Origin of the sequence: Prevotella sp. HMSC077E09 (assembly GCF_001814685.1) — a bacterium.
Lineage (GTDB): Bacteria > Bacteroidota > Bacteroidia > Bacteroidales > Bacteroidaceae > Prevotella > Prevotella oris.
In genome coordinates, this window is the sequence record NZ_KV817572.1 from 63,715 (window position 1) to 110,342 (window position 46,628).

Genomic DNA, 46,628 nt, shown 5'->3' on the forward strand with positions numbered 1-46,628 from the left:
TTACAACAAATTTCGCTAATCACCAAATTTATAGGCACTTATAATTCGTCGAACTCACGTTATTAATAACAAATATAAACAAAATTATGAGACATCTATTTTCTGTCCTTCTCTTCGTGGGAACACTAATAGGCACAAGTAGTTTTATGTATGAAACGACATCTACAACCCGCGCAGAAAACATTAGTTTGCAGACGCAAAAGAAGTATAAGGGGAGGAAAGCTTGTAAGCGTTCGAAAGCCCGTAAGCCAAGTGTCCATAAGAAAAAATCTACCCGCTCTGTTAAAGTAGGTCGGGTTGTATACATCACTCCTACAGGTTCTTGTTACCATTCACGAACATCTTGTCCTGCATTATGGCGTGGAAACTACTCTCGCACATCTTTAAGTTCTGCACGAAGTGAAGGCTATCGTTCATGTTCAAGATGCTATTAACATAACGAGAATTCGTCGAACTCACGTTATTTACTCAAAAAGTAACCTCCAGCGGCATCTTTTGGTCAAAAATATTCATTCTTCTAAGAGTATATGGGGGAAAATTGAGAGGGTAGTAGGTTTTGCAGAGGTCTCTCCATGTTGGAAAGCCTTGCAATCTGCATCAAGTTGCATGCTGTTCTGACGCAGATTGGAGTGCGATTTGAGTCAGATTACATAGTGAAATCAGTTATTTCTTCTTCAGGATGAGGTGTTTGGGGATTTTAACCCACTTTCGGTTTACTGCAATTTTAATCGTACTTCCCTCTTTCTGCTGCAATTCATAGGTGCCGTCAGGAAGTTTCTTGAGGATAGCTTCAAGGTCTTCACTGCCATAGTCGTTGGTAATAGCGAGTTTGGCCGTGGTAGAATCTTTCAGTTCTGCACTTGTGAAAAGCCATTTACGCACATCACGCTTTGCACCAAAGTAACCAGGAAGTTCGCCAAAAATCTCTTGACCAGGAACTTTGATATTATTGTGATAAAAGTCCATCTCTATATATACCTGATACTCATCATTATACAGATATCCTTTGAAAATGCTGTCTTTTTGAGCTTTTATTGTGAGAGCCGACAATAGGGTAAAAGCTATAATCAATGTCTTCTTCATATTTGTTCTTATCTTTGTTTTTTGCAAAGATATATTGTTTCATCAAGAAAAGCCTATATTTTTGCAAATATGAGCATGAATACTTGCTTTTTTTGGAATTTTATATTATCTTTGCCCTGCTATTATTAGTCTTTGTAATGGGTAAGAAGATGAAAGTTCCCAATTATATATTTGAATCAAGTTGGGAAGTATGTAACAAGGTTGGTGGTATTTACACCGTGTTATCAACACGCGCAAAAACTTTGCAGGACGAGATGAAGGATCGTGTGATTTTCATTGGTCCGGATTGTTGGGGAAAGGCCAACAGTCCTTATTTTATAGAAGATTTGACTTTATTTTCAGATTGGCGCATAAAGACCCAGGCTGAAGATGGATTGAAAGTGAAAGTTGGCCGTTGGGATATTCCGGGTCAGTCGATTGCTATTTTGGTTGATTTTCAATCTTATTTTGCTGTCAAAGACCAAATTTATGGTCAGTTGTGGGAGGACTTTAAGGTTGACAGTCTTCATGCCTATGGCGATTATGACGAAGCCAATATGTTCTCATATGCTGCAGCCAAGGTGGTAGAAAGCTTTTATCACCGCAACATAGACAAAGCGGCCAAGGTCATTTATCATGGTAATGAATGGATGACATGTCTTGGTTTACTCTATATCAGGAAACATGTTCCAGAGATTGCTACTATTTTTACGACTCATGCAACGAGCATAGGGCGTAGCATAGCAGGCAATAACAAGCCGCTTTATGAATATCTGTGGGCCTATAATGGTGACCAGATGGCAGCTGAACTCAATATGCAGAGCAAGCATTCTATTGAAAAGCAGGCCGCACATTTCGTAGACTGTTTTACTACGGTGAGTGATATTACGGCACGAGAATGCAAGGAACTTCTTGACAAACCTGTAGACTTTGTTCTTCCAAATGGTTTTGAGAACAACTTTGTGCCCAAGGGAGCTGCTTTCACTGCTAAGCGTAAGCAGGCAAGAAAGACTTTGCTCCGCGTAGCTAATGCCTTGACTGGCGACCATTTTGATGACGACACGCTGATTATTTCAACCAGCGGGCGTTATGAATTCCGCAACAAAGGCATTGATGTTTTTATAGAAGCTATGAACCAGTTGCGGTTTGCAGAAGACCTTGATAAGCAGGTTGTTGCTTTCATAGAGGTGCCGGGCTGGGTGGCAGGGCCACGGGAAGACCTGCAGGAACGGCTGAAGAGTGGCCGTAACTTTGACAGTCCACTCCCTAATCCCACCTATACGCATGGGCTGCATGACTTTGACAGCGACCGCGTGCTGTGCATGATGAATGCTCTCGGTATGCACAATGAGAAGACCGACCGTGTGAAAATAATCTTCATCCCCTGCTATCTCACGGGCCAAGACGGTATTCTCAATCTTTCTTATTATGACGTTGTGTTAGGTAATGACCTTTGTGTCTATCCCTCTTATTATGAGCCGTGGGGCTATACTCCATTGGAGGCTGTGGCTTTCAAGGTTCCATGTATCACGACAGACCTTGCAGGATTTGGTCTTTGGGCCAATCAGGTGAAAGGCAGTTATAGTGAAATTGAAGATGGTGTGAAGGTCATTCATCGCACAGACTATAATTATCAGGAGGTGGCTGCAGCCATCAAAGATACTGTTGTCAAATATGCATCGCTCACGGATAAAGAAGTGAAATCTTGCCGAAGTCATGCCGACAACCTCTCTCGAAAAGCTTTATGGAGCAAATTTATTGCTTATTATCATGAAGCTTATGATTTTGCTTTGCGTCATGCCGAAGCACGAATGGATAAATAATTTTTGAGATTTAAATAAATTGAGATTTATGAAAATTAAAGCTGATTACGTGAATACTCCTCAATGGAAGGAGTTGACAGTGAAGTCTCGACTTCCAGAGCAGTTGAAATGTCTCGACGAACTGGCACACAATCTATGGTGGGCTTGGGACTATGAGGCAAGAGATCTCTTCAAGAGTCTTGACGAAACTCTTTACGAAGAAGTGCTTCACAACCCTGTTGTGCTTCTTGAACGCTTGAGCTATGACCGCAAGGAAGCTATCGTAAAGGATAAGGCAATCATGAAAAAGGTAAAGGATGTCTATGCAAAGTTCCGCGCCTATATGGATGTGAAGCCCGATAAGAAACGTGCTTCTGTAGCCTATTTCTGTATGGAATTCGGTCTGAGTCAGGTGCTCAAGATTTATTCCGGTGGTCTTGGTATGCTTGCCGGTGACTATCTTAAAGAAGCTTCAGACAGCAATGTCGACATGTGTGCAGTAGGTTTCCTCTATCGTTATGGCTATTTCACCCAGAGCTTGAGCATGGATGGTCAGCAGATTGCAAAATATGATGCACAGAACTTCAACTCACTTCCTATAGAGCGTGTGCTTGATGAAAATGGTAACCCAGTGATTGTTGATGTTCCCTATACCAATTATCAGGTTCATGCTTATGTATGGCGTGCCAATGTCGGTCGCATCAGTCTTTATCTGTTGGATACCGACAACGAGCTCAACTCTGAGTTTGACAAGCCTATCACTCACAGCCTTTATGGTGGTGATTGGGAGAATCGACTGAAACAGGAGATACTTCTTGGTATCGGTGGTATTCTGACATTGAAGAAATTAGGCATCAAGAAAGATATATACCATTGTAATGAGGGCCACGCAGCACTCTGCAACTTGCAGCGACTCTGTGACTATGTAGAGGGAGGACTTTCTTTCAATCAGGCTATGGAGCTTGTGCGTGCATCTTCACTCTACACGGTTCATACGCCGGTTCCTGCCGGTCATGATTATTTTGACGAGGCTCTTTTCGGCAAGTATATGGGTGGTTATCCTGAAAAACTCGGTATTTCTTGGGATGAACTCGTGGGTATGGGACGTCAGAACCCCGATGATCATGGTGAGCGTTTCTGCATGAGTACATTTGCTTGTAACACCTGTCAAGAGGTGAATGGTGTGAGCAAATTGCATGGCTGGGTCAGCCAGAAGATGTTTGCGCCATTGTGGAAAGGCTATTTCCCAGAGGAAAACCACGTTGGCTATGTGACCAATGGTGTACACTTCCCAACATGGGCAGCTACAGAGTGGCGTCATATCTATGACAAGTATTTCGACAAGAACTTCATGAATGACCAGAGCAATGAAGAAATCTGGCATGCCATCGACAATGTTCCTGATGATGAAATCTGGGAAACACGTATGGCATTGAAGAAGAAGTTGGTTAACTATATCCGCGAGAAGTTCACAGAGTCATGGCTTCGTAACCAGGGAGATCCAGCTCGTGTGGTTTCACTCTTGCAGCGCATCAACCCCAATGCATTGATGATTGGTTTCTGCCGTCGCTTTGCAACCTATAAGCGTGCACATCTGCTGTTCACGGATATTGACCGTTTAGCAAAGATTGTCAATGATCCGGAACATCCGGTTCTGTTCTTCTTCTCGGGTAAAGCTCACCCTGCTGACGGTGCAGGTCAGGGCTTGATCAAGAAGATTTATGAAATCAGTCAGCGTCCGGAATTCCTTGGTAAGATTATCTTCCTCGAAGACTACGACATGCAGCTTGCGCGTCGTTTGGTTTCCGGTGTTGATATCTGGATGAATACTCCTACACGTCCGCTTGAGGCTTCTGGTACATCCGGTGAGAAAGCCGAGATGAATGGAGTTGTCAATCTCTCTGTACTTGACGGTTGGTGGGTTGAAGGATATCGTGAGGGTGCTGGTTGGGCATTGCCTGAAAAGCGCACTTATGAGAACCAGGCTTACCAGGATCAGCTTGATGCTGCTACTATCTATGGCCTGTTGGAGAACGATATCATCCCATTGTACTACAACCGTAACAAGAAAGGTTATAGCGAAGATTGGATCAAGGTGGTTAAGAACTCAATCTCAACCATTGCACCTCATTATACAATGAAGCGCCAGTTGGATGACTACTATGATAAGTTCTACAACAAGCAGGCACTCCGTTTCAAGAAACTTGCAGAGAAGGATTGCCGCTTGGCAAAGGATATTGCACAGTGGAAAGAAACTGTTGCTGAGCGTTGGGATGCAATCCATGTGGTCAGCAGGGACACTTCGCTGATTGATAATGGCGGGGAAACAGGAAAGAAGTACACAATGACCTATGTCATTGATGAGCAGGGACTCGATGATGCAGTCGGACTGGAGTTGGTTGTACTGAAGAACAATCTCGCCGGTGACGATCATGAGGTATATGCAGTTCATCCGTTCAAGATGAAGAGTCATGAGGGTAACCTCTATACTTTTGCAGCAACGATTGAACCGGATGAAGCAGGTGCATTCAGAAGCTGCGTGCGCATGTATCCGAAGAATGTCAACTTGGCTCATCGTCAAGACTTCTGCTATGTAAAGTGGCTTGACTGATTTGATTTGAAATCAGAATAAATTGTAACGGGAACAGGCTTATTGCCAGTTCCCGTTTTTTTTGATGATATAGTCGTCATAAAATGTAAATGAAATCCATATCCATGGTTTTATTTCCGGGAGGGAGGATTGAATTCTTCAGTATAATCAAATGTTTCAATGTGGAATTTATCCTTTACCAAAATTAACTATAATTGCTCTCATGAAATTTATACATTTGCAATGATACACTTTCGAGCTCTAAATATGCAGTGTGTCTTTCGTAACTGTAATATATTGATGGTCATCGTGTTACATGATTTGAAATGAACTGTGTTTCATTTTCATGTTGGAGGTGTTGCAACTTGGGTTGAATGAGCGTGTAATCAGCGTCATATTAGCGTGTAATTAGCGTCATAATGCGCGGTAAAGTGACTGAGATTGCAATGCGAGAAGATAGAAGCAGAGATGCTGATGTTGTGAAATGATATTGACATTTATCATAAATGAGGCTTTCTATCACTGGTGTTCATATTGTGAACAGATGAGACAGAAGTATTATGTTTGCAATAAAAAGTTTGGTCTTCAGTTGTAAATATGAAGTTAATTCAATTCTGATGAAAACGAATAAAGCGGGCAATTGCAATGCCTGCATTTGCCCGCTTAGTTTATTTTCTGTTCTCTTTTTTATACCAGATACTGTGATGAGATGCTCTCGTTATCCACTACGCGACGGATTGTTTCGGCAAACATGTCGGCAACCGACAGCTGCTTGACCTTTGCACTGCGGTGAGAGTAGGGGATAGAATCTGTGAAAATGATTTCTTCGAGAGCCGAAGCCTGCACGCGTTCTGAAGCGGGGCCACTCATGACACAGTGTGATGCGCAGGCCCGAACAGTCTTTGCACCAGCCTCTTTCATGATGTCGGCAGCCTTGGTAATGGTGCCCGCTGTGTCAACCATATCGTCGATAATCACTACATTCTTGTCCTTTACGTCACCGATAATCTGCATGGTGGCTACAACGTTTGCACGGGCACGCGTCTTGTTGCAAAGCACAAGTGGGCATCCTAAATATTTAGCGTAGGTGTTGGCACGCTTCGAACCGCCTACATCAGGCGATGCAATCACGAGGTCTTTCAGGTGAAGACTCTGCAGATAAGGCAGGAGAACGCCTGAAGCATAGAGGTGGTCAACGGGAACATCAAAGAACCCTTGGATCTGATCGGCATGGAGATCCATCGTGATCAGTCGGTCGATGCCTGCCACACTCAGCAGGTCGGCAACGAGTTTAGCGCCAATGCTTACTCTCGGTTTGTCTTTACGATCCTGGCGTGCCCAGCCAAAATAAGGAACAACGGCGATGATGTGGCGTGCGGAAGCACGTTTGGCAGCATCTATCATCAATAAGAGTTCCATGAGATTGTCGGAATTTGGGAATGTACTCTGAACGAGGAATACGTCGCGTCCGCGGATAGATTCCTCATAAGATACGGCAAACTCTCCGTCGGAGAACTTGGTTACAACCAGATTTCCTAATGGACAGCCCAAACTGGCACAAATCTTTTCTGCAAGGTATCGTGTGTTTGTACCTGAGAAAACCAAAAAAGAGTTCTTTTCACTCATTTCTAATAGTGTTTTATATTGATATGTTAACGTCTGTCAGATAAGACCTGATGTGAGTAATTACTTCTTATGGGATTGATTTCGAAGCGTAATAATGAGTGCTGACATGTTGCGAATAAAGCAGACAAGACTGTTTTCTGAAGATGCAGAAAGCCAAATTCCTCGTAGGAAAGTGAGGACGGTCTTTTGTCTTTATTCACGTGGAATGCAGATTTCATCAACATGATTAGCTTCATTGCGTTTCGACTTTGATGCTGCAAATGTATGAAAATTCTGCCAAACAAGCAATTATATCATCGTAAAAAGTTACCTTTGCACCAGGAATTTTAATTTTAATCAATGATGAAATTGAACCTCGAAACGTTTTCAGGCATCAGCCAACCGATATATATTCTTGAGGAGGCACGGCTGCGTCGCAATCTTAATCTCATTGCAAATGTAGCACGTGAGGCTGATGTGGAGATTATCCTTGCGTTCAAGGCTTATGCACTTTGGAAGACTTTCCCCATTTTCCGCGAGTATATTCATGCTACAACGGCAAGTTCTCTCTCTGAGGCTCGGTTGGCACTTGAGGAATTTGGCAGTAAGGCGCACATGTTCTCACCGGCTTATACCGATGATGAAATTGACGAGATAGCCCGCTGTTCGAGTCATTTGCAGTTTAATTCGCTTACTCAATATGCGCGTTACCATGAGCGGGCACGCAGGGTGAATCCTACGATTAGCTATGGGCTGCGTGTCAACCCCGAGTATTCGGAAGTGGGAACCGACCTTTATAATCCCTGTGCTCCGGGTACAAGGTTTGGTATCAGTGCCGATAAAATGCCCGAAATGCTGCCTGATGACATTGAAGGTTTCCATTGTCATTGCCATTGTGAGAGTGGAGCTGACGTGTTTGAGCGTACATTAAAGCATATAGAAAATAAGTTCTCGCGTTGGTTCCCACAACTGAAATGGATTAATTTTGGTGGTGGCCATCTGATGACACGTCATGACTACGACACGCTGTTGCTCGTCGATATATTGCAGAAATTCCATGTGCGCTATCCTTGGTTGAAAGTGATTTTAGAGCCGGGAAGTGCTTTTGCCTGGCAAACGGGTCCCTTGGTGAGCCAAGTTGTAGATGTTGTTGAAGACCATGGTATCAAGACCGCCATTCTGAATGTCAGCTTCACATGCCACATGCCCGACTGTTTGGAGATGCCTTATAACCCAGCTGTGCGTAGAAGTGAATATATAGAAGCTGACGACAAGAGTTCTCCTTATATATATAGGCTTGGAGGAAACTCGTGCCTCAGTGGTGATTTCATGGGTTATTGGAAGTTTGATCATGCTTTGCAGGTGGGCGAAAACGTGATTTTCGAAGACATGTTGCATTACACAACAGTAAAAACCAATATGTTTAACGGTATCTCTCATCCCGCCATTGGACTTGCCAAACTTGATGGAACACTTGAGGTGTTGCGTAAATATGGTTATGAAGACTATCGTGATAGAATGGATTGAACGTGAAATCTGATTTTTTCTTCAAAAAAACAAAGCAAAAGTTTGCAGGTTAAAAAAAAAGCCTTACCTTTGCAACCGCATTTAGCGAAATGTTCCTTGCAAAGGATAATTGCGGAAATAGCTCAGTTGGTAGAGCACAACCTTGCCAAGGTTGGGGTCGCGGGTCCGAGTCCCGTTTTCCGCTCAACATTCTGAATACACCATTAAGAAGGTTTTTTCCTTCGTTTGCCCAGGTGGCGGAATTGGTAGACGCGCACGTTTCAGGTGCGTGTGTTTCACGACGTGCAGGTTCGAGTCCTGTTCTGGGCACTTTTATTCAGAATGCTTTTACATGTTGGAGAGGTGGCGGAATTGGTAGACGCGCTACTTTGAGGGGGTAGTGTCAATTGTGACGTGGGAGTTCGAGTCTCCTCCTCTTCACATCGTAATAAATGTTTTTTATTTCTCTGCGGAAATAGCTCAGTTGGTAGAGCACGACCTTGCCAAGGTCGGGGTCGCGGGTTCGAGTCCCGTTTTCCGCTCTTTCTTCTAAGGGAAACATACACATCAATGAATTTATATTTAAGATATTTTGATCGCGAGACGCTGGTTTCAAACGTGGAAGAGGCGCTTGATTTTCTGAGTTCTATTCCAGAGATAGGTCTGAATCCTGATTTGGAAGCAGATATTCGGGATTATGTTGCCAGTGATGTTTGCTATCCGAAGCGTTATAAAGTGCGTCAGCGTGTTTATTTTATTATCATCAAGACTATGGCTACCACCATGGAAGATTTCAAGGATAAGAAGGCTGTTCGTCAGATGTCTCCGGTTGTTGACAAGCATGATTTGGCTGCTTCGACAATGACACGGCTTACAGAAATGCAGCCGGGATGGTATGAAGGAACGCTCGATTTCAAGCGCGTTGTGATGATTCCTGCTACAGGTAAGCATGAATACAGAGATACTCATTTCGTTGCCCAGTGTAAGGCCAACTCCGGACAGGACTGCTATGCACGCATCGTTGAATATCTGCGCAGCCGTGTTGACGGTCGTTCTCAGTTCCCCTCTGCCAAGGGAAAGAATTTCCATTTCAAGTATCTTGGCATGTGGAAATAGGCTATAAGTATAGAGAGTATTGTATAATATCATCAATAATCCATTTTGAACGATGAATAAGGTAATGCTTATCGGCAATGTCGGGAAAGAACCTGATGTACGTTATTACGACCACGATCAGGCTGTAGCCCAGTTTCCATTGGCTACGACAGAGCGTGGCTATACGCTTCAGAATGGAACCAAGGTGCCCGATCATACCGATTGGCACACGATAATGGTGTGGCGTGGCTTGGCTAAGATAGTGGAGAAGTATGTTCATAAGGGCGACAAACTCTACATTGAAGGCCGTATCCGTTACCGCACTTATGACGACCAAAAAGGTCAGCGCCGTTATGTTACGGAGATTTTGGCTGAAAATATAGAACTACTCACACCTAAGTCGGAAGGCAATGACAATGTTGCCACGTCGCAGTCTGCCCAGTCACAGACACAGAAGACAAGTCAGTGTGAGACAACAGTAGCGGAGGAAGACGACGCCTTACCGTTTTAAGAAGTAAAAAACATCAACTTTTGGATATCACCTCTTTTATTGAAACTTTTTCAGATGTAAGTTTTCAATCGCCTTCGATTGGAGTCATCTTGTGCATGCTATTGGCGGCAGTATTGTTGTTACTGTCAGGTTTTGCCAGTGGTTCAGAAATCGCATTTTTCAGTCTTTCGCCTACAGACATTGCTGAACTCGACCCCGAGCACAATGCGAAAGACCAAAACATAGATCTCCTTTGCACTGACAGTGAGCGGACGCTTGCTACGATTTTGATTACCAACAACTTTGTCAATGTGACCATTATCATGCTGTGCAACTTCATTTTTGCTTCGATGATTAAGTTCGGTCCTAAGGCAGTATGGCTTGAATTCCTTAGTCTTACGGTGTTGTTGACATTCTTACTCTTGCTTTTCGGCGAGATTATGCCCAAGGTCTACAGTCGGCAAAATTCATTGAAGTTCTGTCGTTTCGCTGTCGGTGGTGTGCTTTTCCTGCGCAAACTGTTCTGGCCTTTTGAGACAGTGCTAATCAAGAGCGGTGTCTTTGCGGAGAAAGTGGTGCAGAAAAAGAACCGCCAGCTGAGTGTTGATGACCTTGAACAGGCGCTTGAACTTACCGACAAGGAAGATATCAAAGACGAGCAGAGCATGCTTCAGGGCATTATCCGCTTCGGTGATGAGACGGCTAAAGAGGTCATGACCTCGCGTCAAGACATTGTAAATCTTGACATTCGAAGCAGTTTCACAGAGGTTCTGAAGTGCGTAATCGATAATAATTATAGCCGAATACCTATCTATCAAGACAATACCGATAATATCCGAGGCATCCTTTACATCAAGGATTTGCTCCCTCATCTGTCGAAATCTGCTGCATTCCGCTGGCAGAGTCTCATACGGCCACCTTATTTCGTGCCCGAAACCAAGAAGATAGACGACTTGTTGCGTGAGTTCCAGGAGAACAAGGTGCATATTGCCATTGTCGTAGATGAATATGGAGGCACAAGCGGATTGATTACCTTGGAAGATATTCTGGAAGAGATTGTCGGCGAAATCAACGATGAATATGATGAAGAAGAGAAGTTCTATTCGAAACTCAACTATAACACTTATGTCTTCAAGGGTAAGGTATTGCTGACTGATTTCTGTAAGATCCTCAATATTGACGATGATGAATTTGCCGATGTAGAGGGTGATGCTGACTCTCTGGCAGGTTTACTTTTAGAGTTGAAAGGCGATTTCCCGAGTGCTCATGAGAAGATAGAATTCAAGAATTTCACGTTTGAAATTCTCTCTATCGAGGAGCGCCGCATTGCCAAGGTGAAAGTGATTGTTCATCCAAAATCTTGATTCCGTGCCACTGTTGTCTGTTAGAAATCTTGCGCCCGATGTTCGGTTGGGCATATGGAAGATAGAGGAAACCGTAGAAAATTTCCTCTCTTCATCGCCGCAGCTCATTGCCGTTTACCGACAGGAGATAGCTGCTTACAAGAGCCATACACGCCAGTTGGAAGAACTGGCGGTTTATTCTTTGTTGTGGAAAATGGCAGGTAGTCCGTTGACGATTACGCATAACGCGGTCGGAAAACCATTTGTGAATGGCTGGCACATCAGTATCAGTCATACGAAAGGCTATGCAGCCGTTATTATTTCGCCAACCGTAGAGGTGGCTATTGACATTGAATATCGCAGTAATCGTGTCAACAGAGTTGCCAATCGCTTCATACGTTCAGATGAAGAAGCGCCAGACATTATCGGTCAGTTAATTAACTGGTGTGCCAAGGAAACGCTCTATAAATACTGTTCTACACAAAATCTCCAGTATTTTGAAATGAAAGTGGCATCTTCAGACCATCCTCCTTTGGTGCGTTATGTTGATAATTTGAGAGCTGCAACACGACATGAATTTGCTTATGAAGTAACAGAAGATTATGTGATGACCTATATTGTGGGAGAGAAAGAATAGGCTTCATAGGTACTGATTTTAACAAAACTACTTGATATAATCCCACATAGTGAATTATAGTTTAATTCTTTTCAAATTTATTTATAATTGCCTTCAAAATACTCGTAAATTTGAAATGCAATCTTTCCTCACTCTAAACATGTGCTGTTTTTCAATGGTTTATAATATATTGGTTGTCAATATGTTATGAAATTCATGCTGAAAGATGACGTCGAATAACGTTGAGAAATCATGCGATTTGCGTCAAATTACGCTGCAATTTGCATCTGGTTACGCTGTGTTTTGATGCAAATAGTGCGATGATTAGCGTCAGATTGCAGTGGAAGATGACAAAAATGGAGGCATCGAAGCCATAAAATGGTTTTGCGCAAGCGCGGAAAGCATGTTTTAATTTCTATTTGGTGGAGCCACGAAGTGTTAAAAACGACCAACAATCTTTACAGAAAGTTTGAGCTATGTTGTGCTTACATAGATATTCAGGCATGTTGTAAAGGAAAGAAATCTTATGATATAGATTGTTTGTCATGGCTATTGGCAAGAGCTATAGACAAGCGTAATACCTTTCAGGATCGGGTAGGGCAGGCATTTCCTTCAGCCATTCTCAACAGCAAACTTCTCTCCAATAGCAAATCCCTCTTCGTAAAGTCGCTCAAGTTTCTCGACATCATTCTCTATTCTTCCCACTTCCATGGGACGCATAGGACGGATGCAAGTGATTTTACCTTCGGCTTCCAACCGGTCGATGAGGTCTATCTGTTGGTTATAGACAACATGACGGTGGCTCAGTACTACGCGTAATCGAGGATAGTTCTTATAGATGAAGGCCGGCACTTTGCGGTCTTTGCCCGTGTCGCGCCAGTCCTTGTTGCGCGTCAGGATAACGACATTGTGTTCGTGTCCGGTCTCTATGGCACGGTTAATCGGTATGCTGTCGATGATGCCTCCATCGAGCATGGGAATGCCGTCAACGGTAACAATCTTGCTCACGTATGGCAGGCTGCTTGATGCCCTGACGATATCGAGCGAGCGTTGGCGGTCAGAAGTCTCGCTGAGATACATGGCCTTGCCTGTCAGACAGTTGGTGGTGACCATCTCAAAGCCTTTGGCATGTTTGAAATATTCATCGAAATCAAACGGTAAGAGTTGGTTGGGAAACTTGTCATAAAGCAGCTCACGGTCGAAAATGCAGCCTTGAGTGACGAGGTGGCGTATGCCAATATACTTGTAACGGGCCAGATAATCAATGTTGGAAATACGTGCACGGCGTGGCTGTCTGCTCACATAGCTCATGCCATTGCAGGCTCCGGCCGACACAGCTACGATGTATCTGAAATAGAGGTCATGCTTCATGAAGGCATCAAGCACGCCACTTGTGAACACACCACGCATGCCTCCGCCTTCAAGAACAAGTCCCGTTTTGCCATTAATTTTCATGTTTTACTGATAATTTTTCACCAAATTGCTTAATTTTCTTGCAAAGATAGCGTTTTTTAATCAGAAATATGTAACTTTGTAGGCAAATTAGAAACAAAACTGAATATGTTTGATACAGCTACATATATACGCCGCCGCAATGAACTTAAGAAGCTCGTTAAGGAAGGTATTATTATCTTGTTTGGAAATAATGAGTCGCCGGCCAACTTTCCTAACAACGGATATTATCCTTTCCGTCAAGACTCCTCGTTCCTGTATTACTTTGGACTTCAGCGGGATGGTCTTGTCGGTATCATTGATATTGACAATGATAAAGACATCTTGGTTGGCAATGATATCGACATTGAAGACATCGTATGGTACGGTTCAGTGGAGAGTATGACAGAAATGATGCAGCGGTGTGGTGCGCAGGAAACGCTGCCGATGAAAGCCTTGAAGACCATTTGCAACGAGGCATTGAGCAAGCATCGCAAGATACATTTCCTTCCGCCATATCGTCATGACATCAAAATTCAGGTGTTTGACCTGTTGGGTGTTCATCCTATCCAGCAGAAAGAAGCTGCCAGTATGGAACTGATCAAGGCTGTTGTCAAAATGCGTTCGGTGAAAGAACAGCAGGAAATCGAGGAACTCGAGCGTGCTGCCGTCATCGGTTATAAGATGCATACTACGGCAATGCGACTGACAAAGCCCGGTGTAACCGAGAAGTTTGTAAGCGGACAAGTTGATGGTATAGCGCATTCCTATGGTGCTATGGTCAGCTTCCCGACAATCTATACACAGCATGGTGAAATCCTTCATGGTGCACCTTCAATGAACAAGCTTGAAGAGGGACGTTTAGTGCTCTGCGATGCAGGCGGTGAAACTCTCAATAACTATTGTAGTGACAATACGCGTACAATGCCGGTCAACGGCAAGTTTACACAGCGTCAGCTTGAGATTTATTCTATTGTTGAGGCCTGTCATGACTATACTTTGGAGTTGGCTAAGCCCGGTGTGAAATATGCCGATGTGCATTTTGCCGTTTGTAGACTGATGTTCGATCGCCTGAAAGAACTGGGGCTTGCCAAGGGTAACACTGAAGATGCGGTGAGAGCCGGTGCACATGCAATGTTCCTTCCTCATGGATTGGGTCACATGATGGGTATGGATGTTCACGATATGGAGAACCTTGACCAGATAAATGTGGGCTTTGATGAAGAAACAAGACCTAATTTGGAGCAGTTTGGAACGAATTGTCTGCGCATGGGACGCCGTTTGGAAGAAGGCTTTGTCGTTACGGATGAACCGGGAATTTATTTCATTCCGGCCCTTATTGATGAGTGGAAAGCAAAGAAACATTGTGCAGAATACCTCAATTTTGATAAGCTCGAAACCTATAAGGACTTTGGAGGTATCCGTATCGAAGACGATGTTTTGATAACGAAAGACGGCTGTCGATTTATTGGTAAAGACCGTATTCCATATCATCCGAAAGATGTAGAGGCTTTCATGGCCAACAATTGAGAATGCAAGAAAAGATAGTAGTAACAACATTATAATTGATTTAGATGAGAAAGTATTTAGTAATGGCGCTTCTTGCCGTGGTGGTATTAGGCGCTAATGCAGAAGAGAAGAAAGAACAGAAGAGTAATGCGAATAAGCCAGTGTTCACCACTGTAAAGGAGAATAAGATTACAAGTATAAAGAATCAGAGCCGTAGCGGTACATGCTGGGACTATTCTACACTGAGTTTTCTTGAGTCAGAAATCTTGAAGAAAACGGGTAAGACGTATGATTTGTGTGAGGCTTTCGTAGCAAATAAGACCTATCTTGACCGTGCCGTTCAAGTGGTACGCCTGCATGGTGACTGCCAGTTTGCGCAGGGAGGAAGTGCATATGATCCGATTTATTGTCTGAAGCATTATGGCATCTGCCCTGAAGATGCAATGCCACTGCCAGGTACACTCTATGGAGATTCACTCAATAACTTCAACGAGTTCTTTGATGTAATGACGCCATATGTACAAGCTATTGCCAAGTCAAAGACCGATAAGCTTTCTACACAGTGGAAGGTGGCATTGCAAGGTATCCTTGATGCCTATCTCGGTAAATGCCCGGAGAAGTTCACCTATCAGGGAAAGACCTATACTCCGCAAACCTTTGCACAGAGTCTCGGCATTGATGCAGATGATTATGTAAGTTTCACCAGCTATACTCACCACCCATTCTGGACTTCATTTGCTGTTGAAGTACAGGATAATTGGCGTAATCCACTCACGTGGAATGTTCCACTTGACGACATGATGCGCATTATTGATAATGCCGTTATGAATGGTTATACGGTAGCATGGGGTGGAGATGTTTCAGAAGAGGGCTTCACTCGCACGGGTTTGGCTTATTCCGTTGACGCTAAGAAAGCACAAAGTCTGAGCGGTAGTGATATGGCTCGCTGGTTGAAACTCACCAAGACAGAGAAGAAGAACGTGCTTGATTCATTAGGTTGCAAGGTTCCTGAGGTTCAGGCAACACAGAAATTGCGTCAGGAACGCTTTGATAATTGGGAGTTGACCGATGATCATGGAATGCTCATTTATGGTATTGCCAAGGATCAGAACGGTAAGGAATATTATATGGTAAAGAACTCTTGGGGGGAAACCGGCGACTATAAGGGTATCTGGTATATGACAAAGAACTTCATTGCCAATAACACAATGGACTTTGTTGTCAATAAAAATGCTGTTCCAAAAGACATTCGTAAAAAGCTCGGTATCTAAGTTTTAGAACCGCTCAAATATGAAAGCACAATCAGAAAAAAAACTTCTGGTTGTGCTTTTTTATTGTTTTTATTTTGTATCTTTGGGCACGGATTGTTATAACCAAGCATGAAAAATCCGCTCGTATGCGTTTTCGCATACCGGAACTCAGAAGAAAATAAAAACGATATAAATGCATTTTAAATGGAATTACGAACCACCTACACCAGAAGAAAGGCAAGCAGCAGATGAGCTTGGAGGCAAGTTGGCGATCAATCCCATACTTGCACAACTGCTTATTCGGCGTGGCATAAAGACTGAGTCGGCTGCCAAGCGGTTCTTCCGTCCGCAATTAGCCGATCTCATCAATCCGTTCTTGATGAAAGATATGGATGTCGCTGTAGATCGACTCAATGATGCTATGGGGCGCAAGGAGCGTATCTTGGTTTATGGAGATTATGATGTTGATGGCTGTACGGCGGTGGCTTTGGTGTATAAGTTTCTTCAACAGTTCTATTCAAACATTGACTATTATATCCCTGATCGTTATGATGAAGGTTACGGAGTGAGTGAGAAAGGAATAGGATATGCGAAGCAAACGGGTGTCAAACTCATTATTATCCTTGATTGTGGCATTAAAGCTATCAAGGAAATAGAACTTGCCAAGTCGCTTGGTATAGACTTTATTATCTGCGATCATCATGTTCCTGATGAGCAGATGCCGCCAGCTGTGGCTATTCTTAATCCCAAACGGGAAGATGACAGCTTCCCTTTCAAGCATCTTTGTGGCTGTGGGGTAGGCTTCAAGTTCATGCAGGGGTGGGCCAAGAACAATGGCATTCCGTTCTCACGGCTTATTCCTTTACTCGATTTCTGTGCGGTATCCATTGCTGCAGACCTTGTTCCTGTGACCGAAGAGAACCGTATTCTTGCCTTCCATGGACTGAAACAGCTCAATCAGAACCCAAGTATTGGCCTGAAAGCTATTATTGATATCTGTGGTCTGAATGGTCGGGAATTGTCGATGAGTGACATCATTTTCAAGATAGGGCCACGCATCAATGCATCCGGTCGTATGGAGAATGGCAAGGAAAGTGTTGACTTATTGGTAGAAAAAGACTACAATATAGCACTTCGAAAGGCCAAGCATATTGACGAATACAATGAGCAACGCAAGGATATTGATAAGCAGATGACCGAGGAAGCCAATGTTATCGTGGCGAAACTCGAAAGCCAGAAGTATCATTCCAGCATTGTGTTGTATGATGAAAACTGGAAAAAGGGAGTTATTGGCATTGTGGCTTCTCGTCTCACAGAAATCTATTTTCGCCCTACAGTGGTGCTTACACGCGATGGAGATCTTGCAACCGGTTCGGCCCGTAGCGTCACAGGCTTTGATGTCTACGCTGCTATCAAACACTGTCGTGACCTATTGATGAACTTCGGAGGCCACACTTATGCAGCCGGTCTGACGCTCCGTTGGGATGATATTCCTCTGTTTCGTAAGCGGTTTCAGCAGTATGTGGAAGACCATATAGCGCCCGAACAGACAGAAGCCACTATTCATCTTGATGCCCAACTTGATTTCAAGGACATTACCAAGAAGCTTTATAACGACTTGAAACGCTTTGCTCCCTTTGGACCTGAATGCACAAAACCGCTCTTTTTCACACAAGGTGTCTACGATTATGGCACGAGTAAGGTTGTCGGTCGTGAGCAGGAGCATATCAAACTTGAGCTTGTTGACTCTAAATCCAGCAATGTTGTCAATGGCATAGCCTTTGGTCAGAGTGCTTCTGCGCGTTATATCAAGAGCAAACGCTCGTTTGATATCGCTTATACTATTGAAGCCAATGTGTTCAAGCACAATCAGGTGCAGTTGCAGATTGAGGATATCCGTCCCGGGGAAGAGCATGAAAGCAAGGGCTTGTTGACAGAAGAAGAATAAGCAAGCATGGAATATCGGCAGATATTACAGCAGTATTGGGGGTATCCCGACTTTCGTGGTATTCAGGAAAACATCATCAGGAGTATCGGCGAAGGTAGGGATACACTTGGTCTGATGCCGACCGGTGGAGGAAAATCCATTACGTTCCAGGTGCCGGCTTTAGCCAAAGAAGGGGTCTGCATCGTAGTTACGCCATTGATTGCATTGATGAAAGACCAGGTAGATCACCTCTTGGAGCGGGGCATCAAGGCTGCTGCCATCTATTCTGGAATGACGCGTCAGGAGATTATCAAGACTTTGGAGAATGCTGTTTTCGGTGGTCTGAAACTGCTTTATATCTCTCCCGAACGCCTTTCCTCCGAACTGTTCATAGCAAAGTTCCGCCATATGAACGTGAGTTTCATCACAGTTGACGAGGCACATTGTATCAGTCAGTGGGGCTATGACTTTCGTCCTTCCTACCTTCATATTGCAGAAATCCGCAAACTTAAACCCGAAGTGCCCGTTCTTGCACTGACGGCTACGGCCACACTGAACGTGATTGATGATATTCAGGAGCGTCTGAATTTTAAGCAGAAAAACGTCTTTCGCATGAGTTTTGAGCGGAAGAACCTCAGTTATGTAGTCCGACAGGCTTCAGATAAGGAAGCAGAATTAGTGCACATTCTCAATATTGTCAAGGGTAGTGCCATTGTTTATGTGCGTAGCCGTAAGCGTACAAAGGAGGTCTCTCAACTGCTCAACAAGAACAATATCAAGGCAACTTATTATCATGCAGGCTTGGAACATTTCACGAAAGATATCCGTCAGCAGGAGTGGCAGCGTGATGAAATACGCGTAATGGTAGCAACAAACGCATTCGGAATGGGCATAGACAAGCCTGACGTGCGTATGGTTGTCCACATGGACTGCCCTGATTCCCTCGAAGCCTACTTCCAGGAAGCGGGCCGTGGAGGTCGGGACGGGCAGAAATCCTATGCAGTTTTGCTCTATAATTCCTCTGATGCACGCAAACTTCACAAGCGTATTGGCGACAATTTCCCAGAGAAAGACTATATAAGGAAAGTCTACGACTCACTTGCTTACTTCTATCAGATAGGGGTAGGCAGCGGAGCTGGGCACACGTTTACATTCAATATCGTAGATTTTTGCAGTGCCTTTCATCTTTCGATGATGTTGGTTGATGCTGCACTTCATATTATTGAACGCCTCGGTTATATCGTTTATGAGAATGATCCCAACAACAGTGCGCGACTGATGTTCCTGCTGTCACGCAGTCAGCTCTATCTGCTGGACAATTTGAGTCCGATGGAAGATGTTGTCATTGATACCTTGTTGCGTCTTTATGGAGGGCTGTTCAACGATTATGTCTATATTGATGAACAACTCATTGCATATAAGGCCGATCTCACGCAGCAGCAGGTTTATTTGGTATTGAAGAACCTCAGTGCACGACATATCCTGCATTTCATCCCACAACGTAAGATGCCTTATGTCAGTTTTCTGCGTGACCGTGTCGATGGGGAACTGTTAATTATCAGTCCGGAGGTATACGAAGACCGTAAAACGGAATTTGAAAAACGCATTCAATCCGTTGTCTCCTACGCTGAAAATGATAGGATTTGCCGTAGTCGTCAACTGCTCCGTTACTTCGGTGAAAAGGATTCTGAAGATTGTCGGCATTGTGATGTGTGCCTCGAAAAGACTACAGATCAGACCCATGAAGGTAGAGTGGAACCTTGCAGACAGGCCGTTCTCGATTTCTTGGCAGACAGGAAAAGACACCTCCTTGCTGAACTTGATACGCTGAATTTGCCTGAAAGACAATTAGATGAGGCGCTTGAATATCTTATTCAGGAGGAAGAAATAAGATTAGAAGGCAGTTATATCTGGAAAGAATAATTCACATGTCCGTTCCAAATGATGTTGAAGATTAGTTTGCTTGTCGCTACTTTGTTTTTGTTGGCGGACATTACAGGATATCAAGAGAAACCAACGGTATTCACAATCATACCATTTTAGGATGTAATCTCCGTTTTGCCTTTTAACAATAGGTCTTAAACTGGCTACATATAGTGGCATATATTAAACTATAATCTCACTTTCCAGAAAATACATTACAATTGCTTTCTCGAAACTCGCGTATTTGAAATATCTTCTCGCTCGGCTCAAAATAAGTGCTGTTTTAGGGTAGTTTGTAAATCGTTGGTGGTCAGATAGTTGTGGAATTTGCTTCGAAATTCATTGCAAAATGACATGAAAAAATGGTGTGAAATGCCTTATTTCAGCCCGTTGTTTGTATGATTTCACCATGCGTTTTCATGCAGTTTATCGTGTAAAGTGCCTCATATTAGAAGCTAAGATGTCTCAAATTGCCAATAAAAATGGTTGAAGTTGTGAATTTACTTCTATTTCGTGGGAGTTTTTTCTCCAGAAGGTGAACTTTTGAGAAGTTAAATTCAGGGTAGCAATCTTTACAGGACAGGAGTGTCGTATTTCTCTATTTATTTACGAACTTCCTGTGACTTTGGTTTGTTGATGGGATTATCTCTTTATGTTTGGAGAAGCAGTGCATCAATCCATGGACTGATTATTGATACACTGCTCATATCCTTTTATGGAGGAGAACCCATGCGAAGTCCTGCTTATTACTTCTTCTTGGTAGTCTTGTCAAACTTCGCCCAGAATTTCTTTCCTTGTTCTTTAAGTTTCAGTGTGAATGCTGCGGCATCTTCAGCTGCTTTCTTTTCGTCTTCTGCATTAGCATATGCGTGGCGGAAACCATGCGTCTTGTTCCACTCACCACGCGTGAAGTCGGGCACTTCCACGGGGATGTTTCCATTGTCCATAGATATAGTTCCCAATTCAGCCAGGCAGCACCATTCTGCCAAGTCATAGACATCAATATCCAATGGCAGACCATTTTGCAGACAATAGACCAAGCGTGAATCCATGATGAAGTCCATACCGCCATGTCCACCTACTTCTTTAGCTTCTTTTTCATACTTGAGGACAATCGGACTTTCATATTTTTCGACCAGCGCCTGCGCGTCTTTTTTTGAAAGATATGAGTGTCCGGAGAGGTCATCTGCAGATGGGGTGACTCCTGCATTTGAGAGTTCTTTGGATGAAAGTGCAAAGCCTTCGAAGGGATATTTGTTGGCAAAGCCCTTGGTTCCCGTAAGTTGATACATCCGGTTATAAGGCTGCGGAGTCATTACGTTGTGGATGATTTCAATGACTTTTCCATTCTCTGTGCTGATGAGTGTGGTTGTCTGGTCACCATTACGAAAGTCTTTACATTCTTCTCCTGACATCTTTTCAACATGTTTCTTGCCGTTTACCGACTTGGTATCCATGGCAATAAGGGTTTTCATTCGGTCTCCTCTGTGGATATCCAACACTTGAGCTACCGGGCCTAAACCATGAGTAGCATAGAGGTCTCCACGGAATTTCTGGTTGTATTCCAATCTCCAACCTAATTTATCTTGGTCATTTTGTTTCCAATAAGCTTTCCAGAAAGGCGTCAGGTCGTGACGATATGCCCCCTGAACATAAAGGATTTCACCGAAAACTCCCTTTTGTGCCATGTTCAAGGCATTGAGTTCAAAGAAGTCATAACAGCAGTTTTCCAACATCATGCAGTGTAGACGCTTCTGTTCAGAAAGGTCAATGAGCTGCCAAATCTCTGACATGTTCATGGCTGCGGGAACTTCAATGGCCACATGTTTACCATTGGTCATGGCTTCGCGTGCTACCAGAAAATGATGTTTCCAGTCGGGAGCTATATAAACAAGGTCTATGTCCTTGCGCTTGCACAGCTGCTTATAGCCATCTTCACCCGCGTAGATTTCAGCTGCCGGCATACTCGCTTTGCGCAGATACTCCTGGCATCTCTCGGCTCTGTAGCGTTCATGATCGCACAGTGCAACGACCTGAATACCTGGTATATGCGTCCAACGTTCGACGGCATCATGGCCTCGCATGCCCAAGCCTACAAAGGCAACGCGCACAACTTTCATCTTTGGAGTAGTAAGGTGAAGTGCACTTTGCTGTCCGGGTAGGCGATTTGGAACTTCTGTTACGGCCTTTCCATTCTTGATTTTGTATGGCCAATTGAATTGAGCTGATACAGTTGAAGGGTAGATTACACTGCCAAGCAGACAGACAGTCGTTAATAATGTTTTGAAATTCATGTTTTTTCGATATTTGTTTACAGTTAACTTTGGGTTTCCCAATGAAATGGTTATGTTTTTGAATATAGGTTTTCTCACTATAATGATAAGTCTGATGAGAGTTGGGCAGAATGCCCTATAACACTTATACAAGTCTGTTTATAGCTTATAGATTATTGAGGCTTAAACAAAAAGAACTATACCTAACGCTGTTCTTGAGTGTTGATATAGTTCTTTTTGCGTATTTCTAAGGGCTGAAAACAACTGAAAAGTGGTTCCAAACCCTCTGATAATGATTTCGTTTTCGGTTCAGGATTATTCGCCTTCAATAGCTGCTACACCAGGAAGAACCTTGCCTTCGATAGCTTCAAGCAGGGCACCGCCACCGGTAGAAATATACGAAACCTGGTCGGCCAAGCCAAACTTATTGACACAAGCAACGGAGTCGCCGCCACCAATCAAAGAGAATGCACCCTCTTTGGTTGCTGCTGCAACAGCTTCAGCAATAGCCTTTGAACCACCAGTGAAGTTATCAAACTCGAATACTCCGGCCGGGCCATTCCATAAAATGGTCTTAGAACCCTTGATAGCATCCGCGAAAGCCTTGCGTGTTTCAGGGCCTGCGTCCATGCCTTCCCAGCCATCTGGAATGTCATTGGATGGGCAAACTTTCTGGTTGGCATCGTTCTTGAAGTCGTCTGCAATAATAGAATCCGTACCAAGAACTAACTTTACATTGTTTTCCTTGGCTTTCTTGATGACGTCTAAAGCAACATCAAGTTTGTCATCTTCACAGATACTCTTGCCAATCTTGCCACCTTGTGCCTTGGCAAATGTATAGGTCATGCCACCACATAGAATGAGATTGTCGACTTTGCCAAGCAAGTTTTCGATGATACCAATCTTGGTAGAAACCTTAGAACCACCCATGATGGCAGTGAAAGGACGCTTAATATTATTGAGAACAGCATCAACAGCCTTTACTTCTTTCTCCATCAAGTAGCCCAACATCTTGTGATCTTTATCAAAGAAATCAGCGATAACAGCAGTTGAAGCGTGCTTGCGGTGAGCCGTACCGAAAGCATCCATCACGTAGCAGTCAGCGTAAGAAGCCAACTTCTTGGCAAATTCTTTCTGACGAACTTTCATTTCTTTCTTGGCTTCATCATATTCAGGAGTGCCCTTTTCTACGCCAACTGGCTTGCCTTCCTCTTCAGGATAGAAGCGTAGATTCTCTAACAACAGAGCTTCACCCGGCTTCAGTGCTGCAACTTCTGCATCAGCATTGGCACAGTCTTTGGCAAATTTAACGTCTACACCTAATGCGTCAGAAACGTTCTTTACAATCTGAGAGAGTGAGAGTTCCGGCTTTACTTTGCCTTTAGGTTTCCCCATGTGACTCATCATGATGAGTGCGCCACCGTCGGCTAAAACCTTCTTCAAAGTAGGAAGGGCACCACGGATGCGGGTGTCATCTGTTACGTTACCTTTCTCATCCAAAGGGACATTGAAGTCCACACGAACGATTGCCTTCTTGCCGGCAAAGTTGAATTGTTCGATTGTCATTTTGTCTTTATGTTTTAAGTTAATATTGTTTATCTTTCTTTCTACAAAGATACACTTTTCCATGCACAACAGAAAATCATTCATGAAGAATTAAGAGATTTTCGTACATGATATGCCTGAACTGCTATATGCAGTTGACAATTTCTTTTGTTCAAAGGACTTTAGCGCAGGAGAAGACTATTCTTCGTACTCCGTTGCATCTTTAATACCTGCTTCTGCCAAGGCTTCTTTGCGTTCGACACATGTCCCACATTTGCCACAATGCTTGTCACCACCTTTGTAGCAGCTCCATGTTTCGGTATAGTCGAGGCCAAGCTTCTTGCCGATACGGGCGATATCGCCTTTTGTGATATTGGTATAAGGGGCTTCAACATGGGTATTGACAAAGGTGCCGGCATAGGCCGCAGCATCTATGGCCTTGATGAATTCGGGGCGACAGTCAGGATAAATAGTGTGATCTCCGCTGTGATTGGCTATTAAAACCTTTTTAAGATTGTTGCTTTCTGCAATGCCAATGGCGATAGAAAGCATGATACCGTTGCGGAAAGGAACTACTGTTGACTTCATGTTGTCATCGGCATAGTGTCCTTCGGGAATGGCTTCAGCACCTTCAAGCAGTGAACTTTTGAAATATCGGTGCATGAAATCAAGATTAATCGTGATGTGTTTGATGCCTAACCGCCTGCAATGCATCTCGGCAAGTGGTATCTCTTTGGCGTTATGATTACTGCCGTAGTCGAAACTGATGCCGAGCGCTATCTCGTCTTTCTTGTCATAAAGCAGCGTGATGCTGTCCATACCGCCACTGACAATGATTACAGAATCTTTCATTTCTATTTGTTTTTATATTATCCGAATAGTGTTCTCAAGGCCTCTTCTACCTTTTTTACAGGGTGGAGTTCTATCTTGTATTTGCGTTTGTCGAAACCTTTGAGGTTATGAGCCGGTATAATCATGTGGGCAAAACCTAACTTCTCGGCCTCTGCAATGCGCTGTTCTATACGGTTGACTGGGCGCACTTCGCCGCTTAGTCCTACTTCTCCCGCCATACACCAGCCTGCTTCAATAGCCGTATCAACATTGCTTGACAACACTGCTGCTATCACACTGAGGTCCATGGCAAGGTCGGTGACGCGCAGTCCTCCTGCAATATTGATGAAAACATCCTTTTGCATGAGCTTGAACCCCACGCGTTTTTCAAGTACGGCAAGCAGCATGTTGAGGCGCCGTTGGTCAAATCCTGTGGCCGAACGCTGCGGAGTTCCATAGGCCGCTGAAGACACCAAGGCTTGTGTTTCAACCAAGAAAGGACGCACTCCTTCTATGGCAGAAGAGATGGCTACACCTGAAAGTCCTTCATGATCTTGGCTTAACAACAGTTCTGAAGGATTGGAAACCTGACGCAATCCATTCTGTTGCATTTCATAGATACCAAGTTCCGAAGTGCTTCCAAAACGGTTCTTGATAGACCGAAGAATACGATACATGTAGTGTTGGTCACCTTCAAATTGGATAACGGTATCGACAATATGTTCCAATATCTTTGGCCCTGCCAGCGTTCCTTCCTTATTAATGTGCCCAATTAGAATGACGGGAATACCACTTGTCTTTGCAAAACGCAGCAAGGCAGCAGCACATTCGCGCACTTGAGTAATGCTTCCGGGAGAACTTTCAACGTCCGAAGTGGAAATGGTCTGTATGGAATCGATGACAACTAATTCGGGTTTTACCTCTTTTATATTATCAAAGATGCTTTCAAGTGAAGTTTCACAGAGTATCATTACCTCACTGTTGCCCCCGATACGCTCTGCTCTCATCTTGATTTGGTGGGCACTTTCTTCACCGCTTACATAGAGGATGCGGCGTTCGTTCATGTGAAGAATGGTCTGAAGAGTAAGCGTACTCTTGCCAATTCCAGGCTCACCGCCTAATAGAACAATGCTTCCCGGCACTAATCCACCACCGAGAACACGGTTCAATTCGTCATCGTACATGTCAATTCGAGGCTCATCTTTGGCCGATATCTCATGCAGGAAGAGAGGCTTGTTCTTATTCGTTATGCTGCTTCTGACGGCATGTGCTGCATTTTTTGCAGCCATAGACCCCGTGTCATTGGCAATACGTATCTCCTTAAAAGTGTTCCATTGGCCGCAACTTGGACATTTCCCAATCCATTTGGCAGACTCTTGTCCACAGTTACTACATACATATGCAATTTTATCTTTGGCCATTTCTTGGTTTGATTTTATCTGATAACCCTACAAAAGTAGTAATAAATTCTATAGTTACAAAATTATTTGTTACTTTTGCATGGTTTAGAAACGGATAGAAAATGCGGTTGAATAATGAGATTTCCGAATTATAAAGTACTTCTTTTCGCCTTGTTTTTGCTCGTTGTTGCCTGTGGACGGTCTTACGAAGAGCAAAGAAGAATGTCACGTGCAGAGCGCTATCGTCTCTTTCGTGAAGACTCCTTGGCTTTGAAAATAGCTGTGATGCCCACGCTTGATTGTCTTCCTTTGTATTTGATGAAAGACCATCAGCTTTATGATACAGCGCAATTGGATTTGCGTTTGAAGTTCTTTACGGCACAAATGGACTGTGACACCGCTCTGCTGAACAGGCGCGTAGAGGGTTCAATCAGCGACCTTGTGCGTACCGAACGCATGAAGAAACGCGGCCTACAGCTTGATTATCTCACGGCTACCAATGCCTATTGGCAACTTTATTCCAATCGGAAAGCCCGTTTAAAACATCTCAATCAACTTGGTGATAAGATGATAGCCATGACGCGTTTCTCGGCAACCGATTATCTGACCGACCTCACCCTTGATACTGTCAAGACGCGGGCACGGGTCTATCGGGTACAATTCAATAATGTCTTTATACGTCTTGACATGCTGCTCAACAATGAGATTGATGCCCTTTGGCTCACGGAACCTCAGGCCACAAAAGCCCGAATACTCGATAATCCGATGTTACGCGACAGCCGAGATTTCAGGCTTTCGCTCGGTGTATTGGCCTTGCGACATGCTGGAGTGGCTGATAAACGGCGCAAAATGCAGTTGAATGCGTTTGTCAAGGCTTACAATGCAGCTTGCGATTCTATCAATCAGAACGGCCTACAGCATTATGCTGATTTGTTGAGGAAGTATTGCAAGGCCGACGACAAGACCATTACAGCATTACCGAAATTGCGTTTCCAACACATCACTGCACCGAAACCGAGTGATATCCGTGCAGCAAAATCTTTCGAATAATCCCTCATCATGCACCCAACCTCACCTGAACTACAGCCTGTCTGGTCACAGCTTCTCGAACAGCAGAACCTGCCTTTGGCATTGAAGACACTTCGGCAATTCCTCAATGAAAAGGGAATACCGCAGTTTGATGCCCGTCTTGATGACATCATGTCAAGCTATCAGCTCATGAAAGACTATATGTTGCGTGGCTATCAAGACCCTATGCGCCCACAACTTTATCATTCCATGTTGCAGCAGCTCTATGCGGTGGCTTTTGATGTGCGGCTTCGTTTGGCTGTTATCAAAGGGGGCTATCATGGTCTGGCAGAGTTAAGTGCACGCAGAATTGATTTGAGCAGTGAAGAGGTAAGGCTGCAACTTGAGGGGTATGTGCAGGATTTGGCGATGCTTTCTTTGGAGCCCGAGGGCATACGTAAGGAGAAAGAGCATTATCTCCGCCGTCAGCACCAACACTATCTATCCTCTGTTTTCGATGCCATTGTGGTTTCCTACTATTGGAACGAGGCTGTCTATGATGCCTTGTTGAAGTTGTTTTGCAGTCCGATGGTTGACACCTTTGATAGCCAGACATTGCTTTCTGCCGTGACACTCAGTGGCATGAACGGTTTTGATCCGTTGCGTTTCAAACTCTTGTTAGAGGTGTGGCAACAGACCGAAGCCGATGAAGAACTGCGCCAACGTGCATTCGTGGGGTGGGTGTTGTTGGCTTCTTCTGATGGAATGCAGCTTTTCGAAGCATCCGAACAGTTACTGAGAACTACGGTTGAGGCCCCGGATGCTGACGCTTTGCGTCGCGACTTGTATGCACTGCAATGCCAGATATTCTTTTGCAGCAACGCGCGACGCGACAATGAAAAGATGCAGAAAGACATCATTCCCACGCTGATGAAAGGGCAACAGCTGCATTTCAACCGCTTTGGAATAGAGGAAAAAGAGGAAGATACCTTAGAGGATATTCTGCATCCCGACAAGGCAGAGCAGGAAATGGAGCGTGCAGAAGAGAGTATAAACCGCATGATGGAAATGCAGAAGCAAGGTGCCGACATCTATTTCGGCGGTTTTTCACAGATGAAACGCTTTCCTTTCTTCTCGTCGGTCAGCAATTGGTTTGTGCCTTTCTCCAAGCAGAACCCTGACATGGAAGCGGTGTTAAACCAATTGGGCAACGCTAAAATCGTTGATATCATGCTCAACGGGAGTCCTTTCTGCAATTCTGATAAATATTCCTTTGGCTTTGCAATCAAGTCTGTCTACGCCCAGTTGCCTGCCAATGTGCGTGAGATGATGAATTCGGCCGATGGCATGATGTTGCGTCCAAGCTATGAAGATGCGGACAAACCTGCCTATAAGCGCTTGCAATATCTGCAAGACCTTTATCGGTTTTTCGAACTGAATGCTTATCGTGAAGAATTCAGAAATCCCTTTTGGAACGATTGTTCTGCAGAGCAAAATGACCAGTTCTTCCTGCATAGAGACCTTTCTTTCTCAGCTTTCCACAAGGAAATCATCGCGTTGATGGCCTTTGCCGTGAAACGGAAAGAATGGAAATTCCTGCGTCAGTTGTATGCTCGTTATCCTTTGTCGGAGACCGAGATACACCAGATGTTGGTTTCAGACAGTGAACGCCTGTTGCGCTATTACCGTCTGCAATACACGCTTTTCAATCATTTCCACGAAGAAAAGAAGGCTTTTGCCGCAAGTCGTGCGGTGATTGTTGTCGGCCTGTTACGCCATGAAGAAAGCGGAGTAGGGGTGGAACGTCTGGAGTTTGACGATGAAACAGGCCTGCCCACACTATCCGACAAGCTTCTGAAATTGGATAATGCCAACGAGAAAGAACTGCGCAGTTACGCTGCTTCAGCATTGCGCTACGGTAGGTTTGATGAGGCTAACCGGGCCTATCAGTATCTCTATACCATGAAAGATGACAAGCGTTTCCTTTGGTATCAGTCATTGGCTTTAATGAACATGGGGCAGTTGGACGATGCGCTTAAGCTGCTCTATCCCCTCGATATGGAGGACGAGAATGTGTCGGTGAAGCGTACGATAGCCTGGATATTGTTGTTGCAATGTAAGCCCATGCAGGCCGAACGCTATTATGATGCTATTCTTTCCACGCAGGAGGTTATCGATGAAGATTATGTGAATGCAGGTTACAGCAAATGGTTACAGAACAAAAACAATGAGGCTGTGATTCTCTTCAAGAGCTGGGTTTCACGTCATTCTGACGAGAAAATCTCCTCTGTTTTCGTGCAAGACCGTCAGTTGTTGATGGATAATGGCATCACGGCGATTGACAGAATGCTGATGGAAGACATGGTGAAACCTCGTGATGTGTAGGCATTCGCTTTCCTTGTTATCGTTTTTTATCGTGCTTTCCACTTGATTTTTCAGTAAGAAATCTCTGTAAAAAGTAATTTCAATCCATCGTATTCATACATGAAAAGACTCACCGACTTTTATCATAGCCTGCCTATTGTAAGGGATAATAAGGGAAACAGGAGCACTTCGCATGCCTACTTCAACTTTGAAGGAAAGCGGTATACGATTGCCATAGATAGCAGTTCGGTGCAACCGCTTATTGTGTTGAAAGCTCATCTGTCTGAAGAAAACTTCTATAGGATACTGTGTGACAATGATTTATTGATTGACAACAATCCTTATGGCATAGAATATTATGGCTATAAGCCGGTATTTAAGGCCGAAAAGAAAGATTACAGGAGTGGTGATGTGCACTATATTCTTATTCAAAATCTTGTGTTTATTGTCACATTTGGTAAGGAAATGCTGCATGTAGAAAGTGTTTATCGCTTGGCTGATGACGAGATGCCAGCCCACGAAGATAATCGGAAAATCTGGCTGAAGACCATAGCTTTCCTCATAATCATGTGCATGGTATATCTCTTCCTGCATTATTTGACAGCGCATTTCTGGTAGAATGGAAGAATAGTTCTTTGGTAAGCAATTCTCAATAAAGCGTATGAAACAGGGAGCCTGTTGTGCATTTAAGTTTGATAACGTATAGTTCTTTGGAGTCAGCCAGCATTCTTTTCTCCTGTTTTTCTGTGAGGTTTCAACTTGTTTTATCCTTAATGGTTATCTGTTTTGACGAGACTTGCCTTCTCTTTTCAAAACCATTGGAAATGGCTTTGTAATTCGTTGAATGACAACAGATTGGAAGTGTGTTTCTGACTTGCGTCAGATGAGCGTGTGATTAGCGTCAGAATGCGGGCTGATCTGCGTCAAGTTACACGCTCATCTGACGCAAGTGAAAAGCATGTTTGCAGCATGTTGAAAAACAATGTGAATAGCGTGGCGATTTCCTCCTTGTTCAGACAGCGTTTCGGTTGTGTCTGTTCAGCTCTTCTGCAGAATGGGGAAACGGCAATGTTAATCTATATAAAAAAGCTGTCCGCAACGTGTTATGTTTGTCATTTTATGTATCTTTGCACATCAAACTTATGGAATATTGTTGTCTGAAAGGTGATGCTTCTAAATAGTTTAAGATTTTTTGCAGTCTACATATTATGGGCACTGTTGTTCGTTTTACAGAAACCGTGCTTTATGTTGTACCACCATGCGTTGTTCAAGCAAAGCAGTTTGGCTGACTTTTGGCAAGTGATGGTGCATGGTTTACCCCTTGATTTCTCTGTGGCCGGCTATTTCTCGGCCTTTCCCGGCATATTGATATTGACAGAAATTTGGTGTCGGGGACGCATCACAAAGTGGTTTTATAAAGGCTATACAGCCGTGGCTGCACTGATTTTCTCCATGACATTTGGCCTCAATCTTGTGCTTTACGGCTATTGGGGCTTCCCACTTGACTCCACACCGATATATTATTTCTTCTCCTCTCCGGCCAGTGCTTTGGCCAGTGTCAGCATGTGGATAGTCATCGGGGGCGTGCTCGTTGTCTTGCTTCTTGCCGTGGGCATCTATCTGTTGATGCAGCGAATGGAGAAGAAATTGAATTCACTTTCAGCGCTAAATCATCATCGCGTCTGGAGCACTTTTTTGCAGGTTGTTCTGTTAGGCCTGTTGTTTATCCCTATTCGTGGGGGTATAAAGGTATCAACAATGAATGTCGGTGAGGCTTATTTCAGTAAGGACATGCGGTTGAACCATGCTGCGGTGAACCCCGTTTTCAGTTTGATAGAGAGCTTCTCCAAGCAGGTTGATTTTGCTTCTCAATACCGTTTTATGAGCGAAAAAGAAGCAGCAGAGGTAGTTGGTCCAATGCTTTACACGAAGAGTGACAGCGTCATGCAGTTGATAACCACGAAGCATCCCGACGTGTATATTGTCATTCTGGAAAGTTTCTCGCGTGAGCTGATGAAGACAAATGCTGTCCCGAATATGAACAGATTAGCCAAGGAAGGCGTTTTCTTCAATCATTTCTATGCCAATAGTTTCCGTACAGACCGTGGCACACTGGCAATATTGAGTGGCTATCCTGCCCAACCGACGACAAGTTTGATGAAGTTAACCCGAAAAACCAATCATCTCCCGTCAATTGCAGGCATGCTGAACAAGAGCGGATATGGGCTGAAATACTACTACGGTGGGGACATTGACTTCACTAATCTGCGTGGTTATCTGACGGGAATGGGCATCACCGACCATGTGTCTGATGAGGATTTTCCACATGAAGACCGTCGGAGCAAATGGGGAGTACCCGATCATCTGCTGTTTGAAAAGGTGCAGAACGACCTGAAGGAAAAGCCTGGAAAGCCGATGATGCGCATCATACAGACGAGCAGTTCGCATGAACCTTTCGATGTGCCTTACCACCACTTGCAGGATAAAGTGCTGAATGCTTTTGCCTATACTGATGCTTGTGTGGGGCGTTTTGTTGACTATCTGAAGCGCAGCGGGCGCTGGAAACGCTCGTTGATTATCCTGATACCCGACCATTTGGGCTGTTATCCTGCGGATATAAGTGAATTCAAAGTGGAACGTTATCAAATTCCAATGATTTGGTTAGGCGGTGTAGTGAAGGCTCCTTATGTCGTAGAAAGCTATGGCTCTCAACACGATTTGGCTGCCACTTTGTTGGGGCAGTTGGGGATATCTCATGCCTCTTTCATCTTCAGTAAGGACATGCTTGACAGTCGGGCGCCTCATTTTGCCTTCTTTACTTACCCTGATTTATGGGGAATGGCAACCGAAGAGCAACAGATGATTTATGATAATGTTGCCGGAAAGACGGTACTTTATCGTGGAAAACGCGGGCGCTCGGCCATGGAAAAACAGGGGAAGGCGTATCTTCAGGAACTCTATAATGATATAGCCCGCCGATGATGACCGAACTGACTGATTTACTTTCTATGCTGAAAGCCATGGATACCATGGTGTTTCTGACAGTGAACAGTCATCATAATGCCTATTTCGACAGTGTGATGTGGTTGGTCAGTGGAAAGCTGATATGGGTTCCCATGTATGTTTCTCTGTTTTTTGTGCTCCTGAAGAATTATTCCTACAAGGTGGTTTTCGCTATTCTTCTGGCCATAGGAGTTGTTATCTTGTTCACGGATAGCTTCACTGCGCAGGTTATTCGGCCGTGGGTGTGTCGACTTCGACCAAGTAATTTGGATAATCCTATGTCGAGTATGGTGCATATTGTGGATGGTTATCGGGGAGGAGCTTATGGTTTTCCGTCCAATCATGCAAGCAACACATGGGGCTTGGCATTCTTTATCACCTTCCTGTTCAGGCGCTATAAGCTGACGTTTTTCTTCTTCCTATGGGCATTGTTGGTATGTTACAGCCGAATGTATTTAGGCGTTCATTACTTTGGCGACCTTTTGATTGGGGGGCTGTTGGCTTTGGCAGGAGCTTCTACTGTTTTCTATGTGTTCAGAAAAGTGAGTGGAGACACTCGACTTCAAAAAGTGAAATTCATTTATTGGCCAGTGTGGATAGGAGTTGCAACCTTTTTAGTTATCATGGTTTCTTCTATATTTTATCGTGTATGACGGTAGGGAAGATAGTCAGATATCAACAGTTCGGATTTGTTTTTAAACGTTAGTTTCAGCCTATGAATATTGAACCTGTAGCAGTTTTTCATTCTCCTTTCAATTCCAAGTTTGGCATTCCGAAGCAGAGTGGTATTGTGGGGGCATTGAAAGGCGAGATAGTTTTTCTTCCAGCCTACCGCAATCCAGATGCCTTGCGCGGATTAGAGGCGTTTGATTATCTATGGCTTATCTGGGAATTCAGTGGCAACAGGCATCATGCCAACAGTCTGATGGTGCGTCCGCCACGCTTGGGAGGCAATGAGAAAGTGGGCGTGTTTGCGAGTAGGAGTCCGTTTCGTCCCAATGGTCTTGGCCTCTCTTCGGTCAAGATAGAAACGATAGAATGGGAGACAAGTCGTGGCCCGATAATCCATGTTTTGGGTGCAGATCTCATGGATGCCACCCCGATTTACGATATCAAGCCTTATATCACTTATGCTGATGCTCATGTTGATGCACGCAGTGGCTTTGTAGATAGTCACCAATGGAAGCGGTTAGACGTGGTCATTGGTAGCAAAGCACAGGATTTCCTCTTGTCGCATGGTTTTGATGTAGCACGTATTGATGAACTCAAAAGCATCTTGGCAGAAGATCCGCGCCCCCAATATCAAGATGATCCGGACAAGATTTATGGAATGCCTTTCGCAGGGATAGACGTTCATTTCCGAGTAAGAGGCAATGTGTTGACAGTCTTAGCCGTGTGAAATACTGTTGTTTGGTTATTGCAACCTTGATGTTTTCCAATGGTATTAAGTGAAAGTGAATTGCTGTCCTATGATAAAAAGTAATGTAGTAAAATTCAAAAGGCTATCTCAATACGTTCCTCTAAATAATAAAATAGGTGTAGAGGTTCTTCTTTTTTCTTTCGCTTATCCATATTTTAAAAAATATTTTATATCTTTGCAAGATAATAACGGTTACTACGTTCCGTTAAACTGATTTGACTAATTATTTACTCCAATTAATATGAAATATGCGTTAATAACAGGAGCCTCACGGGGAATAGGCCGTGCAGTTGCTTTACATTTGGCAAAGAACTACTCTGTTATTATTAACTACCAATCAAATACAGCATGCGCTCAGGAAGTGAAACAAGAAATAGAAGCTCACGGAGGGCGGGCTGAACTTCTGCCTTTTGATGTTTCGGATCCAAAAGCTATTGAAGCTGCCATAGACCAATGGGAGGCGGCGCATCCTGAAGAATTCATTTCGGTTTTGGTGAACAACGCCGGTATTCGTCGGGACAACGTGATGTTTATGATGTCGGATGACGACTGGCATAGCGTGCTTGACACAAATATGAATGGCTTCTTTTATATCACCCGCAGGCTTCTGAAGCACATGATGCCCCGCAAACACGGTGGAAGAATCATCAATATGGCTTCGCTATCGGGATTGAAAGGAATGCCCGGGCAGGTGAATTACAGTGCTGCCAAGGCTGCATTGATAGGGGCAACAAAGGCTTTGGCGCAGGAAGTTGCACCGCGTAAGATCACGGTTAATGCTGTTGCGCCTGGTTTTATACAGACAGATATGACTAAGGAATTGCCGGAAGACGAGCTGAAAAAACTTGTTCCTGTCGGCCGTTTTGGTAAGCCGGAAGAGGTTGCTGCCGTTGTGGGTTTCCTTGCTTCTGATGAAGCTGCATATATAACGGGTGAGGTTATCAGTGTGAACGGTGGACTTTACACGTAATTCTATTTTATGATGAAAAACCATTTTATCGGATCAAGATACAATATATAAAGGAATGGAAAGAAGAGTTGTTGTAACGGGCATGGGAATTTGGTCATGTCTCGGCACAGATATAGAAACCGTAAAACAATCACTATACGAAGGAAAATCGGGTATCGGCATACAGCCGGAACGTTTGGAATATGGCTATCGTTCGGCTTTGACAGGTATTGTTGAGGAACCTGTTATTACGAAAAAGATGCTCGATCGCCACACTCGTGCCGGTATGCCTCAGGAAGCAAGATATGCTTATATGTCAAGTTTGCAGGCCTTTGCCCATGCAAATGTCTCTGATGAATATCTCCGTGAGCATGAAGTAGGCTGTATCTTTGGCAATGATTCTTCTGCTCAACCAGTTATCGAAGCTTCAAAGATTATGGATGAGAAGCATGACTCAGCAATGTTGGGCTATGGGCTTATCTTCCAGTCGATGAATTCTACGGTGAATATGAACCTCAGCACAATCTTTCATTTGCGTGGTGTGAATTTCACAATCAGTGCAGCTTGCGCCAGCGGTAGTCATTCCATAGGATTGGGCTTTATGTTGATAAAGCAAGGCTTGCAGGACATGGTGCTGTGTGGTGGTGCCCAGGAAACGAATTATTATTCCATGGCTTCATTCGATGCTTTAGGGGCTTTCTCTATTCGAATGAATGAACCCACCAAGGCGAGTAGACCGTTTGATAGAGACCGTGACGGCTTGATACCGAGTGGTGGTGCTGCTTCATTGGTGTTGGAAGACTATGAGCATGCAAAGGCACGTGGTGCAAACATCCTTGCCGAAGTTGTCGGTTACGGTTTCTCAAGCAATGGAGGTGGCATCAGTCAACCTTCAGATGACGGCAGTGTTATAGCCATGACACGTGCGTTGGAGATGTCGGATGTGGAAGCCGATGAAGTTGATTACATCAATGCACATGCTACAAGTACTCATCAAGGTGACATGTATGAGGCTATGGCCCTTAATCGAATGTTTGAAGGTAAGCATGCCCTTATCTCTTCAACCAAGAGTATGACAGGACATGAATGCTGGATGGCTGGTGCTTCTGAAGCTGTATATAGTATTCTGATGATGCAGAATAATTTCGTTGCTCCGAATATTAACTTTGAAAATCCCGATGAGTATTCTGAGAAGATGAACCTTGCTACGGCAACCGTAGAGACTGAAGTAAACACGGTGTTGAGTAACAGTTTCGGTTTTGGTGGAACGAATTCAGCTTTGGTTTTGAAGAAATTCAAAGGGTAGAAATTGAGAAAAGTATTTTTAAAATAAAGTATTAACTAATAATTCTTGTATTATGAAAAGAATAGTATTGCTTCTTTCTTTTGTGATGTTCTGCGTAGTAAGTATGTTTGCAAAGGCTGATGTGACATTGCAGAGTGGTTCACTTTCCAAGCTTAAGGCCTCTAAAGCCAAGGTTTATGTGGTTTGGGATTATACGCATGCAACTTTGGAAGGCAAGAATGTGAAGGAGTTCTTGAAAGAAAAAGGAGCAGATTGGGAGCGGGATTATAAAGCGGAACTTCAGCGTGCTGAAAAGAATTTTATGGATCGTTTCAATGAAAAAACCAAGAGTGTAACCATTACTGATAAGAAAAGTGAAGCAGAGTACACAGTTGTCATTGAGGTGAAAGACTTCCATTACGGTAGTACAGGCGTTTCTGTTATGATAGGTTTTGGTGCTGGTGATGCGCATATGAATGCCTTGATGAATTTCTATGAAAAAAGCGTTAAGGAACCATTCGCTGTCATTGATGTAGACGGTGTTGCCGGTGCAGGCTATGGCAATGAGAAGCGTCGTGTAGAAACTTATCGGGAATTGGCAGAACAGGTTGTCAAGCTGATTAAGAAAGCTAAGTAAGCACAAGGTCTTTTTTGAGTAAAAAGAAGATAGAAAAGAAATTAATTGAAATCTCGACAGTATGAAAAGGTACATAATTGTCTTATGTTGTCTGGTGTTTTCACTATCAATTATGGCACAGAAGCTTGAGCAAGGTTCTCTTGCTTTATTGAATAATGTGGGAAAAGCGAATTTCCAGATAGAGTTTCTTTCTATCCATGGAATGACAGAAAACGACTTTAGCAAGTATGAGGCAGACTGGGAAACCGATAAACCTACAGTTGTTGCCATTTTTACTGATTATGCAAACCGAAAGTTAAAGGGAAAATTGCTCTTGGGTAATTTCCCTAAAGAAAAATATACAGTAAAAGCAATCGTAAATGAGATTAATCAGAAAGGCAATTATGATTGTGACATTGTAGTCCTTGGTTCTAATAAGCAGGTGATTGCTAAGATTACCGGTGTTCGTGCAAAAGGTGGTGTTTGGGGAACCAAACTCAACTTGATAAAGGATGGTGCAGAGAATACAGGAAAGAAGTTTGGAGAGATACTCAAGTCAGAATTGGCAAAATCAAAGAAATAACAATGAACCTTTTTCAATCAGAAAGTGACAGGTATACTCAAGAACAGCTATCTGCTCGGGAAGCACAACGTCTTGCCGAGTATATAGCTTGGGGACCTGTTATCTTTCAGGTATCTCGTCTTATGGTTAAGTGGGGGATACTGGAGGCATTGCGTGACAGTATAGAGGGCTTGACTTTGAAGGAATTGAAAAAGCAGACAGCTCTTTCAGAGTATGCTTTGAAAATATTGTTGGAAGCATCGTTGAGTGCTGGTACGGTATTGATAAATAAAGATACAGACCGCTATACGATATCCAAGACAGGGTGGTTTCTGCTCAATGATCCTGCCACTCGCGTCAATATGGATTTCAACCATGATGTAAACTATCGTGGTATGTTCTATCTTGAGGAAGCACTTAACGAGGGGAAACCTGCAGGTCTGAAGACTCTTGGCGATTGGCCGACTATTTATGAAGGTCTGTCAAAGCTTGATAAGCAGGTGCAAGACAGTTGGTTTGGCTTTGACCATTTTTATAGTGATCATTCCTTTGACGAAGCATTAGATATAGTCTTCAGTAAGAAACCGAAAAGCCTAATGGATATTGGTGGAAACACAGGGCGTTTTGCGTTGCGTTGTGTGGAATATGATCCTAAAGTAAATGTCACGATAGTGGATCTTCCAGGTCAGATTGGTATGATGCAGAAGAATATAGAGGGGAAAGAAGGAGCAGACCGTATCTGTGGATTCCCAACGGATATTCTTGATAAACACTCTGGCTTACCACAAGGAACTTGGGATGCAATTTGGATGAGCCAGTTCTTGGATTGCTTCTCAGAAGAGGAAATTTATAGTATTCTCTCCCGTGCAGCAAAGGTGATGAATGTAGGCACGACGCTGTATATCATGGAAACATTCTGGGATCGACAGAAGTATGAACCAGCATCTCTTTGTCTTACTATGACGAGTGTTTACTTTACGGTCATGGCAAATGGGAACAGCAAGATGTATCACTCTGATGATATGATTAAGCAAATTGACCGTGCAGGACTGAAAGTTGTTGCCACTCATGATAGTATAGGCCAGGGACATACGATATTAGAAGTAAAATTAAAATAAATTAATAGTAATGGAAAGAAAAGAAATTGAAGAGAAAGTAAGAAACTTCCTCATTGAGGATTTGGAAATTGAGGAAGAAAATATTGCCCCAGAAGCAAAGTTGAAGGACGATTTAGGTATTGATAGCCTCGACTTTGTGGATATAGTAGTTATCGTAGAGAAGAATTTTGGCTTTAAGATTAAGCCAGAAGAAATGCAGGGTATCGTTACTTTGTCACAGTTCTGCGATTATATTGAGAGTAAGGTTGGCTAATACAACTTTTGGCACAGGTTGGATGCATAGATCATTAATTTGGTCTTTGCAATGGATAGATGTACGATTACTTTATGTGTTTACTTCACTATTCGTAATGCCATTGTGTCTACTGTTGAATACCAACCATAGCCGAACACATGCTTATCGTTATTTTCATCATCGATTAGGATATGGAAGGTTGCGTGCTGCATGGAATACATACATCAATCATTGTCTGTTCAGTCAGATAGTCGTTGATCGTTTTGCTGTCTTTGCAGGCAAACATTTCAAGGTAGAGATAGAAGGATATGATCAGTTTCTACGTTTAGAAGCGCAGGAAAAAGGCTTTTTAGTCTTTAGTTCTCATGTGGGGTGTTATGAAGTTGCAGGCTATTCTTTGACTTCAAAACTCAAACGTTTCAATGCTTTAGTGTTTGGGGGAGAGAAAGTTGCTGTCATGGAAGGACGTCAGGAGGTTCTGGAACAGCATAATATCCGCATGATTCCTGTAAAAGAAGATATGAGTCATCTCTTTTTAGTGAATGAAGCCATTGGTAATAATGAGATTGTTAGCATGCCCGCAGACCGTATTGTTGGTTCAACGAAAGCTGTAACATCTTGTTTTTTAGGTGCACCAGCACGATTTCCTGTTGGTCCGCTTTCCGTTGCGACGATGAAAGGTTTGGATGTCTTGGCAGTCAATGTGGTGAAAGTTGCTTCAAAGCGCTATAAAGTGGTTGCTACAACACTGTCATACGATAAGGATGCTCCGCGAAAGGAACAGATGCAACAACTATCAGATAGTTATGTGGCTGAACTTGAAAGAATTGTTCGCCGATATCCTTCACAATGGTTTAATTTCTATGACTTTTGGTCATAGGTGAAGCATAAACGCTATGATTAAATTTGATGTAGAAAACCCGTCTGAGAGTAATCTCCGTGCAATAGATGTACATGAACTCTTGCCACAGCAGGAGCCTTTTGTCATGATTGGCTCATTGGTGTATTTCGACAAGACATTAACAGTTACAGAGACAAAAGTTCAACGTGATAATATCTTTGTGGATGGGAATCGCTTCTCAGCTTCTGGTTTAATGGAGAATATTGCTCAAACTTGTGCTGCCCGTATTGGATATGTCAATAAGTTTATCTTAAAGAAAGGCATTCAGTTAGGGTTTATTGGAGGGGTGCGTAATTTTGAAGTGACGGCATTACCTATTGTCGGCGATGTAATAACAACTCGAGTTGAAGTGAAGGAAGAGGTTTTTGGCATGACCTTGGCAGAAGCTACGATTGTGTGTGGTGACAAGGTGTTGGTGACATCAGAGATGAAAATAGCCATAAAAGAACATAATGAATAGAAAAGTTGAATAAAGTTGTAAAATATCCAGCATTAAGATGATAGAATTAAGGGTATCGAAAGAGTTTGCAATCCGGTTTAGTGAGGTTGATTCCATGAATGTAGTATGGCATGGTTCTTATCCACTTTATTTTGAAGATGCACGTGAAGCCTTTGGAAAGAAATACGGATTGGAATATATGAGCTTTTTCGATAATGGATATTTTGCTCCTTTGGTAGAACTCACTTTTCATTACAAGAAGCCTATAAAATATGGTATGACACCACGTATAGATATTATCTATCGTCCAACGGAGGCGGCAAAAATAGTTTTTGATTATGAGATACATGATACGGAAGATGATAGCTTGATAGCAACAGGCCATTCTGTACAAGTCTTTATGGATCTTAACTATCAATTAGTTTGGGATAATCCTCCTTTCTATCAGCAGTGGAAGGAGCGTTGGAAACAAGTGGAGGCAAGGAAATGAGAGCTAAAATGAAACAAAACGTAATGGTTTCCGTGTTAGCAGATAATGTCATTTCTCCATTGGGCGAGACATCAGAGGAGAATTATCAGGCTGTGAAAGAGGGGAAGTCTGCTATCCATGCTTATGCTCCTATGACTGCAGGTATACCTAATGGTTTTGTTGCATCTTTATTATCTTCAGACTTTGAAGAGCTTGCTTTTCGATCTGCACAAAAAGCAATAGATGCTTCTGGAATAAATATAAGTAGTACGCGCACTGTTTTTATTCTGAGTTCTACGAAAGGATCAATAGAGAAATTAGGTCAGACAGATGACGATAAACTTTATCTTGGTAATATTGCGCAACGCATTGCTACACGATTAGGTATACAGTTGAGTCCTATTGTCGTGTGTAATGCATGTATATCAGGGTTGGCAGCAATGATTTTAGCTTCGCGTCTATTGGTCTCTAAAAAATATGATTATGCGGTCGTTTGCGGAGCAGATTGTCCTGGTCGTTTTATTATTTCAGGTTTTCAGTCATTGAATGCTATGTCTGCTTTTTCTTGCCAGCCATTTGATATTGAGCGGCAAGGACTTAATTTAGGTGAAGCTGCAGCAACCGTTGTTTTGGGGCGTGAGATTACAACAAAGTCGGTCAATAATGGTTGCAGAAAGCAAGTATGGCAGATAGGTCATGGCTACATCAAGAATGATGCATATCATATCAGTTCTCCGTCAAAGACAGCAGAGGGGTTGTATGAAGCATTACTGGAAACAATGAATGGAATTGATAAAAGGAATATTGCTTTTATCAATGCACACGGTACGGCTACATTGTTCAATGACCAGATGGAGGCTATTGCCATTCATCGGGCAGAATTACAGGATATCCCAGTCAATGCATTGAAAGGTTATGTAGGCCATACGTTAGGTGCAGCTGGTATAATGGAAACCATTCTTTGTATGAAAGCTGTTGATGACCACACTGTTCTTGGTACACGAGGTTATGAAGAAGTAGGGGTGTCTGGTAGAATTCAACTTTCATCGAAACATCATTCCACAATAAAGACATCTTTTATCAAGCAACTATCGGGGTTTGGTGGTTGTAATGCAACGCTCTATGCGCGGTCTGTTAGAGTAGGCCCCCAAGGTTTTAGTGATTGCGATACAAGTGGTAGTATGTCTACTTCTATTTCATCTTGTGTAAAAAAGGGGCATCAGGTGCATATTACTCCGCAAGGTATATGGCTTGATGGTAAAGTATTTGCAATTGATAAAGAAGGAAAACAGAGTAGTCTACTTACTGCGCTTTATAAGCAGATAATAGGTAACTATCCAAAATATTATAAAATGGATGGGCTTTGCCGTTTAGGTTTTGTTGCTTCAGAATTATTGTTAAAAGCAGAAAGGGATGAAGGCTCATTTACTGAAGATACAAACAAAACGAGAGCAATAGTTTTTTTCAATCGTTCGTCATCAATAGCTTCTGATAAGAAATATTTGGCTTCAATAGTAGAGAAAGATAATTATTTTCCCAGTCCTTCTGTTTTTGTTTATACATTACCAAATATTGTTACAGGTGAGATTGCTATCCGTAATGGTTATCATGGAGAAACCTCTTTTTATATTCTGCCTCATAAGAATGAGCTCTTGATGCAAGATATTATAGAAACAACTTTTATGGACGAACAGACCACTTCTGTATTGACGGGTTGGCTTGATTATGAAGATAGTGAACATTTTGAAGCAGATTTATATATTGCTTATAAATAAAATGTTTAAGACTGAAATAAGATTAAAAAATAATATTGCATAAAATAATAGTTATAATGGAAGAGTTAATTAAAGAACTAAAGGAAGAGATTATCAAGGTATTAAATCTCGAAGAGATGACACCGGAAGATATTGATGAGAATGAAGCTCTCTTCGGTGATGGCTTGGGCTTGGATTCAATTGATGCATTAGAATTAATTGTCCTTATGGAGAAGAAATATGGTATTAAATTGGCTAATCCAGCAGAAGGAAAGAAGATCTTTACGAGCATTGCAACTATTGCTGACTTTGTGAGCAAGAACAGAAAGAAATAATATCTTTTCTTTATTAAAGTGTGAACGAATAAGATGAAGATAGCAATCACAGGAGAAGGCATTATCTCTGCAATTGGTCTGAACAAGCAAGAGGTGCTGCAATCATTGCTTGAGAAGCGGAGTGGGATAGGAGAAATGAAGTTTCTTCAATCAACTCATCATGAATTGCCTGTTGGAGAAGTTGGTTTGTCAAATGAACAGATGAAAGGAATACTTGGTATTCCTGTGTCTCAGATGATGAGCCGTACAGCTCTGATGGGTATCATTGCCATACAACAGGCCTTAGAGGATGCTGATATTAAGATTGCTGACATCTTAGAAAGGAAAAAGAATGGTTCTCCTTTACGTATTGTCCTCATCTCTGGTACAACAGTAGGAGGTATGGATCTTACAGAACTTTGTTTTGATGATCTCGATAAAGCAGATTTAGAATTCTTAAAGCATCATGACAGTGGAAGCTGTACAAACTTTATGGCTGATTACTTTGGAATCTTTACTGAGGTAACAACGCTGTCAACTGCATGCTCATCGGCTGCCAATGCCATAATGTTTGGTGCGCGACTCCTGAAAGCAGGGGCTGCTGATATTGTTGTTGCAGGAGGAACTGAAGCTTTAACTCGTTTTCATCTCAATGGCTTTAATTCTTTGATGATACTCGATCATCATCGTTGTCGTCCGTTTGATGATACACGAGAGGGACTGAATTTAGGCGAAGGAGCAGCTTTTGTAGTTTTAGAGTCTCAGGAGATGGCTACTCATAGAGGAGTGGTTCCACATGCTTATTTAACAGGGTATGGGAATGCCTGCGATGCTTTCCATCAAACGGCCTCGTCAAATGACGGAGAAGGCGCGGTACTTTCAATGGAGTTAGCCTTAGAAATGACGCATTTGACTCCCAAAGATATCCAATATGTAAACGCACATGGCACAGGAACGCCTAATAATGATGAGAGTGAGAGCGTCGCATTACAGAGAGTTTTCGGTGAGAATATGCCGTTGGTGTCCAGCACAAAGTCATTTACCGGTCATACAACAAGTGCATCTGGCAGTATAGAGACCGTTATTTGTATCTTAGCTATGCAACATAATTTTGTTCCAGCTAACTTGGGTTGGAGCTGTCAGATGGCAAATGGCATTACTCCTACACTCGGAGTAGAGAATATCCACTTAGAACATATACTCTGTAATTCGTTTGGTTTTGGAGGCAATGATACCTCTTTGGTGATTTCAGCACATCCTGTTGAGGCAACTCCTGAACGAGAAGGCTGCGAAAAAGAGATTAAAGTTCTCTCTCATGTAGAAATAACCTCAGAGGCAGAGCTTGAAAATATTCGCAAATATGTTAAGCCTTTGGAAGCTCGCCGCTTGGGAAAAATCATGAAGGGCTCGCTTCTTGCATCTTTAGAGGCATTGGCTCAAGCTGGTATTGAAAAGCCAGATGCTATTATTACTGGTACGACGTATGGGTGCTTGGAGAATAGTGAACGGCTGTTAGAGCAGTTAAAAGAAGAGGGAGAAGTTATGCTGAAACCCACCTGTTTCATGCAAAGTACTCATAATACGATAGGAAGTAATATTGCTATTAAGACCCATTGTCATGGTTATAATGCTACATATACTCAAGGGATGCAATCTTTGAAATGGGCAATGCGTGATGCTGAATTACTCTTACAGAGTGGGAAGGTGAAAACCGTTCTTGTTGGTTGTCATGATGAGAGTACACCTCTTTTTAATTCTTTATTAAAGCGTATCGGACTTGCAGCAGAGCCTGCCATACATTCAATTGCAATGGTTTTGTCATGTGGAGAGTAATCATATTAGCAATCATCCAAAGTTCACTTTTGGCAGGAGGACAGGTGTTCTTGAAGTTTGCACTTCAGAAGATGCTTCCCTTTGGTTGGACACGAGCGTTTTGGTTTAGCTTACTGCTTAACTGGCAATTTGCATGTAGTGGTTTGTTTTTCGGGGTGAGTTCTATCCTTTGGATGTATATAGTGAAGCATTATCCATTGAGTGTAGCTTATCCGATGATTAGTTTGAGTTATGTGTTTGGGCTTATAGCTGCAATACTCTTTTTCCATGAGTCTGTATCAATGATGAAGTGGGTGGGAGTAAGCCTTATTATTTTAGGTTGCTGTTTAATAGCCAAGTAAAAGATGTAAAATGAAAAAGTTATTGTTATTTTTTATGGTTTTGTGTATAGCTAATGCCAATGCACAAAGTTTTAATGAGACTACTGTCAGGCAGCAGATAGAGAACGCTGCTGCAAATATGAAGACAATGCAATGTGATTTTGTGCAGACGAAGACACTCCGCATGCTTAATGATAAAATGGTGTCACGAGGCAAAATGTATTACCAACAAAGTGATAAACTTCGTTGGGAATATACTTCTCCTTATTTATACACCTTTATATTGAATGGTTCAAAGGTTCTTATTAGCAAAGGTAAACGTAATGATGTCATTAATGTAGAGCAAAGCAAGTTTTTCAAGGAGATTGCGCGCATCATGATGAATAGCGTCGTAGGCAAATGCTTGAATGATAAGAAAGATTTTAAGGTAAGCCTTTCTGCAACACCGACAGAATACATTGCAACACTTTTTCCACAACAAAAACAGATGCAACAGATGTTTCAGAAGATAATCCTTCATTTTAACAGACAGCGAGCTATGGTTGCAAAGGTTGAACTTGTTGAGAAACGTGGTGACCATACTGTTATTGAGATGAAAAACGTAAAAGTTAACAGTCCAATTAATGCAAAGGTTTTTACTATCAATTAGTATTCTCCTACTCTCTCTATCTTCTATGGTAGTGAGGGCACAGGAGTTTGTTGCGTCAGATCAGCAACCTTTACGGGATAGTATAGGTTGTAAGATGAAATATTCTACTACCATAGAGATGTCAAAGGGATATCTCAGTGGTATATCTGTGGTGGTAAGGGAAACTGACGTGTATCGTGGTGTGATATTTAATGAGTTTGGAATTACAGCATTAGAGTTTACATATCACCCTTCTGCAAAGAAAGTAAAGTTGGTGCAAGTTATAAAGATGCTTGACAAGTGGTATATCCGCCGCGTGCTCAAAAAAGATTTGCAGTGTGTGATAGAAAACTTACTGAAAGGAATTTCAACATATGAAGATGGGAAATACCATATTAAGTATGTGTTCTCATTGATGCATGACAGTGATAAACCTAAAGTAACGGAGGAAAACGCGAATGCAACTGAAGAATAATATCTATAAGATAATTGGTAAGGAAGACGAAAGCGGTGTCGTTGATTATACAATTCAACTCATTCCTTCTTGTTTTATCTATCAGGCTCATTTCCCAGGTGAACCTATCACTCCTGGTGTTTGTATTGTTCAGATTGGCAAAGAACTTATTGAAGAATTGTTGGCAGAACAAACATCAAAGCCTCAGACGTTGGAAATTATCAAGGTGAAGAATGTGAAATTTCTTTCTGTGATTTCTCCAAATGAAACGAAACAGCTTGTTTATCAAGTTAAGAAAATGGAATTTTCAGAGGATAAAATGAAGATTGAAGCGCAGGTGGTAGTACTTTCTGAGCACAAAACGATGGCTAAGATTTCTTTAGTGATGCAATGCGTATGACGAATGTGGATATAAAAGAACTATTGCTGTCCGGTAAAAATAGATTGGATGTCTGCAATCCGTTTGTCTATAAGCAATACAAACACTTTTACTCTGTGGGGGCTTGCATTTCACCAAGTATTAAAAAATGGTATCATCGTCTCGTCTCGGCATTGGGAAATCTCGGAAAACGGAAAAATGGGGCTTCGGGGCATCCCGAAAGGTTGAAATTCAGAAAAACAATGTTTCGGGATGTCCCGACGAGTTGTTTTCTTGAAAAATGAGCTGTCGGGGAGCCCCGAAGCCTCAGAATCTGAAAAAATAAGCTTTCGGGGAGTCCCGAAACTCGAAAAATCTGAAAAACAGGTTTTCGGGGAGT

40 protein-coding genes and 4 tRNA genes are annotated in these 46,628 nt (G+C 42.9%); 37 read left to right on the plus strand and 7 right to left on the minus strand.

All coding sequences use genetic code 11. From position 1 onward, the window contains the following. Nucleotides 1–663: 663 nt before the first annotated feature. A complete protein-coding gene (locus HMPREF2983_RS08215; protein WP_018920789.1) occupies nt 664–1,083 on the minus strand; it encodes a hypothetical protein in 420 nt (139 codons plus the stop codon). Nucleotides 1,084–1,232: 149 nt separating this feature from the next. Here HMPREF2983_RS08215 and HMPREF2983_RS08220 point away from each other — a divergent pair, with 149 nt between their 5' ends. Further along, nucleotides 1,233–2,885: a glycosyltransferase gene (locus HMPREF2983_RS08220; RefSeq protein ID WP_070667729.1), complete on the plus strand. Its 1,653-nt coding sequence runs from the start codon at nt 1,233–1,235 to the stop codon at nt 2,883–2,885. A 28-nt stretch (nt 2,886–2,913) separates the two neighbouring features. Next, nucleotides 2,914–5,475: an alpha-glucan family phosphorylase gene (gene glgP, locus HMPREF2983_RS08225; RefSeq protein ID WP_070667689.1), complete on the plus strand. Its 2,562-nt coding sequence runs from the start codon at nt 2,914–2,916 to the stop codon at nt 5,473–5,475. 666 nt (nt 5,476–6,141) lie between these two features. Here glgP and HMPREF2983_RS08230 read toward each other — a convergent pair. Then, entirely contained in the window at nt 6,142–7,080 is a 939-nt protein-coding gene (locus HMPREF2983_RS08230; RefSeq protein WP_004374044.1) for a ribose-phosphate pyrophosphokinase, read from the minus strand. Between the two features lie 342 nt (nt 7,081–7,422). On the opposite strand from HMPREF2983_RS08230, the gene nspC reads away from it, so the two are divergent. The 9 genes from nspC (at nt 7,423) to HMPREF2983_RS08275 (ending at nt 12,130) form a co-directional block, all read left to right on the plus strand. Then, entirely contained in the window at nt 7,423–8,586 is a 1,164-nt protein-coding gene (gene nspC / locus HMPREF2983_RS08235) for a carboxynorspermidine decarboxylase (protein ID WP_070667730.1), read from the plus strand. A gap of 111 nt (nt 8,587–8,697) precedes the next feature. Then, a tRNA-Gly gene (locus tag HMPREF2983_RS08240) sits at nt 8,698–8,770 on the plus strand. Between the two features lie 43 nt (nt 8,771–8,813). Further along, nucleotides 8,814–8,895, plus strand: a tRNA-Leu gene (locus HMPREF2983_RS08245). Between the two features lie 27 nt (nt 8,896–8,922). After that, a tRNA-Leu gene (locus tag HMPREF2983_RS08250) sits at nt 8,923–9,006 on the plus strand. A gap of 28 nt (nt 9,007–9,034) precedes the next feature. After that, a tRNA-Gly gene (locus tag HMPREF2983_RS08255) sits at nt 9,035–9,107 on the plus strand. Nucleotides 9,108–9,135: 28 nt separating this feature from the next. Then, complete coding sequence (locus HMPREF2983_RS08260) at nt 9,136–9,681, plus strand: hypothetical protein (protein WP_004374058.1); 546 nt, start codon at nt 9,136–9,138, stop codon at nt 9,679–9,681. A gap of 52 nt (nt 9,682–9,733) precedes the next feature. Then, complete coding sequence (locus tag HMPREF2983_RS08265; protein WP_004378566.1) at nt 9,734–10,171, plus strand: single-stranded DNA-binding protein; 438 nt, start codon at nt 9,734–9,736, stop codon at nt 10,169–10,171. A 95-nt stretch (nt 10,172–10,266) separates the two neighbouring features. After that, the gene (gldE, locus tag HMPREF2983_RS08270; RefSeq protein ID WP_070667690.1) at nt 10,267–11,514 is read left to right on the plus strand and encodes a gliding motility-associated protein GldE; all 1,248 of its coding nucleotides are present in this window, start codon (nt 10,267–10,269) and stop codon (nt 11,512–11,514) included. After that, a complete protein-coding gene (locus HMPREF2983_RS08275) occupies nt 11,495–12,130 on the plus strand; it encodes a 4'-phosphopantetheinyl transferase family protein (RefSeq protein WP_004374061.1) in 636 nt (211 codons plus the stop codon). The genes gldE and HMPREF2983_RS08275 overlap by 20 nt, the downstream gene beginning before the upstream one ends. A gap of 591 nt (nt 12,131–12,721) precedes the next feature. On the opposite strand, the gene HMPREF2983_RS08280 is transcribed toward HMPREF2983_RS08275, so the two are convergent. Beyond that, complete coding sequence (locus tag HMPREF2983_RS08280) at nt 12,722–13,564, minus strand: patatin-like phospholipase family protein (RefSeq protein WP_070667691.1); 843 nt, start codon at nt 13,562–13,564, stop codon at nt 12,722–12,724. A gap of 105 nt (nt 13,565–13,669) precedes the next feature. Here HMPREF2983_RS08280 and HMPREF2983_RS08285 point away from each other — a divergent pair, with 105 nt between their 5' ends. From HMPREF2983_RS08285 to HMPREF2983_RS08300, 4 genes are all read left to right on the plus strand, one after another. After that, a complete protein-coding gene (locus tag HMPREF2983_RS08285) occupies nt 13,670–15,070 on the plus strand; it encodes an aminopeptidase P family protein (protein ID WP_070667692.1) in 1,401 nt (466 codons plus the stop codon). 44 nt (nt 15,071–15,114) lie between these two features. Then, nucleotides 15,115–16,320: a C1 family peptidase gene (locus tag HMPREF2983_RS08290; protein ID WP_070667693.1), complete on the plus strand. Its 1,206-nt coding sequence runs from the start codon at nt 15,115–15,117 to the stop codon at nt 16,318–16,320. 172 nt (nt 16,321–16,492) lie between these two features. Next, entirely contained in the window at nt 16,493–18,247 is a 1,755-nt protein-coding gene (recJ, locus tag HMPREF2983_RS08295) for a single-stranded-DNA-specific exonuclease RecJ (protein ID WP_070667694.1), read from the plus strand. A gap of 6 nt (nt 18,248–18,253) precedes the next feature. Then, entirely contained in the window at nt 18,254–20,149 is a 1,896-nt protein-coding gene (locus HMPREF2983_RS08300) for a RecQ family ATP-dependent DNA helicase (protein WP_004374066.1), read from the plus strand. A 746-nt stretch (nt 20,150–20,895) separates the two neighbouring features. Here the strand turns inward: HMPREF2983_RS08300 and HMPREF2983_RS08305 are convergent. The 4 genes from HMPREF2983_RS08305 to radA all read right to left on the minus strand — a co-directional run bounded on the left by HMPREF2983_RS08305 (nt 20,896) and on the right by radA (nt 26,219). After that, nucleotides 20,896–22,443 (minus strand): Gfo/Idh/MocA family protein, encoded by a 1,548-nt coding sequence (locus HMPREF2983_RS08305; RefSeq protein ID WP_070667731.1) that lies wholly within the window; start codon nt 22,441–22,443, stop codon nt 20,896–20,898. A 294-nt stretch (nt 22,444–22,737) separates the two neighbouring features. Then, nucleotides 22,738–23,988, minus strand: a complete 1,251-nt coding sequence (gene pgk, locus HMPREF2983_RS08310; RefSeq protein ID WP_004378557.1) for a phosphoglycerate kinase — start codon at nt 23,986–23,988, stop codon at nt 22,738–22,740. 177 nt (nt 23,989–24,165) lie between these two features. Continuing rightward, on the minus strand, nt 24,166–24,819 hold the full coding sequence (gene queC, locus HMPREF2983_RS08315; protein ID WP_070667695.1) for a 7-cyano-7-deazaguanine synthase QueC: 654 nt from the start codon (nt 24,817–24,819) through the stop codon (nt 24,166–24,168). Nucleotides 24,820–24,836: 17 nt separating this feature from the next. Beyond that, nucleotides 24,837–26,219 carry a DNA repair protein RadA gene (gene radA / locus HMPREF2983_RS08320; RefSeq protein WP_070667696.1) on the minus strand — a complete coding sequence of 461 codons (1,383 nt, stop codon included), beginning with the start codon at nt 26,217–26,219 and terminating at the stop codon, nt 24,837–24,839. A gap of 114 nt (nt 26,220–26,333) precedes the next feature. Here radA and HMPREF2983_RS08325 point away from each other — a divergent pair, with 114 nt between their 5' ends. The 22 genes from HMPREF2983_RS08325 to HMPREF2983_RS08430 all read left to right on the plus strand — a co-directional run bounded on the left by HMPREF2983_RS08325 (nt 26,334) and on the right by HMPREF2983_RS08430 (nt 46,270). After that, the gene (locus tag HMPREF2983_RS08325; protein ID WP_070667697.1) at nt 26,334–27,248 is read left to right on the plus strand and encodes an ABC transporter substrate-binding protein; all 915 of its coding nucleotides are present in this window, start codon (nt 26,334–26,336) and stop codon (nt 27,246–27,248) included. A gap of 9 nt (nt 27,249–27,257) precedes the next feature. After that, nucleotides 27,258–29,591 (plus strand): tetratricopeptide repeat protein, encoded by a 2,334-nt coding sequence (locus tag HMPREF2983_RS08330; RefSeq protein ID WP_070667698.1) that lies wholly within the window; start codon nt 27,258–27,260, stop codon nt 29,589–29,591. A 99-nt stretch (nt 29,592–29,690) separates the two neighbouring features. After that, nucleotides 29,691–30,188 (plus strand): hypothetical protein, encoded by a 498-nt coding sequence (locus tag HMPREF2983_RS08335; RefSeq protein WP_070667699.1) that lies wholly within the window; start codon nt 29,691–29,693, stop codon nt 30,186–30,188. A gap of 549 nt (nt 30,189–30,737) precedes the next feature. Continuing rightward, the gene (locus HMPREF2983_RS08340; RefSeq protein ID WP_083316763.1) at nt 30,738–32,552 is read left to right on the plus strand and encodes an LTA synthase family protein; all 1,815 of its coding nucleotides are present in this window, start codon (nt 30,738–30,740) and stop codon (nt 32,550–32,552) included. Further along, nucleotides 32,549–33,226 (plus strand): phosphatase PAP2 family protein, encoded by a 678-nt coding sequence (locus tag HMPREF2983_RS08345; protein ID WP_039874626.1) that lies wholly within the window; start codon nt 32,549–32,551, stop codon nt 33,224–33,226. Before HMPREF2983_RS08340 ends, HMPREF2983_RS08345 begins: the two co-directional genes overlap by 4 nt. A 62-nt stretch (nt 33,227–33,288) precedes the next feature. After that, nucleotides 33,289–33,972, plus strand: a complete 684-nt coding sequence (gene tsaA, locus HMPREF2983_RS08350) for a tRNA (N6-threonylcarbamoyladenosine(37)-N6)-methyltransferase TrmO (RefSeq protein ID WP_070667701.1) — start codon at nt 33,289–33,291, stop codon at nt 33,970–33,972. A 262-nt stretch (nt 33,973–34,234) separates the two neighbouring features. Continuing rightward, on the plus strand, nt 34,235–34,963 hold the full coding sequence (gene fabG, locus HMPREF2983_RS08355) for a flexirubin biosynthesis SDR family reductase FlxB (protein ID WP_070667702.1): 729 nt from the start codon (nt 34,235–34,237) through the stop codon (nt 34,961–34,963). Between the two features lie 55 nt (nt 34,964–35,018). Continuing rightward, entirely contained in the window at nt 35,019–36,248 is a 1,230-nt protein-coding gene (locus HMPREF2983_RS08360; RefSeq protein ID WP_070667703.1) for a beta-ketoacyl-[acyl-carrier-protein] synthase family protein, read from the plus strand. A 52-nt stretch (nt 36,249–36,300) separates the two neighbouring features. Then, nucleotides 36,301–36,864: a DUF4410 domain-containing protein gene (locus HMPREF2983_RS08365; protein WP_070667704.1), complete on the plus strand. Its 564-nt coding sequence runs from the start codon at nt 36,301–36,303 to the stop codon at nt 36,862–36,864. 112 nt (nt 36,865–36,976) lie between these two features. After that, nucleotides 36,977–37,426: a hypothetical protein gene (locus tag HMPREF2983_RS08370; protein WP_039874623.1), complete on the plus strand. Its 450-nt coding sequence runs from the start codon at nt 36,977–36,979 to the stop codon at nt 37,424–37,426. 2 nt (nt 37,427–37,428) lie between these two features. Beyond that, nucleotides 37,429–38,523 (plus strand): FlxJ family methyltransferase, encoded by a 1,095-nt coding sequence (locus HMPREF2983_RS08375; protein WP_070667705.1) that lies wholly within the window; start codon nt 37,429–37,431, stop codon nt 38,521–38,523. Between the two features lie 10 nt (nt 38,524–38,533). Next, entirely contained in the window at nt 38,534–38,776 is a 243-nt protein-coding gene (locus HMPREF2983_RS08380; RefSeq protein ID WP_070667706.1) for an acyl carrier protein, read from the plus strand. A gap of 22 nt (nt 38,777–38,798) precedes the next feature. Further along, entirely contained in the window at nt 38,799–39,638 is an 840-nt protein-coding gene (locus HMPREF2983_RS08385) for an LpxL/LpxP family acyltransferase (RefSeq protein ID WP_070667732.1), read from the plus strand. A 16-nt stretch (nt 39,639–39,654) separates the two neighbouring features. Next, nucleotides 39,655–40,119 carry a hotdog family protein gene (locus HMPREF2983_RS08390; RefSeq protein ID WP_070667707.1) on the plus strand — a complete coding sequence of 155 codons (465 nt, stop codon included), beginning with the start codon at nt 39,655–39,657 and terminating at the stop codon, nt 40,117–40,119. Between the two features lie 37 nt (nt 40,120–40,156). Beyond that, complete coding sequence (locus HMPREF2983_RS08395) at nt 40,157–40,588, plus strand: acyl-CoA thioesterase (protein WP_070667708.1); 432 nt, start codon at nt 40,157–40,159, stop codon at nt 40,586–40,588. Nucleotides 40,589–40,611: 23 nt separating this feature from the next. Next, nucleotides 40,612–42,342: a beta-ketoacyl synthase N-terminal-like domain-containing protein gene (locus tag HMPREF2983_RS08400; protein WP_070667733.1), complete on the plus strand. Its 1,731-nt coding sequence runs from the start codon at nt 40,612–40,614 to the stop codon at nt 42,340–42,342. A 56-nt stretch (nt 42,343–42,398) separates the two neighbouring features. After that, a complete protein-coding gene (locus HMPREF2983_RS08405) occupies nt 42,399–42,656 on the plus strand; it encodes a phosphopantetheine-binding protein (protein ID WP_004378538.1) in 258 nt (85 codons plus the stop codon). 33 nt (nt 42,657–42,689) lie between these two features. After that, nucleotides 42,690–44,468 carry a beta-ketoacyl-[acyl-carrier-protein] synthase family protein gene (locus HMPREF2983_RS08410; RefSeq protein WP_070667709.1) on the plus strand — a complete coding sequence of 593 codons (1,779 nt, stop codon included), beginning with the start codon at nt 42,690–42,692 and terminating at the stop codon, nt 44,466–44,468. Next, nucleotides 44,456–44,809, plus strand: coding sequence for an EamA family transporter (locus tag HMPREF2983_RS08415; RefSeq protein ID WP_070667710.1), 354 nt, complete (start codon nt 44,456–44,458; stop codon nt 44,807–44,809). Before HMPREF2983_RS08410 ends, HMPREF2983_RS08415 begins: the two co-directional genes overlap by 13 nt. 10 nt (nt 44,810–44,819) lie before the next feature. Beyond that, complete coding sequence (locus HMPREF2983_RS08420; RefSeq protein ID WP_070667711.1) at nt 44,820–45,437, plus strand: flexirubin biosynthesis/transport protein LolA2; 618 nt, start codon at nt 44,820–44,822, stop codon at nt 45,435–45,437. Continuing rightward, nucleotides 45,412–45,891: a hypothetical protein gene (locus tag HMPREF2983_RS08425; RefSeq protein ID WP_070667712.1), complete on the plus strand. Its 480-nt coding sequence runs from the start codon at nt 45,412–45,414 to the stop codon at nt 45,889–45,891. The genes HMPREF2983_RS08420 and HMPREF2983_RS08425 overlap by 26 nt, the downstream gene beginning before the upstream one ends. Continuing rightward, entirely contained in the window at nt 45,875–46,270 is a 396-nt protein-coding gene (locus tag HMPREF2983_RS08430; protein WP_070667713.1) for an ApeI family dehydratase, read from the plus strand. The genes HMPREF2983_RS08425 and HMPREF2983_RS08430 overlap by 17 nt, the downstream gene beginning before the upstream one ends. Nucleotides 46,271–46,628 lie beyond the last annotated feature (358 nt).

Excerpts from the sequence above, each read along its gene's own strand:
- tsaA (WP_070667701.1), top strand. The coding sequence starts at position 33,289 with ATGAATATTGAACCTGTAGCAGTTTTTCATTCTCCTTTCAATTCCAAG.
- HMPREF2983_RS08400 (WP_070667733.1), top strand. The coding sequence starts at position 40,612 with ATGGTTTCCGTGTTAGCAGATAATGTCATTTCTCCATTGGGCGAGACA.
- fabG (WP_070667702.1), top strand. The coding sequence starts at position 34,235 with ATGAAATATGCGTTAATAACAGGAGCCTCACGGGGAATAGGCCGTGCA.
- HMPREF2983_RS08230 (WP_004374044.1), bottom strand. The coding sequence starts at position 7,080 with ATGAGTGAAAAGAACTCTTTTTTGGTTTTCTCAGGTACAAACACACGA.
- HMPREF2983_RS08330 (WP_070667698.1), top strand. The coding sequence starts at position 27,258 with ATGCACCCAACCTCACCTGAACTACAGCCTGTCTGGTCACAGCTTCTC.
- HMPREF2983_RS08265 (WP_004378566.1), top strand. The coding sequence starts at position 9,734 with ATGAATAAGGTAATGCTTATCGGCAATGTCGGGAAAGAACCTGATGTA.
- HMPREF2983_RS08415 (WP_070667710.1), top strand. The coding sequence starts at position 44,456 with ATGTGGAGAGTAATCATATTAGCAATCATCCAAAGTTCACTTTTGGCA.
- radA (WP_070667696.1), bottom strand. The coding sequence starts at position 26,219 with ATGGCCAAAGATAAAATTGCATATGTATGTAGTAACTGTGGACAAGAG.
- HMPREF2983_RS08430 (WP_070667713.1), top strand. The coding sequence starts at position 45,875 with ATGCAACTGAAGAATAATATCTATAAGATAATTGGTAAGGAAGACGAA.
- HMPREF2983_RS08300 (WP_004374066.1), top strand. The coding sequence starts at position 18,254 with ATGGAATATCGGCAGATATTACAGCAGTATTGGGGGTATCCCGACTTT.
- HMPREF2983_RS08290 (WP_070667693.1), top strand. The coding sequence starts at position 15,115 with ATGAGAAAGTATTTAGTAATGGCGCTTCTTGCCGTGGTGGTATTAGGC.
- HMPREF2983_RS08360 (WP_070667703.1), top strand. The coding sequence starts at position 35,019 with ATGGAAAGAAGAGTTGTTGTAACGGGCATGGGAATTTGGTCATGTCTC.
- HMPREF2983_RS08365 (WP_070667704.1), top strand. The coding sequence starts at position 36,301 with ATGAAAAGAATAGTATTGCTTCTTTCTTTTGTGATGTTCTGCGTAGTA.
- HMPREF2983_RS08390 (WP_070667707.1), top strand. The coding sequence starts at position 39,655 with ATGATTAAATTTGATGTAGAAAACCCGTCTGAGAGTAATCTCCGTGCA.
- HMPREF2983_RS08375 (WP_070667705.1), top strand. The coding sequence starts at position 37,429 with ATGAACCTTTTTCAATCAGAAAGTGACAGGTATACTCAAGAACAGCTA.
- HMPREF2983_RS08410 (WP_070667709.1), top strand. The coding sequence starts at position 42,690 with ATGAAGATAGCAATCACAGGAGAAGGCATTATCTCTGCAATTGGTCTG.
- gldE (WP_070667690.1), top strand. The coding sequence starts at position 10,267 with ATGCTATTGGCGGCAGTATTGTTGTTACTGTCAGGTTTTGCCAGTGGT.
- recJ (WP_070667694.1), top strand. The coding sequence starts at position 16,493 with ATGCATTTTAAATGGAATTACGAACCACCTACACCAGAAGAAAGGCAA.
- HMPREF2983_RS08220 (WP_070667729.1), top strand. The coding sequence starts at position 1,233 with ATGAAAGTTCCCAATTATATATTTGAATCAAGTTGGGAAGTATGTAAC.
- HMPREF2983_RS08280 (WP_070667691.1), bottom strand. The coding sequence starts at position 13,564 with ATGAAAATTAATGGCAAAACGGGACTTGTTCTTGAAGGCGGAGGCATG.
- HMPREF2983_RS08305 (WP_070667731.1), bottom strand. The coding sequence starts at position 22,443 with ATGAATTTCAAAACATTATTAACGACTGTCTGTCTGCTTGGCAGTGTA.
- HMPREF2983_RS08340 (WP_083316763.1), top strand. The coding sequence starts at position 30,738 with ATGCTTCTAAATAGTTTAAGATTTTTTGCAGTCTACATATTATGGGCA.
- HMPREF2983_RS08215 (WP_018920789.1), bottom strand. The coding sequence starts at position 1,083 with ATGAAGAAGACATTGATTATAGCTTTTACCCTATTGTCGGCTCTCACA.
- pgk (WP_004378557.1), bottom strand. The coding sequence starts at position 23,988 with ATGACAATCGAACAATTCAACTTTGCCGGCAAGAAGGCAATCGTTCGT.
- HMPREF2983_RS08260 (WP_004374058.1), top strand. The coding sequence starts at position 9,136 with ATGAATTTATATTTAAGATATTTTGATCGCGAGACGCTGGTTTCAAAC.
- glgP (WP_070667689.1), top strand. The coding sequence starts at position 2,914 with ATGAAAATTAAAGCTGATTACGTGAATACTCCTCAATGGAAGGAGTTG.
- HMPREF2983_RS08335 (WP_070667699.1), top strand. The coding sequence starts at position 29,691 with ATGAAAAGACTCACCGACTTTTATCATAGCCTGCCTATTGTAAGGGAT.
- HMPREF2983_RS08405 (WP_004378538.1), top strand. The coding sequence starts at position 42,399 with ATGGAAGAGTTAATTAAAGAACTAAAGGAAGAGATTATCAAGGTATTA.
- HMPREF2983_RS08380 (WP_070667706.1), top strand. The coding sequence starts at position 38,534 with ATGGAAAGAAAAGAAATTGAAGAGAAAGTAAGAAACTTCCTCATTGAG.
- HMPREF2983_RS08285 (WP_070667692.1), top strand. The coding sequence starts at position 13,670 with ATGTTTGATACAGCTACATATATACGCCGCCGCAATGAACTTAAGAAG.
- HMPREF2983_RS08420 (WP_070667711.1), top strand. The coding sequence starts at position 44,820 with ATGAAAAAGTTATTGTTATTTTTTATGGTTTTGTGTATAGCTAATGCC.
- HMPREF2983_RS08345 (WP_039874626.1), top strand. The coding sequence starts at position 32,549 with ATGATGACCGAACTGACTGATTTACTTTCTATGCTGAAAGCCATGGAT.
- nspC (WP_070667730.1), top strand. The coding sequence starts at position 7,423 with ATGAAATTGAACCTCGAAACGTTTTCAGGCATCAGCCAACCGATATAT.
- HMPREF2983_RS08370 (WP_039874623.1), top strand. The coding sequence starts at position 36,977 with ATGGCACAGAAGCTTGAGCAAGGTTCTCTTGCTTTATTGAATAATGTG.
- HMPREF2983_RS08325 (WP_070667697.1), top strand. The coding sequence starts at position 26,334 with ATGAGATTTCCGAATTATAAAGTACTTCTTTTCGCCTTGTTTTTGCTC.
- queC (WP_070667695.1), bottom strand. The coding sequence starts at position 24,819 with ATGAAAGATTCTGTAATCATTGTCAGTGGCGGTATGGACAGCATCACG.
- HMPREF2983_RS08425 (WP_070667712.1), top strand. The coding sequence starts at position 45,412 with ATGCAAAGGTTTTTACTATCAATTAGTATTCTCCTACTCTCTCTATCT.
- HMPREF2983_RS08385 (WP_070667732.1), top strand. The coding sequence starts at position 38,799 with ATGCATAGATCATTAATTTGGTCTTTGCAATGGATAGATGTACGATTA.
- HMPREF2983_RS08395 (WP_070667708.1), top strand. The coding sequence starts at position 40,157 with ATGATAGAATTAAGGGTATCGAAAGAGTTTGCAATCCGGTTTAGTGAG.